At 70.3% G+C, this 57,671-nt stretch carries 40 protein-coding genes and 2 pseudogenes (2 of these 42 cut by a window edge); 23 read left to right on the top strand and 19 right to left on the bottom strand.

Annotated features, from left to right (window positions below; translation table 11 throughout):
- Window positions 1-136, top strand: the end of a protein-coding gene (locus tag ACFZDL_RS03590) for a GntR family transcriptional regulator (protein WP_353591170.1). Its footprint begins 686 nt before the window's first position; the window shows 136 of its 822 coding nt (coding positions 687-822); its start codon lies off the left edge, out of view; the stop codon is at window positions 134-136.
- On the opposite strand, the gene ACFZDL_RS03585 is transcribed toward ACFZDL_RS03590, so the two are convergent.
- On the bottom strand, window positions 93-1,088 hold the full coding sequence (locus tag ACFZDL_RS03585) for an LLM class flavin-dependent oxidoreductase (protein ID WP_353591169.1): 996 nt from the start codon (window positions 1,086-1,088) through the stop codon (window positions 93-95). The two genes, ACFZDL_RS03590 and ACFZDL_RS03585, sit on opposite strands and share 44 nt — an antisense overlap.
- Before the next feature lie 573 nt (window positions 1,089-1,661).
- Between ACFZDL_RS03585 and ACFZDL_RS03580 the strand changes: the two genes are divergently transcribed.
- From ACFZDL_RS03580 to ACFZDL_RS03540, 9 genes are all read left to right on the top strand, one after another.
- Entirely contained in the window at window positions 1,662-2,723 is a 1,062-nt protein-coding gene (locus ACFZDL_RS03580) for a glucose-1-phosphate thymidylyltransferase (RefSeq protein ID WP_353591168.1), read from the top strand.
- Window positions 2,724-2,758: 35 nt separating this feature from the next.
- Window positions 2,759-3,238: a cobalamin-dependent protein gene (locus tag ACFZDL_RS03575; RefSeq protein ID WP_353591167.1), complete on the top strand. Its 480-nt coding sequence runs from the start codon at window positions 2,759-2,761 to the stop codon at window positions 3,236-3,238.
- An 80-nt stretch (window positions 3,239-3,318) separates the two neighbouring features.
- Window positions 3,319-4,509 (top strand): methylaspartate mutase, encoded by a 1,191-nt coding sequence (locus ACFZDL_RS03570; RefSeq protein ID WP_391190279.1) that lies wholly within the window; start codon window positions 3,319-3,321, stop codon window positions 4,507-4,509.
- 103 nt (window positions 4,510-4,612) lie between these two features.
- A complete protein-coding gene (locus ACFZDL_RS03565; protein WP_353591165.1) occupies window positions 4,613-5,311 on the top strand; it encodes a glycosyl hydrolase-related protein in 699 nt (232 codons plus the stop codon).
- 41 nt (window positions 5,312-5,352) lie between these two features.
- On the top strand, window positions 5,353-6,660 hold the full coding sequence (locus ACFZDL_RS03560; protein ID WP_353591164.1) for an extracellular solute-binding protein: 1,308 nt from the start codon (window positions 5,353-5,355) through the stop codon (window positions 6,658-6,660).
- Between the two features lie 8 nt (window positions 6,661-6,668).
- A complete protein-coding gene (locus ACFZDL_RS03555; protein WP_353591163.1) occupies window positions 6,669-7,610 on the top strand; it encodes a sugar ABC transporter permease in 942 nt (313 codons plus the stop codon).
- Window positions 7,610-8,479, top strand: a complete 870-nt coding sequence (locus ACFZDL_RS03550) for a carbohydrate ABC transporter permease (RefSeq protein ID WP_353591162.1) — start codon at window positions 7,610-7,612, stop codon at window positions 8,477-8,479. The genes ACFZDL_RS03555 and ACFZDL_RS03550 overlap by 1 nt, the downstream gene beginning before the upstream one ends.
- Window position 8,480: 1 nt before the next feature.
- Entirely contained in the window at window positions 8,481-9,785 is a 1,305-nt protein-coding gene (locus ACFZDL_RS03545) for a glycosyl hydrolase (protein ID WP_353591161.1), read from the top strand.
- A gap of 18 nt (window positions 9,786-9,803) precedes the next feature.
- Window positions 9,804-12,482: an endo-beta-N-acetylglucosaminidase gene (locus ACFZDL_RS03540; RefSeq protein WP_353591160.1), complete on the top strand. Its 2,679-nt coding sequence runs from the start codon at window positions 9,804-9,806 to the stop codon at window positions 12,480-12,482.
- A 93-nt stretch (window positions 12,483-12,575) separates the two neighbouring features.
- Here the strand turns inward: ACFZDL_RS03540 and ACFZDL_RS03535 are convergent, their stop codons facing one another.
- A complete protein-coding gene (locus ACFZDL_RS03535; RefSeq protein ID WP_353591159.1) occupies window positions 12,576-13,073 on the bottom strand; it encodes a YbaK/EbsC family protein in 498 nt (165 codons plus the stop codon).
- Between the two features lie 130 nt (window positions 13,074-13,203).
- On the opposite strand from ACFZDL_RS03535, the gene ACFZDL_RS03530 reads away from it, so the two are divergent.
- Window positions 13,204-14,469 carry a cytochrome P450 gene (locus ACFZDL_RS03530; RefSeq protein ID WP_353591158.1) on the top strand — a complete coding sequence of 422 codons (1,266 nt, stop codon included), beginning with the start codon at window positions 13,204-13,206 and terminating at the stop codon, window positions 14,467-14,469.
- Between the two features lie 438 nt (window positions 14,470-14,907).
- On the opposite strand, the gene ACFZDL_RS03525 is transcribed toward ACFZDL_RS03530, so the two are convergent.
- Window positions 14,908-17,151, bottom strand: coding sequence for an MMPL family transporter (locus ACFZDL_RS03525; RefSeq protein WP_353591157.1), 2,244 nt, complete (start codon window positions 17,149-17,151; stop codon window positions 14,908-14,910).
- 420 nt (window positions 17,152-17,571) lie between these two features.
- On the opposite strand from ACFZDL_RS03525, the gene ACFZDL_RS03520 reads away from it, so the two are divergent.
- The 4 genes from ACFZDL_RS03520 (at window position 17,572) to ACFZDL_RS03505 (ending at window position 27,357) form a co-directional block, all read left to right on the top strand.
- Entirely contained in the window at window positions 17,572-18,555 is a 984-nt protein-coding gene (locus tag ACFZDL_RS03520; RefSeq protein WP_353591156.1) for a ketoacyl-ACP synthase III, read from the top strand.
- Between the two features lie 99 nt (window positions 18,556-18,654).
- Window positions 18,655-25,896, top strand: coding sequence for an amino acid adenylation domain-containing protein (locus ACFZDL_RS03515; RefSeq protein ID WP_353591155.1), 7,242 nt, complete (start codon window positions 18,655-18,657; stop codon window positions 25,894-25,896).
- Entirely contained in the window at window positions 25,893-27,062 is a 1,170-nt protein-coding gene (locus ACFZDL_RS03510; protein ID WP_353591154.1) for an FAD-dependent monooxygenase, read from the top strand. Before ACFZDL_RS03515 ends, ACFZDL_RS03510 begins: the two co-directional genes overlap by 4 nt.
- Before the next feature lie 139 nt (window positions 27,063-27,201).
- Entirely contained in the window at window positions 27,202-27,357 is a 156-nt protein-coding gene (locus tag ACFZDL_RS03505) for a hypothetical protein (protein WP_353591153.1), read from the top strand.
- A gap of 113 nt (window positions 27,358-27,470) precedes the next feature.
- On the opposite strand, the gene ACFZDL_RS03500 is transcribed toward ACFZDL_RS03505, so the two are convergent.
- The 5 genes from ACFZDL_RS03500 to ACFZDL_RS03480 all read right to left on the bottom strand — a co-directional run bounded on the left by ACFZDL_RS03500 (window position 27,471) and on the right by ACFZDL_RS03480 (window position 34,903).
- Window positions 27,471-29,636 carry a beta-L-arabinofuranosidase domain-containing protein gene (locus ACFZDL_RS03500; RefSeq protein ID WP_353591152.1) on the bottom strand — a complete coding sequence of 722 codons (2,166 nt, stop codon included), beginning with the start codon at window positions 29,634-29,636 and terminating at the stop codon, window positions 27,471-27,473.
- Window positions 29,637-29,700: 64 nt separating this feature from the next.
- Window positions 29,701-31,698, bottom strand: a complete 1,998-nt coding sequence (locus tag ACFZDL_RS03495) for a beta-L-arabinofuranosidase domain-containing protein (RefSeq protein WP_353591151.1) — start codon at window positions 31,696-31,698, stop codon at window positions 29,701-29,703.
- Window positions 31,699-31,776: 78 nt separating this feature from the next.
- On the bottom strand, window positions 31,777-32,598 hold the full coding sequence (locus ACFZDL_RS03490; protein WP_353591370.1) for a carbohydrate ABC transporter permease: 822 nt from the start codon (window positions 32,596-32,598) through the stop codon (window positions 31,777-31,779).
- 28 nt (window positions 32,599-32,626) lie between these two features.
- Window positions 32,627-33,505: a sugar ABC transporter permease gene (locus ACFZDL_RS03485; RefSeq protein WP_353591150.1), complete on the bottom strand. Its 879-nt coding sequence runs from the start codon at window positions 33,503-33,505 to the stop codon at window positions 32,627-32,629.
- A gap of 87 nt (window positions 33,506-33,592) precedes the next feature.
- Window positions 33,593-34,903: a sugar ABC transporter substrate-binding protein gene (locus ACFZDL_RS03480; RefSeq protein ID WP_353591149.1), complete on the bottom strand. Its 1,311-nt coding sequence runs from the start codon at window positions 34,901-34,903 to the stop codon at window positions 33,593-33,595.
- A 288-nt stretch (window positions 34,904-35,191) separates the two neighbouring features.
- Here ACFZDL_RS03480 and ACFZDL_RS03475 point away from each other — a divergent pair, with 288 nt between their 5' ends.
- From ACFZDL_RS03475 to ACFZDL_RS03460, 4 genes are all read left to right on the top strand, one after another.
- Window positions 35,192-36,220 carry a LacI family DNA-binding transcriptional regulator gene (locus ACFZDL_RS03475; protein ID WP_353591148.1) on the top strand — a complete coding sequence of 343 codons (1,029 nt, stop codon included), beginning with the start codon at window positions 35,192-35,194 and terminating at the stop codon, window positions 36,218-36,220.
- 282 nt (window positions 36,221-36,502) lie between these two features.
- Window positions 36,503-39,355: a discoidin domain-containing protein gene (locus tag ACFZDL_RS03470; protein ID WP_353591147.1), complete on the top strand. Its 2,853-nt coding sequence runs from the start codon at window positions 36,503-36,505 to the stop codon at window positions 39,353-39,355.
- Complete coding sequence (locus ACFZDL_RS03465; protein ID WP_353591146.1) at window positions 39,352-40,866, top strand: family 43 glycosylhydrolase; 1,515 nt, start codon at window positions 39,352-39,354, stop codon at window positions 40,864-40,866. The genes ACFZDL_RS03470 and ACFZDL_RS03465 overlap by 4 nt, the downstream gene beginning before the upstream one ends.
- A 184-nt stretch (window positions 40,867-41,050) precedes the next feature.
- The gene (locus ACFZDL_RS03460; protein WP_353591145.1) at window positions 41,051-42,721 is read left to right on the top strand and encodes a hypothetical protein; all 1,671 of its coding nucleotides are present in this window, start codon (window positions 41,051-41,053) and stop codon (window positions 42,719-42,721) included.
- 4 nt (window positions 42,722-42,725) lie between these two features.
- Here the strand turns inward: ACFZDL_RS03460 and ACFZDL_RS03455 are convergent, their stop codons facing one another.
- From ACFZDL_RS03455 to ACFZDL_RS03445, 3 genes are all read right to left on the bottom strand, one after another.
- Window positions 42,726-43,382, bottom strand: coding sequence for a maleylpyruvate isomerase N-terminal domain-containing protein (locus ACFZDL_RS03455; protein WP_353591144.1), 657 nt, complete (start codon window positions 43,380-43,382; stop codon window positions 42,726-42,728).
- 80 nt (window positions 43,383-43,462) lie between these two features.
- Window positions 43,463-44,578, bottom strand: a complete 1,116-nt coding sequence (locus ACFZDL_RS03450; protein WP_353591143.1) for an SGNH/GDSL hydrolase family protein — start codon at window positions 44,576-44,578, stop codon at window positions 43,463-43,465.
- Window positions 44,579-44,690: 112 nt separating this feature from the next.
- On the bottom strand, window positions 44,691-45,740 hold the full coding sequence (locus ACFZDL_RS03445) for a LacI family DNA-binding transcriptional regulator (RefSeq protein WP_353591142.1): 1,050 nt from the start codon (window positions 45,738-45,740) through the stop codon (window positions 44,691-44,693).
- 109 nt (window positions 45,741-45,849) lie between these two features.
- Between ACFZDL_RS03445 and ACFZDL_RS03440 the strand changes: the two genes are divergently transcribed.
- The 3 genes from ACFZDL_RS03440 to ACFZDL_RS03430 are packed head-to-tail and all read left to right on the top strand — an operon-like array spanning window position 45,850 to window position 48,846.
- Window positions 45,850-47,028 (top strand): phytanoyl-CoA dioxygenase family protein, encoded by a 1,179-nt coding sequence (locus ACFZDL_RS03440; protein ID WP_353591141.1) that lies wholly within the window; start codon window positions 45,850-45,852, stop codon window positions 47,026-47,028.
- A gap of 16 nt (window positions 47,029-47,044) precedes the next feature.
- Window positions 47,045-47,806: an SDR family oxidoreductase gene (locus tag ACFZDL_RS03435; protein ID WP_353591140.1), complete on the top strand. Its 762-nt coding sequence runs from the start codon at window positions 47,045-47,047 to the stop codon at window positions 47,804-47,806.
- A 32-nt stretch (window positions 47,807-47,838) separates the two neighbouring features.
- On the top strand, window positions 47,839-48,846 hold the full coding sequence (locus ACFZDL_RS03430; RefSeq protein ID WP_353591139.1) for a Gfo/Idh/MocA family oxidoreductase: 1,008 nt from the start codon (window positions 47,839-47,841) through the stop codon (window positions 48,844-48,846).
- 86 nt (window positions 48,847-48,932) lie between these two features.
- Here ACFZDL_RS03430 and ACFZDL_RS03425 read toward each other — a convergent pair whose 3' ends face one another.
- From ACFZDL_RS03425 to ACFZDL_RS03390, 8 genes and pseudogenes are all read right to left on the bottom strand, one after another.
- Window positions 48,933-49,799: a sugar phosphate isomerase/epimerase gene (locus ACFZDL_RS03425; protein ID WP_353591138.1), complete on the bottom strand. Its 867-nt coding sequence runs from the start codon at window positions 49,797-49,799 to the stop codon at window positions 48,933-48,935.
- Window positions 49,796-50,815: a Gfo/Idh/MocA family oxidoreductase gene (locus tag ACFZDL_RS03420; protein ID WP_353591137.1), complete on the bottom strand. Its 1,020-nt coding sequence runs from the start codon at window positions 50,813-50,815 to the stop codon at window positions 49,796-49,798. The genes ACFZDL_RS03425 and ACFZDL_RS03420 overlap by 4 nt, the downstream gene beginning before the upstream one ends.
- Window positions 50,816-50,841: 26 nt before the next feature.
- Complete coding sequence (locus tag ACFZDL_RS03415) at window positions 50,842-52,272, bottom strand: sugar porter family MFS transporter (RefSeq protein WP_353591136.1); 1,431 nt, start codon at window positions 52,270-52,272, stop codon at window positions 50,842-50,844.
- A 9-nt stretch (window positions 52,273-52,281) separates the two neighbouring features.
- Complete coding sequence (locus tag ACFZDL_RS03410) at window positions 52,282-53,232, bottom strand: TIM barrel protein (protein WP_353591135.1); 951 nt, start codon at window positions 53,230-53,232, stop codon at window positions 52,282-52,284.
- Window positions 53,233-53,318: 86 nt separating this feature from the next.
- Window positions 53,319-54,815 (bottom strand): CoA-acylating methylmalonate-semialdehyde dehydrogenase, encoded by a 1,497-nt coding sequence (locus ACFZDL_RS03405; RefSeq protein ID WP_353591134.1) that lies wholly within the window; start codon window positions 54,813-54,815, stop codon window positions 53,319-53,321.
- Between the two features lie 52 nt (window positions 54,816-54,867).
- Window positions 54,868-55,146: pseudogene (locus ACFZDL_RS03400) on the bottom strand (3D-(3,5/4)-trihydroxycyclohexane-1,2-dione acylhydrolase (decyclizing)); the annotation flags it as partial.
- Window positions 55,147-55,256: 110 nt separating this feature from the next.
- On the bottom strand, window positions 55,257-56,129 hold the full coding sequence (locus ACFZDL_RS03395; RefSeq protein WP_353591133.1) for an aldolase: 873 nt from the start codon (window positions 56,127-56,129) through the stop codon (window positions 55,257-55,259).
- A 4-nt stretch (window positions 56,130-56,133) separates the two neighbouring features.
- A pseudogene (locus ACFZDL_RS03390) lies at window positions 56,134-56,881 on the bottom strand (PfkB family carbohydrate kinase).
- Between the two features lie 214 nt (window positions 56,882-57,095).
- Between ACFZDL_RS03390 and ACFZDL_RS03385 the strand changes: the two are divergent.
- Window positions 57,096-57,671 carry the 5' portion of a LacI family DNA-binding transcriptional regulator gene (locus tag ACFZDL_RS03385; RefSeq protein ID WP_353591132.1) on the top strand. It continues 423 nt past the right edge of the window, so the window shows 576 of its 999 coding nt (coding positions 1-576); the start codon lies at window positions 57,096-57,098; its stop codon lies beyond the right edge, outside the window.

The raw sequence follows: 57,671 nt of genomic DNA, 5'->3' as shown, positions 1-57,671 counted from the left end.
CCGCTTCCACGAACACGTGCGGATCGCCGACCTCCTGCTGGCGGCAGAGCGCGCCCAGGCCTCGGAGTACCTCAGGGAGCACCTGACCACCGTCAGCAAGGAGAAGACGGACGTGCCCCCCGGGCATGGAGTTTGACGAGTTCGTACGAGCGCAGCCGGGCCGCCGGCGCATGGACCGGTGTGACCAGCATCAGTTCGTCCGCGCCGGTGGCGTCCGCCACTTCCGCCAGGCGCCCCACGACGGTCTCGGGTGTGCCGTGCGCCTGATGGGCCAGGAAGGCCGCCAGCGCCTGCCGCTCCTCCGCGGTGAACGGATGCGCCGACGCCTCGGCGGGGGTGGGAAACGGAATCTCGCTGTGCCCCTTGAGAAGCCCGGCCTTGACGACGTTCATCGGGCCGGCCAGCCGTATCGCCTCCTCCTCGGTCTCGGCGCACACCGTTTCCACGCACACCAGCACGCGGGGGCTCTCACACCATGGGGAGGGGGAGAAGTGCGCGCGGTAATGGGCGAGTGCGGCCAGGGTGTTGTCGGGACGGATGTGTTGGGCGAAGGCGATGGGCAGACCGAGTTCCGCGGCGAGGGTGGCACCGGCGGTGCTCGAGGACAGCAGCCACGGTTCCGGGAGCGGGCCGAGCGCGACCTCGTCGACCAGGAACCGCAGCGTCGACGCCACATCGTCGCGGTACTCGTCGTCCGTCGTCGGCCCGGCGCCGCGCCGCAGCGCCCGGGCGGTGGACTCGTCGAAGGTGCCGGGCCCGCGGCCGATGCCCAGATCGATCCGGTCGGGGTGCAGTGCGGCGAGTGTGCCGAACTGCTCCGCCAGCATGATGGGGGCGTGGTTGGGGGCGAGCACGCCTCCCGAGCCCAGGCGGATGGCCGATGTCGACGCGGCGGCGTGGGCGGTCAGGACGACGGGTGGGAACGCGCCGATGGCGGGGGAGTGGTGGTGCTCGGCGTACCAGAGCCGGTGGTAGCCGAGGGCGTCGAGACGCTGGGCGAAGGCGGTGGTGTCGCGCAGCGTGTCCACGGCCCGGGTGCCGGCCTGGACCGTGGCGACTTCCAGTGCGGAGAGCGGCAGGTCGATCATGCAGCGAGCATAAGGAGTACCGGCCGCCTCGGGCAGCTGTTCGACGGCCGACGCCCGCGCCCCGGAGGACCGGGCTGGTCCGGGCCACGTCACAGCCGGGCCGGGCGTAAACGCCTCCGCTGCCACGAATCGTGGAATGCGCAGCGAGTTGACCGCAGGACAAAGGGTGAAAGCCTCACCGCGGCGGATACGTGCCTGAGAAAACCTTGACTCCGTATCAGCCCGACGGGTTAGGGTGGCGAGGTCTCTCATGGGTTTTCTCGGGGATTCCGGAACGCGGGGCCGTCTTCTGACGGGAGAAGGTGCCGGCGGGCGCAATGTCCACTTTTCGCGCGGAGCGGGGGAATTTCTGCGTGTTGTCGAGCATGTCCTTGCCGCAAGATGGCTGCATTGCGGTTATTGGAAATTCCTGCCGATTCTCGGGGTATCTTCCCGGACCAGGTTGAAGAATTCACCTCCTGACTTCTTCGGAAATCTCGCCGCGTGCGGCTGCCGCGATTGCGGTGCCGGCGCCGGCACGAGGCGCCGGCGCCCCGCGGTGACGTCCTCACAACACTCTGAGAAGGAGTTCCGGTGAGAGCGCTGGTGTTGTCCGGCGGCATGGGGCTGCGGCTGAGGCCCTTCAGCCACTCCATGCCCAAACAGCTGATCCCGCTCGCCAACAAGCCCGTTCTGGTCCATGTGCTCGAGGGACTGCGGTCGCTGGGTGTGACCGACATCGGGCTGGTGGTCGGGGAGCGGCCGGGGAAGATCGTCGAACGGCTCGGCGACGGGGCCACGCTGGGGGTACGGCTCACCTACATCCAGCAGGACGCGCCGCGGGGGCTGGCCCACTGCGTGTCCATCGCCCGTGACTTCCTGGGCGACGAGGACTTCGTCATGTACCTGGGCGACAACCTCCTCACGGAAGGGGTCGCGGACATGGCCGAGGAGTTCCGCGCGCGCCGCCCGGCCGCCCAGCTGGTGGTGCACAAGGTGGCCGACCCGTGCGCCTTCGGGGTCGCCGAGGTCGACGCCTCGGGCCGGGTCCTGGGGCTCGTCGAGAAGCCCGAGCATCCGGTGAGCGACCTGGCGCTGGTGGGGGTCTACTTCTTCACCCCCGCCATCCACGAGGCCGTGGCCGCGATCGAGGCCGGCTCCCGGGGCGAACTGGAGATCACCGATGCCATCCAGTGGCTGGTGGCCAGCGGCGCCGACGTACAGGCCCGCGCCTACACGGGCTACTGGAAGGACGCGGGCCGGATCGAGGACGTCCTGGCCTGCAACCGCGAACTCCTCGACCGGCTCAGGCCCTCCGTGAGCGGTGCCGTCGACGCGGACAGCGAACTGATCGGCGCGGTCGTGGTGGAGGAGGGCGCCCGCATCGTCCGCTCCCGGATCACCGGGCCCGCCGTCGTGGGCGCCGGGACGCTGATCGAGGGCAGCACCATCGGCCCGCACACCTCGATCGGCGAGGGCTGTGTGCTGCGCGAGGTGCGGCTGAGCGACACGATCATCCTGGAGCGCGCGACCGTGCAGGGCGTGGGACCCCTGCGCGGCTCCGTCATCGGCCGGGAGGCCACCGTCACCGCGGCCGCCGACGGCTCCCACCGGCTGATCGTGGGGGACCACGCGCGGGTCGAGGTGGCCGCATGAGACTTACGGATCCATCAGAACGGGGGAACGGACATATGACCGACCAGCGAGCCGAGACGGGACAGACCGTCGTCGTGACCACGATGGCCTCGGACTCCCACACCTGGAACCTGGTGTTCCTGCAGTTACTCATCGAGGAACTCGGATTCTCCGTGGTCAACCTGGGCCCCTGCGTCCCCGACGATCTGCTGGTGGCCCGATGCGCCGAAACGGCCCCCGCGTTCATCGCGGTGAGCAGCGTCAACGGCCATGGCTACCAGGACGGGCTGCGGGTCATCAGGAAACTGCGGGCCGATCACCGGCTCGCGGCCACCCCGGTGGTGATCGGGGGGAAGCTCGGCGTCAAGGGCGCGGACGGCGCCCGCGCACAGGAGCTTCGTGCGGCCGGATTCGACGAGGTCTTCGAGGAGGGCGGCGACCCGGCCGCCGCCCTGCGGGCCTTCGCCGCCTCGCTGCCCGTCCCCGCCCGCCACCGCCCGGGCCGGCTCCTCGCCCCGGCCCCGAGCGCGCGATGAGCGAGCGGTAGACCGTGGTGGACTTCGGCGCATTCGTCCGGGCCGAAGCCGCGCGTGGCCGACTCGTCGTGCAACCCCGCATGGGGTTCAGCGACCCGGCCACCATGCGCGCCGGGCTCGCCGCGACCCGCGGGGCCGCCGCGCGTACCGTCGGCACCATCACCGTCGACGCCCACACCCGGGTGGGACACCTGGACGCCGTGGCCACCGCCCTGCGCGAGGGAATCGACCTCAACGGCTACCCGCTGGTCAGCCATCCGCCCGCCACCACCGCACAGGTGCTGTCCGGCATCCAGGGCGAGGACTTCCCCGTGCAGGTGCGGCACGGCTCGGCGAACCCGTTGGACATCTTCCGCGCGCTGATCCCCGTACGGCTGGGCGCCACCGAGGGCGGCCCCGTCTCCTACTGCCTGCCCTACGGCCGCACACCGCTGGCCGAGTCCGTGCGCAACTGGCAGGCCGGCTGCGAACTCTTCGCGCGGCTGAGGGACACCGGCATGGAGCCCCACCTGGAGACGTTCGGCGGCTGCATGCTCGGGCAGCTGTGCCCGCCCGGCCAGCTCGTGGCCATCAGCGTGCTCGAGGCCCTGTTCTTCGTCCAGCACGGCATCCGCAGCGTGTCCGTCAGCTACGCCCAGCAGACCGACCCGGCGCAGGACCGGGAGGCCATCGCGGCGCTGCGACGGCTGTGCCGCGAACTGCTGCCCGCCGTCGACTGGCATGTCGTCGTCTACGCCTACATGGGCCTCTACCCGGAAACACTCGACGGCGCCTACCGCCTCCTCGGACAGGCGGCGGAGCTCGCGGTCGCCGGCGGCGCACAGCGGCTGATCGTCAAGACGGCTTCCGAATCGCGGCGTATCCCCACCATCGACGAGAACGTGCGGGCGCTGGAGTACGCGGCCTGGGCGGCCGGGCGCGCCCCGTCGGCCCGCGCCCACGACGACGCCGACTCCCGTACGTACGAGGAGGCGACGGCGCTGGTCGGCGCGGTGCTCAACCTCGCCCCTGATGTGGGCCGCGCGCTGCTGCTGGCCTTCAGACGGGGGTATTTGGACATCCCCTACTGCTTACACCCGGACAACAGAGGAGACACGCGGAGCTTTATCGACCGCGACGGCCGGCTGCGCTGGGAGTCCACCGGAGCCCTGCCGCTCCGCGGCTCCCCGCGGCGCGGTGGTGGCGGGCGGTTCACTTCGGCGGATCTTCTCAGGGACCTGTCGTATATGCGCCGCAAATTCGACAATCCCATGGCCGTCGACATGGCGTGAACTCCCCGCACGGTGCGGCCCGAACCCCGGGGCCAGGAACGCGCCCGGCCGAATGCGGCGGACGTGGCCGAGGCGCGCCCCGCCAGGTTCAGCCTCCGCCGGCGTGCTCGCCGGGAGGCGCGGTGCTCTGCCGCACGACGAGCTGTGGCGTGGGGGCCTGCACGGAGCGGGGCGTGGGGCGCTCGGCCATCACACGGAGCAGTTCGGTGGCCGTGAGCGTGCCGAGCGCGAAGGTGTCGCGGGTGAGCGCGGTGAGGGTGGGGCGCGCCATGGTGGTGAGGACGGAGTCGTCGTCGTCCGGCTGTCGCTGCTGCGCGGCAGCCGTTTCCCCGACCCGGACGCCGACGTGGGCCGCCACCGCTTCCGCTGGGCGCTGCTCCCGGGCGCGGACGTGCCCGCCGCGGTGGAGGCCGCCTCCGTGTTCAACGCGCCCGACCTCGCGGCGCTCCCGCCACTGGAACCCCTGGTGGCCATGGAGCCGCTGACGGGCCATGCGGTCGTCGACTGGGTCAAACTCGCCGACGACGGCTCCGGCGACCTCGTCGTACGGATCTACGAGACGCAGGGCGGCCGGGCGCGCGCCCTGCTGCGCCCCTGCGCCGACCTCGGCGCGGACGCCGTCGTGTGGGAGACCGACCTGCTGGAACGCGAGCTCGGGGCCGGGGACGGAACCGACGACGAAACCGCGAGCGAGCTGTCCACCGCCCTGCCCCGGACATCGGCCGGCACGCGCCGTCCCGCCGATGGCGCGGCCCTGGACCTCGGCCCCTTCCAGGTGGCGACCCTGCGCATCGCCCCCTGATCAGAAGGCGCCACCCCACACCCCAGATGAGGAGAAGACGAATGAAGTCAGCGGGAAGACGGGCCGTGCTCACCGCGGGACTGGCCGTCGGATCGTTGCTGCTGTCGGCCTGTGTCACCGGCGGTGGCGGTGGCGACGACGAGACGGCGAAGGCACCGGACGGAAAGGTGTCCGGGAAGATCACCTTCCAGACCTGGAACCTGAAGAACGACAAGTTCACCTCGTACTTCAACGGCCTCATCGCCGCGTTCGAGAAGGCCCACCCGGGCACCGACATCACGTGGGTGGACCAGCCCGCCGAGGGCTACCAGGACAAGCTGTCCGCCGACGCCGCGGCCGGATCCCTCCCCGATGTGGTCGACATGGGGCCGGAGGCCGCGTACACCCTGGCCCAGGCGGGGGTCCTGCTCGACCTGGGCAAGGCCGACCCGAAGGCCAAGGGCAAGTACCTGGACAAGGCGTGGGAGGCCATGACGTTCGGCGGCCTGGACGGCGGCACGTACGGCTACCCGTGGTATCTGAACACCGGGCCGTCCTTCTTCAACAAGGCCCTGTTCAAGAAGTGCGGGCTGAACCCCGACAAGCTGCCCGCCACCTACGACGAGCTGTTCGACCAGGCGGAGACCATGGCCGAGAACTGCTCGGGCACGATGATGATCGCCAGGATGCCCGCCATCGAGACCTTCGGCGAGTACGGCGTGCCGCTCATGGACGAGCGGGGCGAGAAGTTCACCTACAACGACGCCAAGGGCGTGGAGTACGTCGAGCGGTTCCGCAAGCTGTACGCGAAGAAGGGCATGGACGAGGAGGCGCTGAACAACCTTCAGACCAAGGAGGTCGAGGAGTTCAAGGCGGGCCGCCTGGCCTATCTGCCCGGCAGCTCCTACACCCTGGACGACCTGAAGGCCACCGCGCCCGAGGTCTACAAGAACCTGGGCATCGGGCCGTGCATCAACAACAGCGCCCCCAACATGTACATCGAGTCCCTGGTCGTCAACGCGACCAGCAAGAACAAGTCCCTGGCCCTCGCCTTCGCCACGTACGTGACGAACTCCGCCAATCAGCTCGCCTTCGCCAAGAAGGCGTCGGTCTTCCCCTCGTCGGCCGGGACGCTGGACGACACGTACTTCTCCAAGGACGACGGGGACCCGGCCACCAAGGTGCGGCTGGAGTCCACCGCCCAGGTGAAGAAGGCGGTCGTGTGGTGGCCGCCGGCGTTCTCCGGGGCGGCCGACAGCCAGACGCTGCGCGAGCAGATAGCCCAGGCGCTGCTGGGCAAGAAGTCGGTGAAGAAGGCGCTGGACGACTCGGTCCGGTACTCCAACGAGCGCCTGGACGCGAACAAGTGACCCACTCCGTGCAGCGTGGGACCTCCCTCGGGCGAGGCGGTCGCCCGTCTCGCCGCGGGGCGACCGTCCTGGCCACGCACCGCTGGTTCCTGACCCCGTGGCTGTTTCTGCTGCCCGGGCTGACCGTCATCGTGCTCATGGTCATGGTGCCGTTCGCGAACACACTGGGGCTGGCCTTCACGGACTCGACCCTGCTGCGGCAGGGGGAGTACGTCGGCTGGGAGAACTTCCAGCGGATGTTCGCCGACGAGCGCTTCACCACCGCCCTGCTGAACTCCACGCTCTACACGGTGTGCGTGGTGCCCTGCATGGTGGTCCTCCCGCTCATCCTCGCCACGCTGGTGAGCGGCGCGGGACGGCTGACGGGTTTCTTCCGCACCACCATGTACCTGCCCGTCGTCATGTCGCCCGTGGTCGTCGGGCTGATCTGGACGAACATGCTCGACAAGCGGGGCCTGGTCAACGCGCTGTTCGACACCCTCCACGTGGTCGCCGAGCCCGTACCCTTCCTCAGCGACCGGTGGCTGCTGCTCTTCAGCGCGATGTTCGTCACCGTGTGGACCGGCCTGGGCTACTACATGGTCATCTATCTGGCGGCCCTGGCCACTATCGACCAGAGTCTGTACGACGCGGCGGCGATGGACGGCGCCGGAGTGGTGCGCACCTTCCTCAATGTCACGGTCCCCGGGGTGCGCTCGACGATGACACTGATCGCCGTGCTGTCGTCCGTGGCGGCGTTCCGCGTGTTCGGCGAAATCTATGTCCTCACCGGCGGCACCGGGGGAGTGGGCGGAGGCGATCTGACCATGACCATGCTGATCCAGCGTGAGGGCACCGGGCTGCAGGCGCGCACCGGGTACGCGGGCGCGATCAGTCTCTTCATGTTCGTGGTCCTCGGCGCGATGCTGCTCTTGCAGTTCGCCGTGCAGCGCAGGCAGAGGAGCTCCTGATGGCCCGGCTCTCTCCCCGCCCGAACGCCACGGCCGCCCGGCGGCGCAGGGCCCGGCCGGGCTCCGTGGCGCGCTATCTCATCCTCGTACTGATGGCCGTGCTGCTGGCCGGACCGCTGGTGTGGCAGCTCTCGCTGTCCCTCAAAGGTTCCGGTGAACCGCTGTACACCCGGCCGCCCGAAGTGATCCCCGCACACCCCACCCTCGACCACTTCGCCACGGTGCTCGACCGGGTTCCCGTGCCGCGCTATCTGCTGAACTCCCTGGCGGTGGCGGCCATGGCCGTGGTTGGCAACGTTGTCGGCGCCACCTGTGCCGGCTATGCGCTGGGCAAGCTGCGCTTCCGCGGCAGGGGCGTGGCGACCGCGGTCTGCGTCGCCGCCCTGCTGGTCCCCTCCGAGACCGTGCTCATCGCCCAGTTCCTCACGGTCAGGACCGCCGGGCTGGTGAACACGCTGTTCGGGGTCGCCCTGCCGATCCTGGTGGCGGCGCTGAACGTACTGCTCATGCGCAACGCCTTCCGCAACCTTCCCGCGGAGTTCGAAGAGGCCGCCATCGTCGATGGCGCCAACGCCTGGCAGCGGTTCATCCGGGTCTCCGTTCCCCAGGTCAAGGGCGTGATCACCGTGGTGGCGATCTTCGCCTTCGTCGGCTCGTGGAACGACTTCCTCTGGCCCCTGATCGTCCTGTCGGACGAACAGAACTACACCCTCACCGTCGGTCTCAACCGGCTGCGCGGCACCTTCTACGACGACCCGCGCCTGATCGCGGCCGGCACCATCATTGCCCTGCTCCCCATCGTGGCGTTCTTCGCCGTCTTGCAGCGCTACTTCTTCCGCGGGCTGGAAGCCGGCGGCCTGAAAGGTTGACATGCTGAGGTTTGGAGTCAACTACACGCCTTCCCAGGACTGGTTCTACTCCTGGCTGGCCCCGGACCGGGAGGTCACCCGCCGCGATATGAAGGCCCTGGCCGGCCTGGGTCTTGACCATGTGCGCATCCTGCCGCTGTGGCCCGTGGTGCAGCCGAACCGGACCCTGATCCGCCGCCGCGCCCTGCAGGACATCCGCGAGGTCGTGGAGATCGCCGGCGAGGCCGGGCTGGACGCCGGTGTCGATGTCCTCCAAGGACATCTGTCCGGCTTCGACTTCGTGCCGAGCTGGCTGGCGAACTGGCACCGGCGCAGCATGTTCAGCGACGCCGACGCCATCGCCGCCCAGGCCTTGCTGGTCGAGGCGTTCGAGGAGCATCTGCACGACCTGCCCAACTTCCTCGGGCTGACCCTGGGCAACGAGGTCAACCAGTTCACCTCGGCGGTGCACCCCAACCGGATGCCCGCCACGACCCCCCAGGTGACGTCCTGGCTCGACGCCCTGCACGGCACCGGCCCGCGCGACCCCCGCCACTTCCGGCTCAACGCCGAATACGACGCCGTCTGGTACGCCGATGACCACCCCTTCGTCCCGGCCCACTCCAGCCGCCACGGCCAGATGAGCGTGGTGCACTCGTGGATCTTCAACGGGACGGCGCAGGGCTACGGCGCCATGTCCCATGAGAGCATCCACCACGCCGCCTATCTCATCGAGCTCTCCCGCGCCTTCGCCGTGGACCCCGCCCGCCCGGTGTGGCTCCAGGAGGTCGGAGCCCCGCTCAACCACCTCACCGAGGAACAGGCGCCCGACTTCTGCGAACAGACGGTACGGGCGGCGGCCGACAGCGAGGCGCTGTGGGGCATCACCTGGTGGTGCTCACACGATGTGGAACGCAGGCTCGGGGACTTCCCCGACCTCGAGCACAGCCTCGGTCTGATCGACGCCGACGGCACGGTGAAGCCGATCGGACGGCGCTTCGCCGCGCTCGCCGAGGAGCTCCGTGACCGGCCGCGTCCCTCGCCCCGACGGGAGGCCGTCGTGGTCCCGGTCGACGATCAGGACGTCCCCGTCTCCCGTGCCGAACTCTCCCCGGGCGGCGGCGTGTTCGAGACGTGGATGGGCCGGGCCCGCGCCGGGGCACGCCCCACCCTGACCACGTCCGCAACCGCGGCCGACCCGGATGCGCTGGGCGTCCGCGGCATCGAATCCCTCGTCCACGCCGAGCCGACCGGGCGCACCTTCTACAGCTCGGTCAGCGATGCGGAGGTGCTCAACCGGGCACACACCCAGGCCGGACCACATTAGGGAAAGCGAGGAAAAGACATGGCACGACAACACAGCACCGCAAGACGGGCCCCGGCCCGCGCACGCACCGCTGCCCTGGCGGCGGCACTGGCCCTGACCCTGGGCGTGGGCACCGCCGTGGCCAGTGACACCCTCCCCTGGCCCGGGGAGAGCGCCGTCGGCGCCAACCAGCCCTACCAGCACGGATACTCCTCCACCGACCTGCTGCGCTGGAACCCCGCGGACGACACCGACGCCGCACTGCTGCGGGCCAAGGTGCCCCTGCAGACCCGCATAGCCGCCGATGCCAGAACCCAGCGCAACCCGGCGCTGCCGGCCGACACCCAGCTGCTGACCCTCGCGGGCGACTACGGCAACGCGTTCTTCGAGAGCCACCCGTACACCAACGAGTTCAGCCAGTACCTCTTCAACTACTGGCAGTACTCCGATGTGTACGCGTCCTGGCACGGCATGCCCACCGAGGGCGTGCCCGTGAACTACTACGACCCCGACCTCGACTGGAAGGAGAAGTGGTTCGAGTTCGGGTCGGTCAACCTGCCCAACCCCGGCTACACCAACGCCGCGCACGCGAACGGCGTGCGGTCGCTGGGCTGCATCTTCTTCTCCCCGAACGACCGGGGCGACCAGGCGTACTCCGAACTGCTCGTCCGGGACGCGGCCGGGAACTTCCCCGCCGCCGCCAAGCTCGTCGAGGTCGCGAAGTACTACGGCTTCGACGGCTACTTCTTCAACCAGGAGGACGCGGTCGCCCCGGCCGACATCCCCATCTTCAAGCGCTTCCTCAAGCAGCTGCGCGACGGCGGTCTGTATGTGCAGTGGTACGACTCCATCGACAACACCACGGGCAGGGTCTCGTACCAGAACGAGTTCAACTCGGTCAACGCTCCGTTCGTCCGCGACAAGGCCGTCGGTGACGTGTCCGACTCGGTCTTCCTCAACTACTGGTGGGACAAGTCCAAGCTCACCCGGTCCAAGACCTACGCGGAGAGCCTGGGTCTCAACCCCCGCAAGAGCGTGTTCGCCGGCGTCGAGGCCGGCATGTACCAGTTCGACCAGCCGTACAACCTCGACAACAACCTCGGCGCCGACGGTGCTCCCATGAACGCCATCGCCACGCTGGGCGCCGACTTCGTCTCCTCCGACTACGCCAACAAAACCGACGACAAGGCCCAGTCGGCGGTCTTCGACCGGGAACGCCGCTGGTGGACCGGCTCGTCCCAGGGGTCAACCACGCCCGAGGGCGGCTGGAAGGGCATCTCGAAGTACGTCGCCGAGCGCTCCGTCATCAAGGGCAGCACCTTCGCCACCTCGTTCAACACCGGACACGGCCTGTCGACCTGGAGCGACGGCAAGCTCTCCAACGACGCCGAGTGGGGCAACATCAACCTCCAGGACATCCCGGTGACCTGGCAGTGGTGGATCGACGCCGCGAGCTCGCCCCTCAAGGCCGACTTCGACTACGGCCCGAAGTACACGCCCGCCGGCCGCTTCTCCTACCAGAAGGTCGGCGCCTACAACGGGGGCAGCTCCCTCGTACTCAGCGGCAGACTCGACAGCGACAACACCGTGCGCCTCTACAAGACCGACCTGAGCGTCAAGGCGGACTCGACCCTTTCCCTGACCTACAACAAGCCCTCGGCGGACGACGACTCCCAGCTCCGGCTCGCTCTGGTACTGGCCTCCGACCCGGGCAAGGTGGTGCAGGTGCCGCTGTCCGGCACCGGCAGGCGCACCGACGGCTGGACCACCGTCTCCGCGGACCTGTCGGACTACGCCGGCCAGCACATCGCCTCCCTCGGCCTCGTGGTGGCAGCGGGCACACAGCCGATCGAGAACTACCAGGTCAACCTGGGTGGCTTGGCGCTGCACGACGGCGTGGACCGCACCCCGGCCAAGCCCGGGAAACTGCGCATCGACCAGCTGCTGCCCGACAGCGACGAGCTGTTCCTGTCCTGGCAGCGAAGCGACTACGACACGGTCCGCCGCTATGACGTCTACCTCGACGACACCTACCTCGGCGGCATCTACGACGACGTCTACTACGTCAAGCGCTTCACCGCCACATCAGGGACGATCAAGCTCGTCGCGGTCGGCCCCGACGGATCCCGGTCCAAGCCGGCGACGGTGTCCTTCGACCTGTCCACGGCTCCGTCCGGCGTGACGGCCAAGGCGGGAGCCGACGGCACGCTGAAGACGACATGGACCCCGAGACAGACCGGTCAGCCCCTCTCCGTGGAGGTCCGTAGCCTCGACACCTCCAAGCCCTTCACCAAGAAGGTCACGGTGCCGGGCCAGCAGACGGGCGCGACCCTGACCGGCGTCCCCGTCAACGGGGACGAATACCTCCTCACCGTGCAGACCGAGAACGGCACGGACGGCACCGCCACAGGCGTACGGGGCACCTTCGCCGACACCGAGATCAGCCCCTATCCCGCCGCGGCCGTGAAGGTCTCGGGGAACACCTTCACCTTCTCCCGCCCGTCCCTTCCCGACTGGCACACGCTGACGGTCCTGGAGGACGGGCAGCCCAAGTCGTTCGCCACGACGTACGGGTCGGGCAACAAGCCGTACATCGTCCGCGGCCGCACCACCCGCTCGGCGATGACGGTGACCATGTCGAGCACGACCAGCAAGGTCGTCGCCGTACTGGAGGACTACGCCGGAAACAAGGTCACCACGGTGCTGCGCGGCAACTAGCCGTCCGGCACGCCGGCCGGGGCCCGTGACAAGGGGCCCGGCCGGCAACCGAGAGCCGGCACGTCCCGGCCGGGCCCGTCGCGGCACGGAAGGTCACGCCGGCCGGCTCGTCGGGAGGTCGGCGATCGGCGCCGTCACGGCCGCCGGGACCGCGGCGATGAGATCCGCCGTGTCGATCTCGATGCTGCTGTCGGGCCGGCCGCTGCCGCAGTGCACCCGCCCCAGGCCGCTTATGGTCTCGTCGAACACCACCGCCGCGGCGCGGTCCGCGGACACGGGGCACACCCCGCCGGGCCGCATTCCCGCCCGCGCCAGCCGCTCGGCGTCCGCGGGGGACAGGTCGGCGCGGCGGATCCCGGCCGCGCGGGCCAGCGCGCCGTACCGCAGCCGTGCGTGGCCGGGCAGCGCCGCCAGGAGGAGCCGGTCCTCGGGGGTGACGAAGGCGAGGGTCTTGACGGTCCGCTCCAGCGGAACGCCCAGCGCGGCGCACGCCTCCAGGGAGCCGACCACGTCGGGATGCTCATGCAGCCGGAAGGGCGCGCCGAGCGCGGCGAGGACGTCCAGCGGGCCGATGGGTGAGGGGCCGTTCACCTCGCCGAGACTACCGTGTGCGCAAGGGAGGCCGAGGTGCGGGAACAACGGGGCGTTCAGGGCGCTGACGGGCGGCTCACCTGTACGTATACTCCTGACCTTCCGCCTCCTTCGCCCCGGAGTTGACAGCGTGACGAACGTGCACCACCCCTCGCCGGTCGACGGCCCGTCGCCTCTCCTCGGTTGCCCGGCTCACCCCGACGCCGTGCGCATGCACACCGAGGAGTTGCAGGCAGACCCGGCGGAGCTGTACCGGCGGTTGCGCCGGGACCACGGCGCTGTGGCGCCGATCCTGCTCGATGGCGACATCCCCGCCTGGCTGGTACTCGGCTACCGGGAGTTGCACCGCGTCACCTCCGATCCCACGCTGTTCGCCCGTGACTCGCGTCGCTGGCACGCGTGGGAGTACATCCCGGCCGACTGGCCGCTGATGCCTTTCGTCGGCTACCGGCCGACCATGCTGTTCGCCGAGGGCGCCGAGCACCAGCGGCGGGCCGAGGCGATGTTCGACGCGCTGGCGTCGGTGGACCAGTTCGATTTGCGCGCGGAGTCCGAGCGCGTGGCCGACGCGCTGATCGACGCCTTCGCGGGCAGTGGCCGCGCCGAACTGGTGGCCGACTACGCCAGCCAGGTGCCGATACGGGTGGTGACCCGTCTGTTCGGCCTGGATCCGGACACCGCGGTCGCCATCCAGCGTGACACGGTCGAGATGGTCAGCGCCAACGACGGCAGCGTGGCCGCGTACCAGCGGGTGCACAACCGCATGGTGGCGCTGATGGCGGAGGTCCGGAGCAACCCCGGTATGCCGGGCATCCCGGCGCAGATGGCGGCGCACCGGGCGGCCCTCACCGACGAGGAGATCATCAACGATCTGATCGGCACGGTGTACGCCAGCCACCAGAGCACGACCGACTGGATCGGCAACGCGCTGGGGCTGATGCTGACCGACGAGCGGTTCGCGGTCACCATGGCAGGGGGACGGCGCAGCATCGGCCAGGCGCTGAACGAGGTGCTGTGGGAGAACACCCCGGTGCCCGGTTTCATCGGCCGCTGGGCCGCCGAGGACACCGTCCTCGGCGGACAGCACATCAAGAAGGGCGACTGCCTGGTCCTGGGCCTGGCCGCGGCCAACGCGGATCCGAGCGTACGGCCGGACTTCCAGGCCGGTGCGGGGGGCAACCAGGCCCATATGTCCTTCAGCCACGGCGAGCACAGCTGCCCCGTGCCGGCCCGGGAACTGGCCGAGGTGATCTCCATGACGGCGATCGAGGTGCTGCTCGACCGGTTGCCGGACGTGGCGCTTTCCGTGCCGTCCGACGAGCTCGAGTGGCGGTCGTCCATCTGGTTCCGGGGCATCGCGGCGCTCCCGGTGGAGTTCACCCCCGCTCTGGGCTGACGCGGACTTCGGACACACCTTTTCCGAAGGTGTCCACTAAGGCCGCAGCTCCCCGCCATTGACGGTATTTCGTCCGCCGTCCAGGACCGTGCGGGTGTTCTGGCTCAAGCCCACGGATGTGGCATTCGACCAGCGGTACCCCAATGGCATCACGAGTGTGATGCAGGAGGCGCAGCGCTACTACCGCCAGGAGCCCGGCAAGACCTTCACGCTGAACAACCCGGCGGTGGAGGTGGTCAACGGCGACCACAACCGGGCCTGGTACGGGTCTGCCCGACTCCTCGTTCACCGACGGCACACCGATGTCCGCGTCGTTCTACGACTACCCGAACTGTCACTTCAACCAGTCCCAGAAGAACGGGATCCTGAGCGGCCCCTACGGCAGCTTCCTGTCCTGAGCCGCCGCCGGCCAGGAGCCGGGCACACGCCGGCCGGCGGTCAGTCGGCCGGCGTCAGCTCGCGCTCCTTCCGCTCCTTCCGCGGACCCGCCTCCTCCCGCAGGCCGAGGCGGGAGTGCAGCCGCCGCAGCCGCGGGGGCGCCCACCACGTGGCCCTGCCGCCCAGTCGCATCGCGGCGGGGAGCAGCACGCCGCGGATGAGCGTCGCGTCCATCAGGACCGCGAGCGGCAGCCCGACGCCGTACGCCTTCACCAGGGAGATGTCCGACGCCGTGAACGCGAGGAAGACGATCGAGATGGCCACCGCGGCGGCGGTCACGATCCGGCCCGTGTGCTCCAGGGCGTGGGTCACGGCCTTCGTCGGGGAGCCCGTCAGCTCGTACTCCTCCCGCATACGGGACAGCAGGAACACCTGATAGTCCATGGCCAGGCCGAAGGCGAGGCCGAAGAGGATCACCGGGATCGTCGCGGCGATGTTGCCGGTCACGGTGAAGCCGCCGAACAGCCCCGCCAGGTGGCCGTCCTGGAACACCCACACCAGCGCGCCGAACGTCGCCGTCAGGCTGAGCAGGCTGAGCACCACGGCCAGGAAGGGCAGCAGAACGCTTCCGGTGACCAGGAACAGCAGCACCAGCATCGCGAGCAGCAGCGTGCCCAGCGCGTACGGCAGCCACTCCACCAGAGCGGACGCCGCGTCCTCGTTGGTGGCCGCCATTCCGCCCACCAGGACCTCGAACGGCGCCTCGCTGTCCCTGATCTCGCCGACGATCCGCCCCGCCTCGTCCGGGCTGTCCGAGGCCGGCATCACCGAGAAGGAGACGGCGTCCCCGGCGGCGAAGCCCCGTGACTGCTCGTCCGCGGGCGTGACAAGGTCTCCTTCCGCGTAGTTTCCGGTGGAGGTGCGCACCGCGGCGACACCGGGCAGCGACGACAGCCGCTTCGCGTACCGCTCGACTGCCGGTGCCTCCGATCCGCCCTCGGGCGCGACCACCACCAGCGCGTTCTGCCCGCTGCCGACGAAGTCCTCCTTGACGGCGGTCGCGACCCGGCGCGCGGACGACGACTCCGGCATCACGCGCTCGTCGGGCATGCCGATGTTGATGCCGAGGAACGGCGCGCCGAGCAGCAGCAGGAAGAGCGTGACCGCTGTGGCGAGGGGAAGGGGACGCCGCATCACCACGGTCGCCAGACGGTGCCAGAACCCGTTCGTGGCGGTGGCACCCTCACTGGCCGGGGCCCCGGCGGCGCGCTTCCTGCGGCCGGTGACCCGGCCGCGTTCGACGCGGTCACCCAGCATGGCGAGCACCGAGGGGAGTACGAGCAGCGAGGCCGCGCCGGACAGCACCGCGGTCAGCGCGCCCGCATAGCCCATGGACCGCACGGCCAGGAGCGGGAACCACATCATGGAGCTGGAGGCCACCGCGACCGTGAGGGTCGAGAAGAGCACCGTCCGTCCCGCCGACGTCATCGTCGCCCGCAGCGCCTCCTCGGTCCGCTTCCCCCGGGCCACCTCCTGCCGGTAGCGGTTGACGAAGAGCAGGCTGTAGTCGATCGCCAGCCCCAGACCCAGCAGGGTCACCACGCTCGCGGAGAGGGATCCGACGGCCGTCACCTCCGCCAGGAGCCACATCACCCCCATGGAGAGCATCATCGCGACGACGGCGACGATCAGCGGAAGGGCGGCCGCCACCAGCCCTCCGAAGACGAAGACCAGCACCACCAGGGTGAGGGGGATGGCGATGACCTCTCCGGTCTGGGCGTCCTTCTGCCCCTGCTCGAGGAACTCGGCCTGGAACTTCGTATTGCCGCCGAATGTCACGTCGAGACCGGCTCGCTCGCCCTCGTAGGCATCGGCCAACTCGGCCACGCGCTTCTGCGCCGTGGAGTCGTCGCCGGTCACCGTGCCGGTGATCAGGGCCTCGTCGCCGTGTCTGCTCTTCATCCACAGCGGTTTGCCCGCCGTCCAGTAAGAGGTGACGTTCTCGACCCCGGGCTCCTCGCTCAGCTTCCCGGTGAGCTCGCCGGCCGCGGCGCGGACGGCCGGGTCGTCCACGCCGCTGTCGGCGGTGACGAGCACGGTGAGGTTGGGCCGGTCCTGGTGAAACGTGCTGGAGAGCATCCTGACGGCACGCCCGGACTCCGAGTCCGGGTCGTCGAACCCGCCGGCGGCCAATTTGCCGAACAGGGTCGTACTCGCGATTCCCCCGGCCACGGCGAGGACGAGACTCACCACGAGAACCGCCACTCGGCGCCGGATGACCAGCCTGGCCAGCCTGTCAAGCATTTCCTGTCCCCTTCGAAGCGCGGTATCTGAGGCACCACCTACTTCTGGACGGATCGGGGCGCCCCGGATGTGACATCGCGGGTGGGCCCGGGGGCCTTCGGTCCTCGCATTGTCAGTCGCAACTGACGCCGCTTAACGTTGACCCGGAAAGCCATGTATGGCAGAACTATGTCAGTTTGAAGTGACGGGGACTGAAAACGGACCAGGGGCCACCGTTCATCGGAGCGATGAAGTGGTGTACGTCACAGTGACTGCTTTCTCTGGTGCAGGCTAAGCTTCCGTCACCGAGCCATCCCTTTCCATGCGAGTCCGCAGACCGTCGACGAGAAGAAATTCAAGGAACAGCGCGATTCCTGTTTTCCTTCCCCGAGCCAGGGCCGCCATGCGCGCTTTCTGGCCATCGACGAACGGGATTTCCCCATGCCTACAGGGATCATCAGCGCCGGAGCTCATGTACCCGATCACGTGGTCGGGAACGACCGGATAGCCGAATGGGCCGGCGTGTCGGAGGAATGGATCCACGAACGCACGGGAATTCGCGAGAGACGCTATGCGAGACCCGGAACCGCGACCTCGGACCTCGCGGTACACGCGGTGCGGCAGATCTTCTCCGCATGCGAAGGCGCCGCGGAACTCACCGACGCCCTGATATTGGCCACATGCACGCCCGATGTGCCCCAGCCGGCGACGGCGGCGATCGTGCAGCACAAGCTCGGGCTGCGCGTCATGCCGGCCTTCGACATCAACGCGGTGTGCAGCGGCTTCCTGTACGGCATGGCCGTCGCCGACGGCCTGCGGTCGGCGTCGCCGGACACCGAACACGTGCTGGTGGTGGGCGCCGACATGTTCTCCACCATCATGGACCGCACCGACCGGAGCACCGTGAGCCTCTTCGGGGACGGAGCCGGGGCCGTGCTGCTCGGCCCCGTGCCGGAGGGGTACGGGCTGCTGGCCATGCGGACGATCAGCGAGGGCTCGCTCCACCATCTCGTCGGGGTGCCGGCCGGCGGCACGGCTCTGCCGCTCGACGGGGCCGCGCTCCAATCCGGACGGAATTTTCTGAAGATGGACGGGCGGGCGATCCGGCAGTATGTGCAAACGACTCTGCCCAAGGTCGTGGACCAGGTCCTGGACGACGCCGGGTTGAGCCTGGGAGGAGTCGACCGGTTCATCTTTCATCAGGCGAACCCCCGCCTGCTCGAGTCATTCGCCGATATGACGGGAATCGACCGCAAACGCATGCCGCTCACCGCTCCCCACCTGGGGAACACCGCGGGCGCCTCCATTCCCGTCACGCTGTGTGCGACGGACCGGGACCGGCCCCTGGAGCGAGGGGAAAACCTCCTGCTGGCATCCATCGGCGGCGGTATGAACGCCGCCGCGGCACTGGTGCGCTGGTACTGACACCCCTCGGGTCCTTCGCGTTCTTTCCTCCGCGGCCCGTCTCCTTCCTTCGTTCGACCGGTAGCCGGCCCCCCTTCGTCTCACCCGGAGATCGTGACAATGAATTCGCCCGAGCCTTTCCCTTTGACGCGATATCAACTCGACATCTGGGTCTCGGCCGCACAGACCGAGGAATCACCGCAGTACAATGTCTCGTGCCATGAGAAGCTCACCGGAAAGGTGAATCTCGGCATCCTCCGCCAGTGTGCCGAGCAGGCCCTGCGACACCATGACGCTTTGCGTCTGCGATTCGACGAGCGGGACGGGACCCCGCTTCAGTGGGTCGAACCCCACCCGCCCGCCGTGGAGACGACCGACCTGTCAGGGGAAGCCGACCCGGCGGCGGCCTGCCGTCGCCGGGTGCGCGCACTCCAGCAGCGTCCGATGCCACTGCGCGATCAGCCCATGGTCCGGGTGGCGCTCCTGGTGGAGAGCCCCCGCGTGACACACCTCCAGCTGGTCGCGCACCACCTGGTGCTGGACGGCTGGTCGCTCAACCAGGTCAGCGCCCGGATCCTCGACGACTACGCGTCGGTGGTGGCGGGCGGGGCCGCGGCGCGGAGCAGCGCGCCGCCGTACCGTTCGTTCTCCGCGCGGGACGCCGCGTACCAGGGATCCGAGGAGCACACCGCCGACCTGGAGGCCCACCGCTCCGCCCTCGCCGGCGCGGTCCCCGCCCTGTTCCCCAGGAGGCCCGCGAGCGCTCCCCGCGAAGGCGTGCGCCTGTCCTTCACACTGGATCGCTCATGGGCGGAACGCGTCCGGAAGGCCCAGCTGCCGCTGTTCCCCTACATCGCCACCATGCTGGGCGCGTATCTGTCGCGGGTGCATCGCACCGAGGAGGTGATCCTGGGGGTTCCGGTCCTGAACCGGCCGGAGGAATTCCTGGACACCGTCGGGCATTTCGCGAACACACTGCCGCTGCGCCTGCCCGCCCACGACGGGATGCCCCTGCGCGACATCGTCGACCGGACGCGGAGCGCCACCCGGGCGCTGCGCCGACATGAGCGGGTGGCGCTGGGGGACGTCGTACGCGCGTTACCCGAACTCCACGGCGGCAACCGCCAGTTGTTCGACGTCACCTTGTCCTATCTGCGGGCCGGGCGCCCGGATCCCGGCCAAGGCATCGGACTTGAGACCTCGATGGAATCGCCCTGCCATGAGCAGGACGCGCTCTCGGTGGTGGTACTCGACTTCGACGGCGCGCCACAGATCCGCTTCGACCTCGGCTACGCCACGGACGTCTTCGACGACGACTTCCCCATCGAGGCGATGGCGCGACATTTCAAGCACCTGCTCGAAGCGGGCGCGGACCTGGCGGACGGGCCGGTGTCCGCGGTGCCGATGCTCTCGGCCACGGAGCGGGACGAGCTGATCCGCCGGGGCCGGGGGGAGCGCGTCGCGTATCCGCGGGAGGCCACCCTCTCCCAGCTCTTCGAGCGGCAGGTCGCCCGTGGTCCGGAGCGGATCGCCGTGATGGGCCCTGGCCCGGACGACGCCCTGACCTACGCCGAACTCGACGCGCGGGCCAACCAGGTCGCCCGGGCGCTGCGCGCGGACGGCGTGGGCCCCGGGGACCGGGTCGCCGTCTCGCTGGAGCGCGGCCCCGACCTGCTCGTCGCGCTGATGGGCGTGGGCAAAGCGGGCGGTGCCTATGTCCCGGTGGACCCGGGATATCCGCGCGAGCGCATCCGCTTTCTGCTCGACGACAGCCGTCCGGCCGCCGTGCTCGCGTCGGACGAGTGCATGCCGAGGACCGCGGTGGCGGCGGGCGTTCCCGTGCACCGTGTCCCCGACCTGCTGCACGGCGACGACTCCCCGCCGGAGCCCCTGGCCGACGGCTCCGACCTCGCGTACGTGATCTACACCTCCGGCTCCACCGGCAAGCCCAAGGGCGTGCGGGTGCGGCACCACTCCGTGGTCAACCGGCTGGCGTGGATGCAGCGGGCATACCCGATCGGCGAGGGCGACGTACTGCTGCAGAAGACACCCGTGTCCTTCGACGTGTCCGTGTGGGAGCTGTTCTGGTGGGCTGTCGAGGGAGCGAGCGTGGCCCTTCTGCCGCCGGGCGGGGAGAAGGACCCGCGCGTGATCGCCCGGACCGTCCACGACCGGCGCGTCACCGTCGCACACTTCGTGCCGTCCATGCTCGGTGCCTTCCTTGACGCCGCGGAGCAGACTCCGCGGGTGCGTGCCCGGACGGAGACACTGCGGCGTGTCTTCTGCAGCGGGGAGGCGCTGCCGGCCGCCCGCGTCGACCGGTTCAACCGGCTCTTCCACGACGGGGGTCGTGCCACGCCGGCCCTGGTGAACCTGTACGGCCCGACCGAGGCGACCGTCGACGTGACCTTCCACGACTGCCCCGGGGACCCCGGCCGCCCCGTCGGCCGCGTGCCCATCGGACGGCCCATCGACAACACCTGGCTGTACGTGGTGGGACAGGACGGGCAGCCGCAGCCCACAGGCGTCCCGGGCGAGCTGTGGATCGGCGGCGCCGGGGTGGCCGCCGGATATCTGGACCGGCCCGCCCTGACGGAGGAGCGGTTCATCGCCGACCCGTTCACCGGCGAAGGCACCGTGTACCGCACCGGCGACCTCGTGCGGTGGCTCGCCGACGGCTCCCTCGCATACCTGGGCCGCCTCGACGACCAGGTGAAGATCCGCGGGAACCGGGTGGAGCCGGGCGAGGTCAGCAGGGCCCTGATGGCCGTACCCGGCATCCGGGACGCGCTGGTGGTGGACCGTACCGATGACGAACGGGGCGTCCATCTGGTCGGCTACTACGTCGCGGAGGACGAGATCGCCGCCGCCGACGTACGCCGCCACCTCGCCGACACCTTACCGGAGTTCATGATCCCGGCCCTGCTGGTGCGGCTCGACCGCATTCCGCTGACGCCCAACGGCAAGGCGGACCGCCGGGCGCTGCGGGAGCCCGCCGCCCGCGGCGGCGCACCGGCCTCACGCCCGCTCACCCCAGCCGAACAGATCCTGTCGGAGGTGTGGTCCGAGGTCCTGCGGTGCGGTCCGGTGGGCGCCGAGGACGACTACTACGCGCTCGGCGGCGACTCGCTGCAGATGCTGCGGGTCCGCGCCCTGGCCGAGCGGCGAGGCCTGCGCTTCTCACTGGCCGATCTCGTACGGCACTCCACCGTCGCCCGCCTGGCCGCGCGGGCCGCCCTCGACACGTCCCCCTCCGGCCCCCCGGACGGCGCCGACCACGCCTCGTTCGAGGAGGAACCGCGCCCCTTCGAGACGGTCTCCGGTATCGACCGGGCGCGGCTGGGCGCGGTCACGGACGCCTACCCGCTCACCCGGATGCAACTCGGCCTGATCTACCACAGCCGTCAGCGGCGGGGATCGTCCCTCTACAAGGACGTGTTCCGCTACACCCTGCGCTGCCACTGGGACGAGGAACACTTCCGCGCCGCCTTCGGCCACCTCGTGCGGCGCCATCCGGCGCTGCGCACCAGCTTCGGCCTGGCCGGGTTCACCGAACCCCTGCAACTGGTGCACGCGGCCATGGAGGACGGCCTCGACATCGTCGATCTGCGGTCCCATGACGCCGACGAGGCCGAAGCCGAGGTCCTGCGGCACATCGAAGAACGCCGCCACCACGAGTACTCCTTCGACACTGCCACCGCCACCGCCCCCCTGTACGCGCTCCGCGTCCATGTGCGCCGCTCCGCCCTCGACCTGGTCCTGAGCTTCCACCACGCCCTGCTCGACGGCGCCAGCGTCGCCAACCTCATCGGCGAACTCCTGCGTGACTACGGGCATGCCCTGGGCCTGCACCCGACCCCGGCGCCCGAGGTCCGCCTGCCCTCGCCCGCCACGCATCTGCTGGCCGAGCGCCGAGCCCTGGCCTCGGAGGAGGACCGCCGGTACTGGCGGAGGGAGCTCGACGGAAGCGAACCCACCTCGGTCGGCTCGTACCGCCCGCACCAGCCGCCGTCGTCCGCCGGCGGGCGCTGGTCGCACCGCTTCGACCTGCCGGCCCGGCTCGGCGACGACGTACGGGCCTTCGCCCGCGCTCAGGCGGTACCGGTGAAGTCGGTGCTGTTCGCCGCCCACTGCATGACACTGCGGCTGTTGTCCGGGCGCGACGACATTACGACCGGTCTCATCGCGCACGGCCGCCCGGAACACCCACACGCCGAGCGTATGGTCGGACTGTTCCTCAACACCCTGCCCATGAGGGTGAACACGGCCCAGGACAGCTGGCTGGACGCGGTGCGGGAGGCGTTCCGGTGCGAGCGGAGCGCCTACCCCCACCGCCACTACCCGATCAGCGCCATCCAGGAGGAGCACGGCGGCGGGCCGCTGTTCGAGACGGTGTTCAACTACGTACGGTTCCAGCAGCTCACGGACGCGCTCCACGAGCCGGGGCTGGAGCTGACGGACCTGCGCACCGTCGAGGAGACCAACTTCACCCTGCTGGTCAACGCCGTGACGGACCCTGTCGACCAGAGCATCTGGCTGCGTGTCGACAACGACGGGCGGACCGTCACCCGCGACCAGGCCGGTGTCTTCGCCGACTACTACACGCGCGTCCTGGACCGTATGGTCCACCACCCCCTGGAGCAGCCGGGCTGGGACTTCCTCACCGCCGTGCCACAACCACTCCCCGCCACCGCCACCGGCACGGCACCGAGCGTGGTGGACCGCTTCGCGGAACAGGCCGCACACACCCCGGACGCCCTCGCCCTGGCGACGCACGACGAGGAGTGGAGCTACGCGCGGCTCACCCGGGCGACCGAGGCCGTGGCCCGCAACCTGCTCGCCCTGGGGGTGCGCACCGGCGATGTCGTCGGGGTGGCGGCAGACCGGTCGCCCGAGGTGATCGCGGCCATCCTGGGCATCATGCGGGCAGGAGCGGCGGTCATGCCCCTGGACACCGGATACCCCGCCGGCCGGCTCTCCTACATGATCGCAGAGGCCGATCCCCGCCTTGTCCTCGCCGCCGGCCGGCACGACGCCCTCCTCGGCCGCACCACGCGGAGCGTACGGTTCGAGGAGCTCGCCGAACCGCCCACCGGGGACACCCCCGCCCCGCCCCTGCCGGCGACCGCCCTGGACGGCACCGCCTGCGTCCTGTTCACCTCGGGCTCCACCGGGCGGCCCAAGGGGGTCGACATTCCCCACCGCACCCTGGCCAACCTCGTCGCCTGGCAGAACCGCGCCCCAAGCGCCTCGACGGGCATCACCCTGCAGTACGCTCCGCTGAGCTTCGACGTCTCCCTCCAGGAGATCTTCTCCACCCTGTGCGCGGGCGGCACCCTCCGCCTGGTGCCCGAGGAGATCCGCCGGGACATGCCGGCCCTGGTGCGCCTGTTGCACCGGGAACGGGTCGAGCGCGTCTTCGTACCCTCCATCGCCCTCCAGCAACTGGCGCTGGCCTCCGAGGCGCTGGGCCTCACCCCGGCCGCGCTGCGCGTCATCGTCTCCAGCGGCGAACAGCTGAGGATCACCGACGAGGTACGCCGACTGTGCTCGGCCCTGCCCGGGATGGTGCTGGAGAACCAATACGGCCCCACCGAGACCCATGTGGTCACCCGCCGCACCCTCACCGGACCGCCCGCCGACTTCCCCGACCTCCCCCCGGTGGGAACCGCCGTCGACGGAGCCCGGGTCGTCGTGGTGGACCAGCGGCTGCGCTCCGTGCCGCCGGGCGTCACGGGTGAGCTGTATCTCGGGGGCGCCTCGGTCGCGCGGGGATATCTGGGCCGCGACGACCTGACCAAGGAACGCTTCGTCACCCTGCCCGGCACACCCGGCCGCTTCTACCGCTCAGGCGACCTCGGATTCACCCTGCCGAGCGGCGAGATCGTGTGCACCGGCCGCGCCGACACCCAGGTCAAGGTCCGCGGGTTCCGCGTCGAGACGGCCGAGGTGGAGCTCGCGATCCGCGACCTCGCCCCCCGCCACCCCGGCATCGCCGAGGCCGCCGTCGTCGCCCACACCCGCCCCGGCACGGACACCGTCCTGGTGGCCTTCCTCACCGGCGATCCGTCGCGGGTGGACACCGGTGCGCTCCGCAGCCGATTGCGCGAAACGCTCCCCGACTACATGGTGCCGTCCTACGTCCAGTGGCTGTCCGCCATGCCGTCCACCCCCAGCGGGAAACGGGACGACGCCGCCCTGCGGGCCATCCCCCTCGAGGCGCCGGCCGACCACGACACCACCCCGCCGCGCACCCCGCTGGAGAAGGCGCTCGCCGAAATCCTCGCGGACCTGCTGCACCTGCCCGAAGTCGGCATCCACGACTCCATGTTCGACCTGGGCGGCACATCGCTGACCGCGATGCGGCTGATCGCCACCCTGGAACAGCGCTTCGGCACCGTCATCCCGCTGTCGGAGTTCATCGCCGCGCCGACCGTGGCCGCCATCGCCGACCGGCTGGGGTCCGCCGCGGCAGCACCGGCCCGCTTCGACCCGATCGTGCCGCTCAACCCGTCGGGCAGCCGGACCCCGCTGTTCATGGTCCACCCCATGGGCGGCAACGTGCTGTGCTTCCTGCCCTTCGCCAAACACCTCGACCCCGACCAGCCGCTGTACGCCCTCCAGGCGGCCGGCGCCGACCCCGGCACCGAACCGCTTGAGACCATCGCGGACATGGCCCGCAGCTACATCGCCGCGCTCAAACGAATCCAGCCTGAGGGCCCCTACCAGATCAGCGGCTACTCCTTCGGCGGGTTCGTCGCCTTCGAAATGGCCCGGCAACTCAGCGCGCGGGGTGAGCGGGCAGACGTGCTGATCCTGGACACGGTCACCCTGAACCCACGGCTGCGCGAGCTGTACACCGACGACGCGCTGCTCGGCTGGTTCTTCTGGGAACTGCTGTGGCCGGTGCGCGGCGGGACCTCGCCCCTGGAGGAGATACCCGAACATGCCACCTCGCTGGACGAGAAGTTCGCCCATATCGCACGGTGCGCCGTCGACCTGGGCGTACTGCCCGCCGACAGCTCGGGGTCCGTCATCCGGCGCCTCTTCCGCCTCTACCGGGCGAACTGGCTGGCCACGCTGGACTACCGGCCGGGCACCGTCGACCAGGACATCGTCCTCCTGCGGGCCGACGAACCGCTTCCCGCGATCCTCGAGGCCATGCACGGCGCCGCGGGCAGCCTGCACGACGAGCCGACCAACGGCTGGCGGCGGGTGACCACCGGCCGCATCCAGGTCATCGGCGTTCCCGGCGATCACCTCTCCATCATGGAGGAGCCCGGCGTCGCCCATGTGGCCAAGACGATGGCCGACATCCTGCACCCCTCAACCCATCTCCGAAGGGACAACCGAGTTCTATGACATCCCACCGGCCCAAAGCAGTGGTCATCGGGGCGGGGATCGGCGGCCTCACGCTGGCCGCCGCGCTGCGCCAGGTCGACATCGACGTCGAGGTGTACGAGCGCGCCACCGAACTGAAAGCCGCCGGCTCCGGCCTGGGCGTGCTGAGCAACGGCGGCGCCGCGCTGGAAGCCCTCGGCATCGACATCGGCCTGGAAAAGCGCGGACAGATCCTCCAGCGCTTCGGCATCAACGACGCCGAGGGCAACCACATCACCTGGTTTCCCATCCCGGAGCTGAGCAACGAGCTGGGGCTGCCGCCCACCGTGGTCATCAGCCGCAGCGCACTGCAGCAGGGCCTCCTGGAGGCGGTGGGAGACACGCCCATCACCCTCGGCGCCGCCGCCGTCGGCTACGAGACACGGCCGGACGGAGCGACCGTGCGCTTCGCCGACGGAAGCCAGGCCCACGGCGACATCGTGATCGGGGCCGACGGGATCAACTCCGCCATCCGCCGCCAGATCACCGGTCCGGAACCGGTGAACGAAGCCGGGTACGTGTGCTGGCTCGCCATCGTCCCGTTCAGCCATCCGCGCTTCGAGACCGGTTCGGTCCTCCACTACTGGGGAAGCGGCCAGCGCTTCGGCCTGCTGGACGTGGGGCACGGACAGACCTACTGGTTCGGCACCAAGAACATGTCCGCCGAACGGGCCGCCGACTGGCGGGGTACGAAGGAGGAGATCGTCCAGGCGTACGCCGGCTGGGCGGACGAGGTCGAGGCAGCCATCCGCGCGACGCCCGAAGAGGACATCATCGCCATCCCCGCCCGCGACCGGGACTTCCTGGAGCACTGGGGCGACGGCCGCGTCACCCTCCTCGGAGACGCCGCGCACCCCATGCTCACCAGCCTCGCGCAGGGGGCCGGGATGGCCATCGAGGACGCCGTCGTCCTGGCCGGGACACTGGCCCGGGCTGGCGATCTCACCGCCGGACTGCGCGCTTACGAGGACCAGCGCCGCGAGCGCACCCGGGCCATGGTCCACGCCTCCCGCGCGCTGAGCGAACAGGAGCAACTGGAGGACCCGCGGCAGCGGCACGAGCGGGACGAACAACTGCGTCGCACGACCTACGCCGCCTTCGCCGAGCAGCAGCGGGACGTCCTCACGTTTCCCGGGATCCACGCCTGACACCGCGACCGCCGTGACGGGGCCACAGCGCACAGCGCTGTGGCCCCATGGTCCTCGGCCGATACCGTGACCGGCATGGACTTCTCCCTGCAACAGCTCCGCGGCTTTGTCGCGGTGGCGGAGGAGCAGCACTTCGGGCGTGCCGCGCCGACCGCCGCCCGCCACGCCGCCGAGGGCCGCACCGGACGCCCACTCCGTCACCCCGCACGCCTGTTGGAGCCCGGACAGCCCGAACCCCGCCCTGCACCGACTGGCGGCCGCCCTCACCCGCGAGCCACGGCTCGGGGTGTCCTGAACTCACAGACCGTCGCGCACCATGACGACGACGATCTGGACATGACGGTCGGCCGCCGTGTTCGAGATGAGGGCTCCTCCTGTGGGGGGGGGACTGGTGGGGGGTTGGGGGTGTCAGCGCCTGAGGTCCGCCCCGACCGCGGCGGCCACGACGCTGTCCCGTTCGGTGCGGCTGAACAGCCCCTCGGACAGCCATGTGTCGGCGAGCGTGCGTACCGCCTGGACGAAGAGGCCCGAGGACGCGAAGGGTGCCTGCGCCCAGAGCACGTCCAGGAAGGTGAGACCGTTGCCCCGGGCGCGGTTCGGTACGCCCGAGTTCTTCGCGCCGAACACGACGACCGGTTCCGAGCGTTTGAAGTAGGCGTGGTAGCGCGTCTCGTCCCCGACGTAGAACGGGGCGAGGGTCAGGCCGTGGGTGGTGAAGTACATCGGCCGACCCCCGGGTTTGATCGCGTCGGCGAGATCGCCCCGGAGCGTGAAGTCCTTGTAGAAGGAGAACACGCGGAAGGCCGGCTCCTGGCTCTGGGCGGTCAGCAGGACCGGACCGTAGAACACCGACTGGACGGCGGGATCGTCCAGGGCCCGTTCGATCCGCAGGCGGTAGGGGGCGGAGATGGCGACCCGGTCGCCGCGCCGCCAGTCCCTGCTCAGGCTCAGATAGCTGCCCGGCACGGCCTTGGCCGACTGCCGCACCCCGTTGACCGTGACGGTGAAGCCCGCCGTGGCCCAGGCCGGAACGCGCAGCCGCAGGTCGAGCCGCCCGCTGCCCTCGCGGAACGTCAGGGTGCGGACGCCCTCGGCCGGGTAGTCGCTCGTCTGCTCGATGACGAAGCCCCGCTCCGGCCACCGCAGTGTCGAGGCGAGGGAGAGATTGACGTACAGCGCGGCGCCGTCGGCCGAGCGGAAGTACACCGAGTCCTGGTACTTGGTGTGGTTCTCCATACCGGTGCCGCCGCAGCAGGTGCCGGTGTTGTCGTACTCGCGCCGCACCCCCGGGCCCATCCCGACGAAGTAGGTGACCTCCGGGCTGTCCGTGGCGGGGGCGTCCCGGCGGGAGGCGAGGATGTGATTGGTCACGCCCCGCTCGTAGTAGTCCATGTAGGCGGGGTCCGGCTCGTGGAAGAACAGCTGCCGGCTCAGTTTGAGCATGTTGTACGTCGCGCAGGTCTCGGCGTTCTTGTCGTCCAGGGTGGCCGCGATGGCGCCGCGGGCGCGGAACATCTCGCCCTGCCCCGTGCCGCCCAGGCTGTACATCCGGGAGCCCGTGACCATGCCCCAGAAGTTGCGGGCCGCGTCGGCGTACTCCTCGTCCGCGGTGTGGTCGAACAGCCGCAGATAGCCGGTGAACTGCGGAATGTGCTGGTTGGCGTGTCTGCCCTCCAGGATGTCGCGGTCCTCGGCGCAGGCCTTCAGCAGCGCGGTGTTGTCGAAGCAGCGCGCGGCGGCGAGGTGTTCCGCCCGGCCGGTGAGGGCGTACAGATCCGCCAGCACCTCGTTCATCCCGCCGTACTCACCGGCGATGTAGATGGACCACATGCGCTCCAGCTGGGCCGCCGGCAGATGGCCGAGCCGGCTGTGCACCCAGTCGCCCATCCCGGAGGCGATCTGAAGGGCCTGCTGGTTCCCGCCCAGGGTGTGCGCGTCCAGCAGCCCGCGCATGATCTTGTGGCAGGTGTAGTACGGCGCCCAGATGGTGGGGTAGGTCGTGTAGCTCTCCAGCAGGATGAACTGCGTCTCCGGGTACGCGGCCAGATAGCCGGGGTGGCTGGGCTTGGGCGAGCCGTGTTCGGCCAGTGCCTTCTGACACTCGGCGAGCGCGCCGACCAGGTAGTCGAGCTTGGTCTTGAGCGCGGCCTCCCTGGTGTCCGCGTAGGCCTGGGCGATGAGGGTGAGGAAGTGGCCGCCGTAGTGGCCGCGCAGATTGCCGTCGGAGGTCTCCCAGCCGCCCGGCGGCCGGGCGCCGCGGGTGTCGAGCCCGGCGTTGGCCCGGAAGACGGCCAGGATGCGGTCGGCCGGGTAGGACCTGGCGTAACCGAGCATCAGGTCGCGCTTGCGGCGGAAGACACCGTCGCCGAGGGTCACCGCGTCCAGCGGGAAGGGGCGTACGGACCAGGTGTCCGGGACGGGTGACGACACGCCTGTGGCCCGGGACGGCGCCGCGGCGGGGACGGCGCCGGGCGCGGCGGCCTGCGCCGGTGGAACGGCGGTCGCGAGCGGGGCGGCGGCAGCGGCTCCGGCGGCGAGTCTCAACGCGCGACGGCGGGACGGGGGGTGGGACATCTCGTGACTCCGATCGATCGGTCGGTCGTCGGCGGGGGTGCACGGGGGAGCGGGGAGCGTACGGTCACGAAGGGGCGGCGGTGGTGGTGTCGGCCGGTTCCGGTTCCGCCGTCGGCAGCCACACCCGCATCGTCGAGGGCCCGCGGTTCGCCCAGGAGCGGTAGGGCACCAGGACGATCTCCGCGCGCCCGGTGGCGGGCGGGGGAGCGGTGTCGGGGTGACCCAGCGGTGCGTACGGCCATGGCGCCTCGCCGCGTTCGGCGTGTCCGGCGAGTTCACCGGCCACGATGACGGTGCCGTCCGCGCCGTCGGGGCCTCGCCCGTCCCGCGGCGGGGCGGATGGATCCACCCGTACCGCGTCGGCCTCGTGCCCGTCCGGCAGATCCACCGACTCGGCGCAGTACACCAGCGGCCCCCGCTGCACGGCCACCGTGCCGCGCACCGCGTCGATACGCGGATCGGCCCCGATCCAGCGCGGCGCCACGGGCAGTTCGAGCCGGATCTCGTCGCCGGACCGGAAGCGGCGCTCCACCGTGGCGGTGCCCGCGGGGACGGGGCGGCGTGTCCCGTCCGGGTCGACCAGCCACGCGGTGGCGCCCTCCGTCCACCCGGGGACGCGCAGCGACAGGGTCCACGGGCGGTCCGGGGACCGGTCGATCCGCACGGTCACGGTCCCCCCGGACGGATAGTCGGTACGGACCCGCAGCGCGACGCCATGGCCTCCGGCGAGGGACGTGGCGATCTGCGCGTCGGCGTACTGGTGCACCTGCACGCCGTGGTCGTCCGCCGTCGCCAGATACGCGGGCAGCTGGGCCAGGGTCCGCGCCACGTTGGTCGGGCAGCAGGACACCGCGAACCAGGGTGCGCGCAGGCTCGACTCGGCGCGCGGGCTGTCCGCGTCCGCGGCGGGCACGGTGCCCCGGCGGCGCCGGTGCAGGGTGTTGGCGTAGAAGAAGGCGCGGCCGTCCTCGGACGGGGAGGCCGCGACCACGTTGAACAGGGTGCGCTCCGCAAGATCGGCGAACCGCGGCTCGCCGGTGGCCAGCAGCAGCCGCCAGCTGAGCATCACGGAGGCGACACCGGCGCAGGTCTCCGAGTAGGCGCGGTCGGGCGGCAGCACGAAGTCGTCGCCGAAGGACTCGTCCCGGTGGTGCGAGCCCATGCCGCCCGTCACATAGGTCCGCCGGGCGACCGTGGCCTCCCACTGCCGTACGATCGCGGCCAGCAGGGCGTCGTCCCCGGTCTCCACGGCCACATCGACGGCGCCGGCCGCGAGGTAGAGGGCGCGGACGGCGTGCCCGCGCAGCACCGTGGCCTGGCGCACGGGCAGGTCGTCCTGGTAGTAGGCGCGGCCGAACTCGGTGTCGCCGAGGGTGTGGTGGCCGCGGCGGTCGACGAACAGGGCCGCCTGGTCGAGGTAGCGCTGTTCCCCCGTCAGCCTGGCCAGCTCCACCAGGGCCGGTTCGATCTGCGGATGGCCGCAGACGCCCTCGATACCGCCCCGGCCGAAGGTGGCGCACACATGGTCGGCGGCCCGCCGGGCGATCTTCGTCAGCTCGCCCTCGCCCCGGGCCCGGGCCTGGGCCACCCCGGCCTGGATCAAATGCCCGTAGCAGTAGAGTTCGTGGCCCCATTCGAGGTCGCTGTACCGGGGCTGCTGTCCGGGGCGGCCGAAGGCGGTGTTCAGATAGCCGTCCGGTTCCTGGGCGGGTGCGATGACCTCGGTGAGCTCGGCGAGCTGTGCGTCGAGCGGGGCGCCGGGGGTGTGCCCGGCGGCCTCCCAGGCCATGGCCTCGAGCAGCTTGTAGACGTCGGAGTCGGCGAACTCACGGCCGCGCCGGTCGCGCTCGATCCGGCCCTCGACGGCGGCCCGGAAGTTGCCGATCCAGCCGACGCGTGCCATCCAGTCGCGGCAGTGGCCGAGTGTGGCGGTCGCGTTGATCTGCCGGCGCCGGGCCCAGAACCCCCCGGTGATCCGGACCTCGTCGAGCCCGAGCGGCCGCAGCCGGCCCCGGCTCGGCGCCACCGGCAGGACGAGTGACCGCGCCGTGTTCTCCCTCACCAGTTCATGCCTTTGGTTCGTCCTTTCGGTTGTCCGTCTCCGCACAGTCAAGGGTGTCCTTCTCCGTGGTCCGGCGGCTCAGCCCTTGAGCGCGCCCGACATGAACCCCCGTACGTAGTGCCGTTGCAGCAGCAGGAAGAGCAGGAGGCAGGGCACGGCGAGGACCACCACACCCGCCTCGGTGGCGCCGTAGTCGACGGCGCCCATGCTCTGCTGCCGCAGATTGGCGACGGCCAGCGGCAGGGGCGCCTTCTCGCTGTCCGAGATGAGGATCAGTGGCGCGATGAAGTCGTTCCAGGCCGCGAGGAAGGCGAACAGCCCCACGGTGATCAGCCCCGGTCGCACCGCCGGGAGCAGGACGCGGCGCAGCGCGCCCGCCGTGCCGCAGCCGTCGACGAGCGCCGACTCCTCCAGTTCGCGCGGCACCGCCTCGAAGGAGATCCGCATCATGAAGGTGGCGAACGGCAGCTGGAACATGGCCAGCACCAGGCTCAGCCCGATCAGTGAGTTCTGCAGCCCCAGCCTGCCGAGCAGCACGTACAGCGGGATCAGGAGCGTGGCGTACGGGACCATGAGAATGGCCAGCGTCAGCAGGAACAGCAGGTTCTTGCCCGGGAAGTCGAAGCGGGCGAAGGCGTAGCCGCCGAGCAGCGACACCGCCAGGGTCAGGGCGACGGTGAGCGCCGAGACGACGGTGCTGTTGAGGAGGTACCGCCACAGGCCCGCGTCGTAGTCGAGCAGCGTCCGGTAGTTGCCGAGGCCGTAGCCGGACTCCTGCGCGGTGCCGGGCTGTCCGCTGACCGACGCCCAGGCGTTCCACAGCAGGGGGAAGAGGAAGATGACGGCCAGTCCTCCGGCGAGGACGTAGTGGGGCGTCCGGCCGAGGGCGCGGGTGAGCACCGTGGTGTCCCTTCTCATCAGGTGGGTGTCATGACTCGTCGGCGCGGCGCAGACCGCGGAACTGCACGACGCTGAGCAGGAGCAGCGCGGCCAGCACGATGATCGACAAGGCCGCCGCGGTGCCGAGGTTCATCCGCTGGAAGGCCTCGCGGTAGATCAGCTGCACCACGGTGACGGTGCTGTTGTCCGGTCCGCCCTTGGTGAGGATGAAGAACTGGTCGAACGCGAGCAGCGAACCGGTGACGCAGAGCAGCAGGCAGAGCGCGAGGGACGGCCGCAGCAGCGGCAGGGTGATGCTGCGGAAGATCTGGCCGCGGCCGGCGCCGTCCATCCGCGCCGCCTCGTACACCTCGTGGGGGATGCGCTGGAGACCCACGAGGAGGATCAGCATGTAGAAGCCGGCGAACTTCCAGACGATGAGGAAGACCGTGGACAGCAGGGCGGAGGTCGGCGTGCCGAGGAAGGACACCGGGTCGTCGACGAGGCCGAGCTTTTCCAGGACGCGGCTCAGCGGTCCGGTGGTGGGGCTGTACAGGCCCCAGAACAGCAGGGAGGCGGAGGCCAGCCCCAGGGCGCTGGGCAGGAAGTAGACCGTGCGGAAGAAGCCGGCCCCGGGGCGGGACTCCTGCACCAGCAGGGCGAGGAGGAGCGCCAGCCCGAGGAGGACGACCGTGACGACCACGGTGTACAGGAGGGTGAAGCGGACCGCGGGCCAGAACAGGGTGGAGTCGGTGACGTCGGTGAAGTTCTCGGGGGCGTTGCCGCCACGGTCCCCGGCGAGCAGCGGCCAGTCGTGGAGTGACATCTGCCCGACGAGCAGCAGGGGCAGCACGAAGAAGACCGCGACGAACACGGCCGTGGGGGCCGCGTAGCCGAGCCCCTGGACCTTACGGGACCTGACCTGCATGGCTCTCCTCTGCCGTATGACGTGGGAGGGGTGATGCCGCGGACGCGGGGTGCGGGGCGTCGGGCCTGGTGAGGGCCCGCGTGTCGCTCAGTCGGTCAGCGAGGCGTTGACCGCCTTGTTGTCCTTCTCCACGGACTCCCCGTCGCCGAAGACGGCGTGGCGCATCAGGGTGAGCCACGGCCCGTTGGGGTCGTTGAAGGTCTGGCCGAACTTGAGCGCGTACGGGGTGCGGCCGTCCGCCACCAGCCGGTTGATGGTCACCAGCCGTGGGTCCGCGTCGGAGTACTTGTTGGAGGCGAGGTCGGTGCGCGCCACCACGTCCTTGTGCGCGGCGACCACGTCGACCTGGGCCTTGTCGCCGAGCGACCAGGCGAGGAAGTTCCATGCCTGGTCCGCCGACTTGCTGGTGGCGGAGATGCCGATGGCGTCACCGCCGACGAAGGTGGACCTGCCGCCGTCGGGCCCGGGGATGGGCGCGACCCCGAGGTCGAGACCCCCCGGCATCAGCCCCAGGGTGGTCGACGGCATGGGCATCACGCCGACCTTCCCCTTGGGGAAGACCCCGGTCCAGGTCGTGCCCGTCTCCTCGCGCGCCCCGGGGGCCACGATGTCGTCCTTCACCCATCCGCGGTAGGTCGCATAGACCTTCTTCGCGGTGTCGGAGGACAGCTGAGCCTCGGTCCCCTCCTTGTTCAGTACGTCTTCCCCCGCGGCCCAGATGGACGGCCACCAGGTGAACACGCCGCAGCCACCGCAGTTGCCGCCGAAGAAGGTGCCGTTGACGTCTCCGCCGAGCGCGTCCACGGCCCGCGCCTGCCGGTCCCACTCGCGCAAAGTGGTGGGCGGCTTGTCGGGGTCCAGCTTGGCCCGCCGGTAGAGCTCCTTGTTGTAGAAGAGCACCGACAGGTCGAGGGTGTGCGGCACGACGTACTTCTTGCCCTCGTACGTGCCGGCCTTGATGTGCGACTGGGCCAGGTCCTTGGCGTAGGGCAGGGCGTCGATACGGCCGGTGAGATCGGCGAAGAGCCCGCTGGAGGTGTAGTTGGGTACGAACACCACGTCCGAGGCGAACAGGTCGGGCAGGTCGCGGGAGCCGGCGGCCGCACCGACCTTGGCCTGGTAGTCGTCGGTGGGGATGACGGTGAGCTCGATCTTGTTCTTGTGGCTCGCGTTGTACGCCTTGACCAGGGCCTCGCTCTGCGGCCGGGTCGCCGCGCGCGTCCACATCGTCAGCTCGGTGCCGTCGTCGAGGCCCTTGACGCCCCCCGCTCCGCTTCCTCCGCCGCCCGAGCCGCCGTCCGACCCGCAGGCCGTGACCATGCTCGCGGCGGCGAGCAGCGCGAGGGCACCGGTGGCGAGTCGGCGTATGCGTCCACGTGGTCCGGCCGTGCTCCCCATGACGATCTCCCTTGTGTGACGGCGGGCCGTGGGCAGGCCGAACCGGAGGGGACGATGGCTGTGGTGGCACTGAACTCTGCGACGGAAACGAACCGAAAAGGCTTTCCGAGAAACTAGGACCGAGCTCATGACTCGTCAATCCCCTGGGAGAGAATGGCCGTAGGAGAGTCATCGAAACCTCGGAAACACCGTGAGTACGCCCCGACCTGAACAACCCGCGTAGGGTTTTCACCCGCCATGTGCCACCCTCGACGGCCCGGCACGCGACGCGAGACAGGAGTGCACCCCATGACCCAGGCCACCGGCCCCTCTCGTTCGCATCCCGTCACCCTCAGCGATGTCGCCCGACTGGCAGGCGTGTCCATCGCCACCGCGTCCAAGGCCCTCAACGGCCGCAGCCAGGTGCGCGCGGAGACGAGGCAGCGGGTGATCGAAGCGGCCGAGCGGCTGTCCTTCCGGCCCAACCAGCTGGCCCGCGGCCTGCTCGCCGGGCGGACGGGCACCGTCGGTCTGCTCACCAGCGACCTGGAGGGCCGGTTCTCCATCCCGATCCTCATGGGCGCCGAGGACGCCTTCGGAGCCGGTGAGGTCGCGGTGTTCCTCTGCGACGCCCGCGGGGACGCGATCCGCGAGCAGCACCACGTCCGCGCGCTGCTCGGCCGCCGGGTCGACGGCCTCATCGTGGTGGGCAGCCGGACCGACCACCGGCCGTCCCTGGGCCGTGAACTGCCGGTCCCCGTCGTCTACGCGTATGCCCCGTCGGAGGATCCGCAGGACCTGTCCATCGTCCCCGACAGCGTGGGCGCCGGCCGGATCGCCGTCGACCATCTGCTCGCCTGCGGGCGTACCCGGATCGCGCACATCACCGGCGATCCCGGCTACCTCGCGGCCCAGGAGCGGGCCGAGGGGGCCCGGGCCGCGCTCGCCGACGCCGGTCTCGCGCTGGTCGGCGAGGTGCGGTTCGGGGCGTGGTCGGAGGGCTGGGGGCGGGCGGCCACCGCGATGCTGCTCGACCGCCACCCGGAGGTGGACGCCGTGCTGTGCGGCAGCGATCAGATCGCCCGCGGCGTCATGGACGTACTGCGCGAGCGCGGCCACCGGGTGCCCGAGGACGTGGCGGTCATGGGCTTCGACAACTGGCAGGTCCTGACCTCCGCCTCCCGCCCGCCGCTGACCAGCGTCGACCTGAATCTGGAGCAGGTCGGGCGCGAGTCCGCGCGCGCCTTGTTCAGCGCGATCGCCGGGGGGCGGCGTTCGGGGGTGGAGACCCTGCCCTGCCGCCTGGTGATCAGGGGGTCCACGGCACCGCTGTCCTGAGGCGTGATGCTACTTCTGTTGACAGTGGCGCAGCACGCGCTTACCTTGCGACTTTGCGAAAACCTTTTAGGTCTGTTTCACGCACGACCCCGGTACGCCTGATCGAACCCCGTCCGCCGGGGCTCCCGGGAGTCCTCGTCGGAGAACGTCCGCACCATCGCGAGCAAACGCCTGCTGTCAACCGGACAGGGAGCCCCCGATGAGAAGACGCACGATGACGGCTCCGCACGGGGCCGCCGCCATGGACCACACGCAGCACCACCACACCGCACTGGCCCTGCCATGAAGCGCCTCCTCGTCGCCCTGGCGCTGATCATCGCCAGTGTCTGTGCCGCGACCACCCCGGCCGCCGCTGACCAGACCATCGGGTTTCCGACCTTCAGCGGACCCGCGATCCCGGCCCCGCCCGTCGCCTACACACCGGGCGACATGATGCGGTCCATCTACGACGCGGAGAGCTCGGGAACCGACTTCTGGATGGACCGCCTGCTGGCCCGCTCCGGCAACGACCCGGCCGGGTCCTGGCTGATGAGCCGTGGGCGCGCCGTCTTCATGAAGACCCACGACCCCGCGGTGCTCGGCTTCGGTGGCCATGTCGCCTACTGGGAGAGCATCAGCGACAAGAACGCCTACAGCATCGCCATCTCCCCGGGCACCTTCACCGAACAGGTCTCCCAGCGCAAGCAGATGCCCAGCCACTGGAAGAGCGTGCACACCAGCGGCTCGATCACGGTCGACCAGACGAAGTTCATCACCGACAACAACGTCGCCGTGACCAACCTGTCGATCAAGAACAACGGCTCCAGCTCCACCACGCTGCAGTTGCGGGCGACCTCCCCGTACGCCACCTCGGGCACCGGCAGCGAGCTGACCGGCCAGGTGGGCGCGTACAACAACCTCACCACCATCCGCCCGCGGCTCACCGGCGACGGCTTCACCGCCAGCGGCGGCGGCCTGAACCGGTCCGTGACGATCGCGGCCGGAGCCACCGTGACGGCCAAGGTGGTGATGGGCTTCATCACCGACGAGATCCCCGACTCCCTCACCGAGTACAACGCCTACGCGGGCTACTCCAACGCCACGGCTTTCGCCACCCACGTCAAGGCGTACAACCTGTGGTGGGCGCAGAACGTGCCGTACATCGACGTGCCCGAACCCGCGATCAAGAAGAACATCTACTACCGCTGGTGGCTGATGCGCTTCAACAGCCTCGACGCCAACATCCCCGGGCAGACCTACCAGTTCCCGACCTCCACCGAAGGCGTCCTCGGCTACAACAACGCGATCGCGCTCACCCAGCCCATGCACATCGACGACCTCAAGTACCTGCGCAACCCGATGTACGCCTACGGGGACTGGCTCAACGTCGGCCAGGTCTCCAAGGGCGGCCGTTTCCTGGACAACCCGGGTGACCCGGAGAACTGGTCCAACAGCTACACCCAGTACATCGCCGAGGCGGCCTGGAAGAGCTACCAGATCCACGGCGGCCAGCCGGCGATCGCCGGCAACCTGGCCCACTACGCCGAAGGCGATGTCAAGGGCCAGCTCGCCTACTACGACCACGACAACAACAAGCTCATCGAATACGACTGGGGCGCCCTGACGGGCAACGACGCGGACGCGGTCTCCTTCCACTGGAAGCCGGGCAACATGGACCGCGCCGAGTCCGCGTACCAGTACAGCGGCGCGCTGGCCGCCGCGCAGGCCTACGACGCGATCGGCAACGTCGGCAAGGCCGGCGAGATGCGTACGCTGGCGAACCAGATCAAGGACGCCATCGTCAACGTGTTGTGGAACCCGAACCGGCAGCTGTTCGAGCACCGGCTGAAGTCGACAGGCGAATGGGTGCCCTGGAAGGAGATCAACAACTATTACCCGTTCTCGGTTGGAGCCGTCCCCAACACGGCGACCTACAAGCAGGCGCTGCGCCTGTTCAACGACCCGGCCCAGTACCCCGTCTTCCCCTTCTACACGGCCAACCAGGTCGACAAGAAGGCGGCGGCCGACGCGGGGAACCCGGGCTCCAACAACTTCTCCACCATCAACTCCACCGTGCAGTTCCGGCTCTACTCCTCGGTGCTGCGCAACTACCCCAACTCGTGGATGTCCGCGACCGACTACAAGAAGTTGCTCTACTGGAACACCTGGGCGCAGTACGTCGGCGGCAACACGCAGTGGCCCGACGCCAACGAGTTCTGGGCCGACTGGAACGGCAGCGGGATCGACTACCGCTCCTGGATCCACCACAACATCCTGGGCAGCAGCAACTGGACGGTGATCGAGGACGTCGCCGGCCTGCGGCCGCGCAACGACGCCAAGGTCGAGGTGTCCCCGATCAACATCGGCTGGGACCACTTCACGGTCAACAACCTCCGCTACCGCAACGCCGACCTGTCCATCGTCTGGGACGACCCGGCCGACGGAGTGGCGCGCTACCCGGGTGTCCCCGAGGGCTACTCGATCTACATCAACGGCAGCCGGGTCGCCACCGTCAACTCGCTGACGCCCTTCACCTGGGACCCGGCCACCGGCAATGTGACGACGAACGGCACGGTCACGTACCACACCGCCGCCGCCGGACTGCAGGCCCCCAACCAGGTCGTGCAGAACAGCCCCCGGCTCGTCGACATGTTCGCCAAGGCCGGCGTCGACCTGACCGCCGACACCCCCAACCTGGCCGCCGGGGCGAGTGTGTCCGCCTCCTACACCGGGTCCGGCAGCAATGTCTCCGGGGCGGTCGACGGGTATCCCACCAATGAGCCGTTCTGGGGCGCCGGTGGCTCCCCCAACAGCCAGGACTGGTACGAGCTGAACTTCGGCACCGCCCGCACGCTCAACGAGGTACGCCTGCACTTCAAGGACAGCCGCCCGGCCGGCGCCACCTACCGGGCGCCATCCGCGTACACCATCCAGTACTACAACGGCAGTTCCTGGCTGGACGCGCCCGGCCAGACCAAGACCCCGGCCGTGCCGCAGGCCAACTACAACGTGGTGCGGTTCCCGCTGATCAGCGCCCAGCGCATCCGGGTCCTGGCCACCAACGCCTCCGGAGCCAAGACCGGCCTCACCGAGGTCAAGGTCTACAACCGGGGTGGTGTCGGCGTCCGCCCACCGATGAAGGAGGCGCACCAGTGAATCGAGCCAGATGTCTGTCCGCGCTCACCGGCGTGTTCACCATGGTGGTCGCCTTCCTGGTGGCGCCGTCCGCGTCCGGCGCCGGCACCGCCGCGGCCGCCACCGCCTTCACCTCGACGGGGGTGAACCAGAACGGCGGCAACTGCCTGGAGGTGCCCGGATCCTCGACGACCAGCGGGACCCAGCTGCGGGCCAACGCGTGCAACTCCGGCGGGAGCCAGTCCTTCGGCTTCACCCCGGTCGCGGGGACGGCCGACACCTACACCATCAGCACGCCCGCCTCCGGGCAGTGCGTCGATGTCTACGGCGCGTCCACACAGGACAACGCCACGGTCATCCAGTGGACCTGCCACGGTGAAACCAACCAGCAGTGGCGGCTGGTCCCCGTGTCGGCCGGCGGAGCCGACAAGACCTTCAACCTCGTCTCCGTCGCCTCCGGCAAGTGCATCACGCCGAGCGGCGGCTCCACGGCCTCCGACACCGGCCTGGTGCAGCTGCCGTGCTCCACCGCGAACGGGAGGGTGTGGCGGCTGCCGGGCTTCACCGGCGGCGGTACGAGCGCGGGCACCTTCACCAACCCGCTCTCCCAGCACGGACCCGACCCGTGGCTCACCTACCACGACGGGTACTACTACCTCGCCACCACGACCTGGAACTCGACCATCACCATGCGCAAGGCCAAGACCCTCGCCGGCCTTGCCACCGCCACCGATCAGGTGATCTTCAACCTCACACGGCCCAACGGGGCCGGCACCATGTGGGCCCCGGAGTTCCACCTGCTGGACGGCCCGAACGGAAAGCGGTGGTACTTCTACTACACGGCCGGGCGTGAGCCGTACGACCTGGGCACCCAGCGGATCCATGTGCTCGAAAGCGCCGGTACGGACCCGATGGGCCCCTACACCTTCAAGGCCGATCTGCTCGACCCGACCCAGGACAACACCTGGGAACTGGACCCGAGCATCCTGCAGCTGAACGGCAAGCTCTACCTCCTGGGCACGTACTACAACGGCTCGCAGCCCATGTTCATCCGGCCGCTGTCGAACCCGTGGACCGCCAGCGGCACCCGCCGTCTGCTGTCGACCCCCACCTACAGCTGGGAGACGGTGGGCGGCGCGGTCAACGAGGGCGCCGAGGTGCTGCAGCGTGGCGGCAAGACGTTCATCGTCTACTCCGCCAGCCACTGCTCCACGCCCGACTACAAGCTGGGCATGCTCACCTACAACGGTGGCGACCCGCTCAACTCCTCCTCCTGGGTCAAGTCACCGAACCCGGTCTTCCAGAGGTCCAACGCCAACGGCGTGTACGGCCCCGGCCACAACGGCTTCTTCAAGTCGCCCGACGGGACCGAGGACTGGATGGTCTACCACGCCAACAGCTCCGCCGGCGGTGGCTGTGACATGAACCGCAGCACCAGAGCGCAGAAGTTCACCTGGAACGCGGACGGCACGCCGAACTTCGGCACCCCGGTGGCCCTCGGCGTTCCGCTGACCGCACCGTCAGGGGAGTAGCCGGACGGGACGATCCCGGACCCACCATCGTCAGCGGGCCATCGACGCGATGGCCCGCTGACGCATGGGTGAGGGGTGTGGCAGGAGCGAAGCGCACCACAGGCACATGAAGCGCGCTTATCTCCTTCAAGGGTATATCCATGACCATAAGCAGGTGGGAAGGAACGCGACTCGGGAGACGCTCATGGACTACTTCGACCTCGGGACCTTCACCCGGCCCGTCTCGACACGCTCACCCGAAGCGCAGCTCTGGTTCGACCGGGGGATGGTGTGGACCTACGCGTTCAACCACGAGGAGGCCGTCGTCTGCTTCGAAGCCGCCGCGGCCGCGGACCCCGGCTGCGCCATGGCCCACTGGGGCGTCGCGTACGCACTGGGACCCAACTACAACAAGCCATGGGGCTTCTTCGACAAGGCGGACCTGGAGCGGACGGTCCGCAGAACACACGCCGCGGTGGAGCGGGCTCACGCGGCCTCGGCGCACGCGACGCGGACGGAGCGGGCCCTGATCGAGGCCCTGCGCGCCCGCTATCCGTGCTCGCACGCGGCGGAGGACTGCTCGATCTGGAACGTGCCGTACGCCGAGGCCATGCGCGCGGTGTACGAACTGGCGTCCGACGACCTCGATGTCGCCACCCTCTACGCCGACGCGCTGATGAACCTGACCCCGTGGAAGCTGTGGGACCTGCGCACCGGCGAGCCCGCCGCGGGCGCCCGGACCGTCGAGGCCGAGACCGTCCTCGACCGGGCGCTGCGGAGCGAGGCGAGCGCCCGCCACCCCGGTGTGCTCCACATGTACATCCATCTGATGGAGATGTCACCGACACCCGAGAAGGCGCTCGTCGTCGCCGACCGGCTGCGCGGGCTGGTACCCGACGCCGGCCATCTCCATCACATGCCGTCACACCTCGATGTGCTGTGCGGCGACTACCGGCACGTCGTGGAGGCCAACACGGACGCCATCGCGGCCGACGAGAAATACCTGCGGCACGCGGGCGCGATGAACTTCTACACGCTCTACCGCTCCCACAACCACCACTTCAAGATCTACGGTGCGATGTTCCTGGGGCGGTGCGGGACGGCGCTCGAGACCGCGGCCCAGCTGGAGGCGTCGATCCCGGAGGAGCTGCTGAGGGTCGACAGCCCGCCCATGGCCGACTGGCTCGAGGGCTTCCTCGCCATGCGGGTGCACGTACTCATCCGTTTCGGCCGCTGGGAGGACATCCTCGCCCTTGCGCCGCCGGCCGATCCCGAGCTCTACTGCGTCACTACGGCGATGCTGCACTACGCCCGCGGAGTGGCGTACTCCGCCCTGGGGATGATCCCCGAGGCCGAAGCGGCACGTGAGTCGTTCGCCTCCGCGCGCTCGCGTGTTCCCGAGAGCCGGATGCTGTTCAACAACACCTGCCGGGACATCCTCGAGGTCGCGTCGGCGATGCTCGACGGCGAACTGCACTACCGAAAGGGCGAGTACGACCTGGCCTTCGCGTCGCTCGCGCGCTCGATCGAGCTGGACGACAATCTCCCCTACGACGAGCCCTGGGGCTGGATGCAGCCGACCCGTCACGCCTACGGGGCGCTGCTTCTGGAGCGGGGGAGGGTCGAAGAGGCGGAGGCCGTGTACCGGGCGGATCTCGGGCTCGACGACACGCTCCCCAGGGCCTCACAGCACCCCGCGAACGTGTGGGCGCTGCACGGGTACCACGAGTGCCTGGTGCGGCTCGGCAAGGCCGGGGAGGCCCGGATCGTGGCGCGGCAACTGACCGTCGCCGCCGCGCTCGCGGACGTTCCGATCACGACGTCCTGCTTCTGCCGCCGCGATTGCCAGGGCCCGACGGACATGCCGTGCGGTTAGCGGGTCATCCGAGGACGAGCGGGAGCTTCGCGGCCGACTCGCCCAGCTCGGCCTTCTCCGCGTCGGTCGGGGCACGCCGTCCGGTGCCGACCAGCAGCGCGTCCTTGTCGGACCACGCCGCGGGGAACGCCGCCCCGGCGATCTCCTCCAGCATCCCGCGCGACCGGGCCAGGCCCTCGGCGGGCGGTCCCGCCAGGTCCGGGAGGTGGGCGAGCAGATCGAGGTGGTGGAGGGTCCACTCCAGGACGTACGCCGAGAGGTAGTCGCCCGCAGTGAGCACCATGTCCTGGGTGCTGACCCGCAGGGCCGGGTCGGCGAGTTCGGCCGCGCGCCCGGCGGCGGAGCCGACGTCGTCGAGGTGGAACTTGAGCAGCCCCGGCTCCTCGTACGCGGCGGCCAGCCGGACGGTCAGCGCGTCGAGTGGGTCGTCACCGGTCGGCGGCGTGTCGGCCACCGCCCAGTAGGTCACCGCGTCGTGTGTCGGCTCCGCTTCGGTGGGTGTCACGAGGGTGATCAGGACGTCCTGGGCGTCGATGATCAGATGGCACGCCAGGTCCCGCACGAGCCAGCCGGCACAGCCGGACGGCTGTGCGAAGTCCTCGTCCGCGAGTTCCGCGACCGCCGTGCGCAACGCTGTCCAAGAGCGTGAGAAGAGGTCCACGGCCGCAAGCTAACAGCGCACGGCGCCGCACCGCGACCGGTTTCGCGCCTCGCGTCGGGGAGACGAGCGGGGTGGCCCGGCTACCAGCGCAGCGGAAGGGCGGCGAGGAACCGGTCGAGCTGAGCGGAGATGATCCGGTGGTCGTGGGACGAGGGGTGCCAGTCGCAGCCGAGGCGGTCCAGGGCGGGGTCGTCGTAGTACCAGGAGCGGACCCGGGTGTCGCCCCGCCGGTTGCGCGCTCGGACGATGCGCAGCGCGGTGTCGGCGAACGCGGTGGTGTCGGCGAGGTGGGTGGCGCCGACCACGAGGAACGTCCGGGGGCCGTAGCGGGCGCGCAGCTTGTCGAGGAAGCCGTGGTAGGCGGTCTCGTAGTCGGCGATCAGCTCGTCCTGGGTGGCCCAGCGCTCGCCCGGGTGGAGCGGTGTCGAGAAGTCGTTGATGCCCAGACCGACCACGACGACCTGCGGCCGCCAGGTGTGCGGTTTCCGCCAGACGTCGCCGTCGACGTTCAGCAGCGCCCGGTCGTAGTACGTGCGGAAGTCGGTTTCGGGGCTGCCGCCGTTGTAGTTGCGGACCATGCCGCGGCCGGAGTACGCGTTGATCTGGTAGTCGGCGTCGAGTTTCCGGGCGGTCAGGGCGCCGAAGGCGAGGTCGGCGTTGGTGTTCCGGTTGACCCCGCCGTTGGCCGAACAGTCGCGCGTGCCGGAGACATTGCCGTATCCGGCGGTGAAGGAGTCACCGATGAACTCGATCTGTCTGCCGCGGGCCCGGGGCCCGGCGAGGACCGCGCCCCCGGGAGCGGCGGCGAAACCGCCGAACCGGCCCACGGCCCAGGGGCTTTCGGTGCGTTTGACCAGGCGCACGCTGTGCCCGGTGTCGGGGAGGCCGCCGATCCAGGAGGTGGTTCTGCCCGGGGTCACCAGGGTGGCGGCGGTCGTTCCGTCGATCTGGACGTCGTAGTCGTTGTCAGAGTCGTCGAGGACGATGCCGACCCCGGTACCGCGGAACCGGCCCTCGAAGTAGATGCCGGGCCAGGTGTACCGCACCGATCCGTCGGCGGTGCTCTCGACCCGGCCGACGGTGTGGAACCGGGCCCTGGCGACGGCTGCCTGGGAGACAGGCGCGGCGGCGGTGACGACGCCCGCGGCGGCGGCCGTGACCAGCGTCCTTCGGGTGAGACGAGCGGGTGTCCGCATGTGGCCATCCTTGGGTGGTGGGGCGAGCACATGATGGTGGGACACGAGCACACAGCCGCACCACTGTATGCGCGGGGCGGGGAATACGACAGGCCGCGAGCGCGCGGAGGGTTCACACCGCACCGTGGTCGGGGCCCGGATCCCCCGGCGGCATGTTGTACGGCGTGACCACCTGGATCGCCGAGGGCAGCGAGGGCCCGTCGCCCGGGAGCGCCTGGTGCGCCCGCATGATGGTCTGGCAGGCGCGGCGCATGTCCTGGCGCAGGTCGTGGTGGAGGACCGCGGACAGCCGGTGCTCGCGCAGCAGCCGGGTGTTGTCGTGGTCCAGGTCGTGGGCGATGAACACGGCGCACTCCCGGCCGAGGGCGTCGAAGGCGTCGAGGGTCGCGAGGTTGCCGCCCCCCATGGAGTAGACCGCGACGATGTCCTCGTCGCGTTCCAGTGCCGTAAGGGCGAGTTCGCGCTGAGTGGCGTCCAGGCCGTCGCTGTCGGTGACCTCCACCAGGGACCGGGCGGGCTGAGTGCGGCGCATGGCGCTGCGGAAGCCCATCTCGCGCTCCTCCTCGCCGCGGAAGGAGCCCCGGCTGATGGTGGTGAGCACATGGCCGGGGCGGTCGCCGAGCCACTGTCCGATGAGGTAGGCGGCGGTGGCCCCGGCCGCGCGGTTGTCGATGCCGATGTACGCCGTGCGCGCGGTGTGCGGCAGGTCGGTCACCAGGGTGACGACGGGAATGCCGGCCGCGGCCAGCCGGCCCACGGCGGCGCCGATCTCCGGGACGTCCGGGGCCTTGAGGATCACGCCCTGGGAACCCCGCTTGGCTATCTTGTCCAAGGTCCCGACCAGCTCGGCGGGGGGACAGGTCTCGCGGAAGTGGAAGCGCGAGCGGACGGCGGCGGGGTGCAGGGAGGGCAGTTCCGCTTCGAGCGCGTCGCGTACGGCGCTGGAGAACCGCTCCGGCGCCTGCATCACGATGTCGATCATGAAGGTGCGGCCCCCGATACGGATCTGGCTCCGCTGCCGGTCCAGGTTCTTGATCGCCTGATGCACCTCCCTGACCGTGCTCTCCCGCACACCGCCGCGGGCGTTGAGAACCCGGTCGACCGTGGCCGTGCTCAGCCCGGCCTGACGGGCGATTTCCCTGATCGGATAGGGGTGCCCCATGAATGTTTCCCAAAGATGATGATGGTTTTTTGATGTGCTTCTGAGGATTGAATGAGGGGTTCGGATTCACAAGACTGACAGAGAAGCAAGGACTGCGAAAGGACTCGGCATGTCCCCTGTACCCGAGCGACCACGGACGTGGCTCACCGAGGAAGACTGCGATCTCACCAGCTTCCGGTCGCTCGTCGAGCAGCGGACCGACGCGGGTGACTACCCCTTCGCCGAGCGGGTCGAGCGGAACGTACTGCTCTACGACAGCGCCCGGCTCCGTACCCTCGCGGACACGCCGGAGGGACGGCGCACCGTTCAGGGCGAGCTGGTCCGGGCCCTCCTGGACGGCCCCGGCATCGTGGTCCTCAAGGGCGCGTTCCCCGACGCGGCCGTCGTGGACCGGGCGTCCGAGGCGTTCAACGCGCTGATCGAGGAGGAGCGCGCCACGGGCGGGGCCCGCGGCGACCACTTCGCCAAGCCGGGCGCCAACGACCGGGTCTGGAGCGCCCTGGACAAGGTGGCCGTGCGCGCACCGGAGACGTTCGCCGACTACTACGCCAACGACATGCTGGAGCTGGTCTCCGAGGCCTGGCTCGGCCCCGCCTACCAGGTGACCTCCCAGGTCAACGTGGTCAACCCGGGCGGAGCCGCGCAGCGCGCGCACCGCGACTACCACCTGGGCTTCCTCACCCAGGAGCGGGCCGCCGCCTACCCGGCGCACGTCCACCGCCTGTCGCCCGTGCTGACCCTGCAGGGCGCGGTGGCCCACTGCGACATGCCCATCGAGACCGGCCCGACGATGTACCTGCCGCATTCGCAGAAGTACGAACCCGGCTACCTCGCCTGGCGGCTCCCGCGGTTCGCCGAGTACTTCGAGGCCCACCACGTCCAGCTCCCGCTGGACAAGGGGGACGCCGTCTTCTTCAACCCCGCGCTCTTCCACGCCGCCGGGCACAACCGCTCCGCCGACACCAGGCGCATGGCCAATCTCCTGCAGGTCTCCTCCGCCTTCGGCCGCGCCATGGAGACGGTCGACCGCGAGGCGATGGCGAACGCGCTCTTCCCGGTGCTGCTGCGCCGCAAGGCCGAGGGCGCCTCCGACGACTGGCTGCGCCGGGTGGTCGCCGCCACCGCCGAGGGCTACCCCTTCCCCACCAACCTGGACCTCGACCCGCCGGTCGACGGTCTCGCGCCGCCCTCGCAGGCGGACACCGTCTGGCGGGCCGTCAGCGAGGGCTGGGCCCCGCAGCGGCTGCGCGAGGAACTGCACGCGGGCGCCAAGCGCCGCCAGGGCTGAAAGGGAGACAGCACTCATGGGACTGCTCGACGACAAGGTCGTCCTGATCAACGGCGGCAGCCAGGGCGTCGGCGCCGGTGTCGTACGGGCCGCCGTACGGGAGGGCGCGACCGTCGCCTTCACCGGCCGCCGGGCCGAGGCCGGCGAAAAGCTCGCGGCGGAGGCGGGCGCACACTTCCTCCGCGCCGACCTCGCGGACCCGGCTCAGGCACGCGACAGCGTCACCCGGACCGTGGAGGCGTACGGGCGCGTCGACTGTCTGGTCAACGCGGCCGGACTGACATCGCGGGGCTCGCTGCTCGACACCACACCGGAGCTGTTCGACGCCCACATCGCGATCAACCTGCGGGCCCCGTTCTTCGCGATGCAGGCCGCCGTCGCCGACATGGTCGGGCGCAAGGCACCCGGCACGGTGGTCAACATCATCACCACCTCGGCCCACGGCGGACAGCCCTACCTCGCCCCGTACGTCGCCGCCAAGGCCGGGCTCGCCGGCCTGACCCGCAACGCCGCCCACGCCCACCGCTTCGACCGCGTCCGGATCAACGGCCTCAACATCGGCTGGACGGACACCGAGGGCGAGGACGCCACCCAGCGCGCCTTCCACGGCGCGGGCGACGACTGGCGCGAGAAGGCCGCCCAGGCCCAGCCGATGGGCAGACTCGGTCAGGTCGACGAGATCGCCGACTTCGTCGTCTTCCTGCTCTCCGACCGCAGCGGCGTGGTGACCGGCTCGGTCATCGACTGGGACCAGATCGTCATCGGCGGCCTCGACTGAGCCGCCCCTCGGGCTGAAGGAACGAGACAGTCATGCGCATAGGCATCATGGGGCTTGGGCGGATCGGCGCCTTCCACGCGGCGACCCTCGCAGGGCTCGACGCGGTGGACTCCCTCGTGGTCACCGACCCGGTGGCCACGGCCGTGGCCACCGCCGTACAGCGGTTCGGGGCCACCGCCGTCGACTCCCCGGAGGCCGTGTTCTCCGCCGGCGTGGACGGCGTGGTCATCGCCGCCGCGACCGACGCACACCCGCAGCTGATCCTGGCCGCCGTCAAGGCGGGCGTCCCCGTCTTCTGTGAGAAGCCCGTGGCCCGCGGCGTCACCGAGAGCCTGGAGGTGCTGCGCGCCGTGGCGGACGGCGGCGTGGAGGTGCACATCGGCTACAACCGGCGCTTCGACGCGGGGTGCGTAGCCGCCCGCGAGGCCGTCGTCAGCGGCGAACTCGGACCACTGCACACCGTACGGTCCACCACCCTCGACCCCGCGCCGCCACCGGCCGGATATGTGGCCACCTCCGGCGGCATCTTCCGCGACTGCGGCGTACACGACTTCGACATCGTGCGCTGGGTGACGGGCCGCGAGGTCACCGAGGCGTACGCCACCGGCGGCAACCGGGGCGCGGACTACATCCGCGAGGCGGGCGACGTCGACACCGCCTCGGCCCTGCTCACCCTCGACGACGGCACCATCGCCGTCGTCTCCAACTCCCGCCACAACGCGCGCGGTTACGATGTGCGCCTGGAGCTGCACGGCATGAAGGACAGCATCGCGGTCGGTCTGGAGGACCGGCTGCCGCTGCGCTCCGTCGAACCCGGCGCCACCTTCCCGGCCGGAACGCCGCACGACTTCTTCATGGACCGCTTCGCCGACGCCTACCGCGCCGAACTCACCGCGTTCACCGAGGTCGTGGCGGGCAGCCGCCCCTCGCCGTGCACGGTGGCGGACGCCATCGAGGCGAGCTGGATTGCCGAGGCGTGCACCCTGTCCCTGCGCGAGAGGCGGCCCGTACGGCTGGAGGAGGTGCGCACGGCGATCTGAAAGCGGGGCGGGGCCCGGCCGCGGATCGCGCGGCCGGGCCCGTGTCCCTTCCGGACGGTGGTCCGGGTGCTCCCCGGGGCGGCTGCCTATGCGGCGAGCTCCTTGGTGATGCGGTCCAGCATGAACGCCGAGGACTCGCGGGCCCGCTCCTCCCAGGCGAAGACACACGCGGTGGCGACGCCGTCGAAGTTCAGCTCGCGCAGGGTGCCGAAGAAGGCGTCCCAGTCGACCTCGCCCTGCCCGATGTCCAGGTGCTGGTGGATGCGGGCCGGGGTGCCGGGCGGGTTGAGGATGTAGCGCAGCCCGCTGGAGCCCTTGTGGTTGAAGGAGTCCGCGATGTGCACGTGCTGGAGCTTGTCGCCCGCGTAGCGCATCATCGCCGCGATGTCCGCCGTGGGATCGGCGCCGGACAGATGGAAGGAGTGCGGGGCGCAGTAGAGGTAGTTCACCCAGGGCTTGTTGATCGCGCGGACGAGATCGACCGCGGGGGTGTTCTCCTCGCAGAAGTCGTCCGGATGCGCCTCCAGGTTCAGGGCGATGCCCTCCCGCTCGAACAGCGGAAGCAGCTCCTCCAGGGAGCGCCAGAAGGCGGCCTCGCTCTCCGCGGCGCGCTCCGGGCGGCCGTTGAACTCCGAGTTCATCAGCGGACATCCGAGGTCCGCGGTGATCTCGATCATGCGCTTCCAGTAGCGGACGGCGGCCTGCCGCTCGGTCTCGTCGGGCGAGGACCACTTGTACAGGGGGAGTACGGAGGACAGCCGCACACCGTGGGCGCGCAGGGACTTCTTCAGCGCGGCGATCCGCTCGTCGTCCGCCCGCGGATGCAGGAAGAACGGCATGAAGTCGTCCCGCGGCGACAGCTCGATGTACGCGTAGCCGAGTTCGGCCACCGTGCGCACCATGTCGTCGATCGGCAGGGCGCGGAACATGTACGGGTCGAGGGCGATTTTCATGCGGTGCCTCCGTAGAAGGCCGGGCGGGGCTTCATGTCGACGGTGACGACCTGGCTGCCGGACTCCAGCGAGCGGACGGCGGCGTCGGTGATGACAGTGGCGGCATAGCCGTCCCACGCGGAGGGACCGGTGGGTTCGACGCCGGCCGCGATGCCGTTGATCCACTCACGGAACTCGGTGTCGAAGGCGTCCTCGAACCGGCCCTTCCAGTCCTGCGGGACCGCGGTGCCGTGCGCTCCGGCGGTGCGGACCCCGACGGCGGCCGGGTCGGGCAGCCGGACGAGACCCTTCTCGCCGACGGTCTCGCACTGGATGTCGTAGCCGTACTGGCAGTTGACGAAGACCTCCAGCTCGATGCGGACGCCGTTCGCCGTCTCGAAGTACATGAGCTGCGGGTCCTTGAGGTGTTCGAACCGCCGGCTCGTGGCGCGCGGTGTGATCACCTGGGCGGAGACGATCTCGTCGTCGAGCAGCCAGCGCAGCACGTCGATCTCGTGCACGGCCGTGTCCTGGGCGGCCATCGCCGAGGTGTACGACGCGGGCACGGTCGGGTTGCGGTGGGCACAGTGCACGACCAGCGGCGCACCGAGGGCCCCGCCGGCGATCACCTCCTTCATCTGGCGGTAGCCGACGTCGAAGCGGCGCATGAAACCGACCTGGACCAGGCGGGCGCCGTGGGCGCGTTCGGCATCGACGATGCGCAGACAGTCCTCGGCGGTGGTGGCGAGGGGCTTCTCGCAGAACACCGGCTTGCCGGCCGCGATCGCGCCCAGCACATGCTCGGCGTGGGTCGGGCCCCAGGAAGTGACGAGGACGGCGTCCACCTCGGGGGAGGCGATCAGCTCGGCACCCGTGGGCAGCGCCACCGCGCCCACCCGGGCCGCGACCTCGGCGGCACGGGCCTGGTCGAGGTCCGTCACGGCGGTGACGGCGGCCCCGGTGACGACATCGGTGAGGCGCCTGATGTGGTCCTGGCCGATCATTCCGGCGCCGATGACGCCTACACGTACGGTCATGGTCGTTTCCTTAAAGGACAAGGGGGTCAGGAGAAGCGCGCCCGGAGCTCGGCTTCGAGGTTCTCGAGGCTGTGGCCCTTGGTCTCGGGGACGTAGCGCTTGACGAAGACGAAGGAGAAGACCCCGGCCACCACGAAGAGGAAGAAGGTGTTGGAGACCCCGATACCGGAGACCAGGGACGGGAAGACCAGGCCGATCACGAAGTTGGTCAGCCACAGCACCACGGCCGCCACGCCCATGCCGAAGCCCCGCATCCGCATCGGGAAGATCTCCGAGAGCATCAGCCAGGTCACCGGCGAGATCGCGCCCTGCTGGAAGGCGAGGAAGGTGACCGTCATGGCCAGCACGGCGTACGCCCGGCCGTCCCCGGCGGGCAGCACCAGGGAGAAGACACCGATGAGCAGCAGGGCGGCCGTCGTGCCGACCTGCCCGGTCATCAGCATGGGGCGGCGGTCGACCCGGCCCAGCAGCCAGATGCCGACGAAGGTGGCCAGCACCGAGATCACGCCGTTGGCGATGTTCGCGGTCAGCGCGCTGTCGGAGGCGAAACCGGCGTCGGTGAGGATCTGGGTGCCGTAGTACATGATCGTGTTGACGCCGGTGATCTGCTGCACGATGGCGATGCCGAAGCCGACGAACATCAGCTTGCGCACCCACGGCACCGACTTCATGTCCTTCCAGCCGCCGAGCTTCTCCTGCTCGTCCTTGACGGCGAGCGCGGACACCTCGGCGAGCTCCGCCTCCGCCCGCGCCCGCGAACGCACCTGCTTGAGGACGTCGAGGGCGTCGTTGAAACGGCTCTGGGAGGCCAGCCAGCGGGGGCTCTCCGGCATCACCAGCATGCCGAACCACAGGACGACGGCGGGGATGGTGGCGATCACCAGCATCCAGCGCCAGACACCGCCGCTCTCGCCGCCGATGTTCGCGATGATCGCGTTGGAGGTGAAGGCCAGCAGCTGGCCGCTGACGATCATGAGTTCGTTGCGGGTGACCAGCGCGCCGCGCCGTTCCGCCGGGGAGACCTCGGCGAGGTAGACGGGCACGGTCACCGACGCGCCGCCGACGGCGAGGCCGAGCACGAACCGCGCCACGATCATCACCGCGGTGGTCGGGGCCAGGGTGGCGCCGAGCGCGCCGACGAAGAACAGCACGGCGAGGGTGAGGATCGTACGGCGTCTGCCGCGCGCGTCCGACAGCCGCCCGCCGGCGACGGCGCCGAGCGCGGCGCCGAGCAGGAGAGAGCTGGTGACCATGCCCTCGGTGACCGGGGTGAGGCCCAGGTCGTCGGTCATGTACGGCAGGGCGCCGTTGATGACGCCGGTGTCGTAGCCGAAGAGGAGTCCGCCGAACGTGGCGATGACGGTGATGACCCGCAGCCGCCGGGAGACCGCCTGGGGCGCGTCGTCCGTGGGGGCGGCGGGGGTGGGGGCCGAAGTCGCGTCGTCCCTGACGTCCATGGCCGCCTCCTACCGGTGGTGAGTCGGGCGTCGGATTCCGGTGAGGCCGCAGCCGGCCAGATGCTCACGGGTGCGTACGGCGATGGGGAGCGGTACGTCGGGAGCGCACGGGTACAGGTCCTGTTCGACGATCACGAACAACTCGGCATCCAGCCGGGAGAGTTCGGCGACCACGTCCGCCGGGTCCGGCACCCCGGCCGGCGGCGAGACACACACCCCGCGTTTGACGGCCTCGCCGAACGACAGGTTCTCGGCGGCCACCTGGGCCAGGATCTCGGGGTCCATCTGCTTGATGTGGACGTAGCCGACGCGCTCGCCGAACCGGCGGATCAGGTCGAGGTTGTCCCCGCCGCCGTATGCGACATGCCCGGTGTCCAGGCACAGATTGGTGTACCGGCCGTCCGACTCGCCCAGCAGCCGCTCGATCTCCGGCTGGGTCTGGATGTGGCTGTCGGCGTGCGGGTGGATGACGAGGCGGACGTCGTACTCGTCGAGGAGCAGCCTGCCCAGCCGGTCGGCGGCGCGGCCGAAACCGGCCCACTGCTCGGCCGTCAGCTCGGGGGACTCGGTGAACGCGCCGGTCTTCTCGTCCCGGTACATGGGCGGGATCAGGACCAGGTGATGGGCGCCCGCGGCGGCCGTCAGCGTGGCCACCTGGCGGACGTGGGCAAGCATCTCGTCCCATGCCTCGGGGCGGTGCAGCGCGCCGAAGGCCGTGCCGCCGGAGACCTTGAGGCCGCGGGCGTCGAGCTCCCGCTTGAGCTGGACCGGGTCGGTGGGGAGGTAGCCGTAGGGGCCGAGCTCCAGCCAGGTGTAGCCGGCCCGCGCGAGTTCGTCGAGGAAGCGGGTGTACGACACCTGGTGCTCGTCCTCGGGGAACCAGATGCCCCAGGAGTCGGGGGCGGAGCCGAGGCACAGATTGCCCACGGTGGTCCGGAGTGGGGATGGCGCCGTTGCCATGACGTGTCCTTTGGGGAGAGGGACAGGGGAGTTTCCTGCGGTGTTCCTTGCGGGGGGTGTGGGGCGGCGCGAGGCCGGTGAGGAGGTCAGCTGGAGGTCGGGAAGGTGAACCCGGCGGCGACCTGCTGCTCGGTCCGGGGCCAGCGGGTGGTGACGACCTTGGGGCGGGTGTAGAAGCGGATGCCTTCGGGGCCGTGGATCGGGGAGTCGCCGATGAGGGAGTCCTTCCAGCCGCCGAAGGAGTAGTAGGACATCGGGACGGGCACGGGGACGTTGATGCCGATCATGCCGATCTTGATCTTGCGCTGGAAGCGGCGGGCGGCCTCACCGGAGCCGGTGAACAGGGCGGTGCCGTTGCCGTAGGGGTTGGCGTTGATCAGCTCGATCGCCTCGTCGAGGGTGTCCACGCGGACGATCGCGAGGACGGGGCCGAACAGTTCCTCCTGGTAGGCCTGCATCTCGGTGGTGACGTGGTCGAGGAGGGAGGGGCCGGTGAAGAAGCCGCTCTCGTGCCCATCCACCTTCAGGCCGCGGCCGTCCACGACGACCGTGGCGCCCTGGGTGGCTGCGGTGGCGACGGCGTTCTCGACCCGCTCCTGGGCGGCCTTGGTGACCAGCGGCCCCATGTCGGTGCCGGGGGCGTCGCCGGGACCGACCTTGACCTCACGCGCCTTGCGCTCCAGCACCTCCACCAGCCCGTCGGCGGCGGAGCCGACCGCGACCGCCACGGACAGGGCCATGCAGCGCTCGCCCGCGGAGCCGTAGGCGCCGGCGGTGATGTGGTTGGCGGCGAACTCCAGGTCCGCGTCCGGGAGGACGACGGCGTGGTTCTTGGCGCCGCCGAGGGCCTGGACACGCTTGCCGTGGGCGGTGGCCTGGGCGTGGACGTACTTGGCGATGGGGGTGGAGCCGACGAAGGAGACGGCCTGGATGCCGGGGTGGGTGAGGATCGCGTCGACGGCGTCCTTGCCGCCGTGCACGACGTTGAACACGCCGTCCGGGAGGCCGGCCTGCTGGTAGAGGTCGGCGATGTGGCTGGCGGCCGACGGGTCGCGTTCGCTGGGCTTGAGAATGAAGGTGTTACCGGTCGCGATGGCGATGGGGTGCATCCACAGCGGCACCATGGCGGGGAAGTTGAAGGGCGTGATGCCGGCGACGACGCCCAGCGGCTGGCGGAAGCTGTGCACGTCCACGCCGCGGGAGACCTGGTCGGAGAACGACCCCTTCAGCACATCGCCGAGACCGCAGGCGAACTCCACGACCTCCCGGCCGCGGGTGATCTCGCCGCGGGCGTCGTCGACGGTCTTGCCGTGCTCGGCGGAGACGATCCGGCCCAGCTCCTCCTCGTGCTCCACCAGGAGTTGCCGGAAGGCGAACATCACCTGAGTCCGCTGGGTCAGCGACGACTCCGACCAGGTCTCGAAGGCGGCGGTGGCGGCCTGGACGGCGGCGTCCACATCGGTGGCCCCGCCCAGGACGACACGGGCCTGCTCGGCGCCGGTGGCCGGGTTGTACACCGGCTGGGTGGCGGTGGCGGAGTTCTGGGTGGGGGAGCCGCCGATCCAGTGCTCGATGGTCTTCACGGTGCGGGTTTCCTTTGCGGGGACGGGATTACAGGTAGTGGCGCTGCGCCCGCTAGTGGGCGGTGTACGTGTCGTATGCGGCGCGCGTGGTGTCCAGGGCGGAGGTCTGGCTGACGGGGACGTCCCACCAGCCGTGGGCGGGCGGGTTGGGCCCGTACAGGTCGGTCTCCACATGCACGACGGTGGTGCGGCCCGCGGTCTTCGCCTTCTCCATCGCCGTGCGGAACTCCTCGACCGAGACGGCGTGCAGGACGTCGGCGCCCAGGGAGGCGGCGTTGGGGGCCAGGTCGACGGGCAGGACGTCCCCGTCGAGGAGGCCGGAGCCGCCGTCCATCGACACCGCCCGGAAGGCATCGTTGACCGTGACGTCCCCGCCCCGGGCGTCCTCCAGCTGCTGCACCAGAGCCTGCGCGGTGGTGAGCCGTACGGTGTTCGCGCTCGTCACAGCAGGCTCACCGCCCGGTCCACGGCACCGGCCACATCGCCGTCCGAGGGGTAGAGCAGGGAGCGGCCGACGACCAGGCCCTGCGCGGTCGGCAGCTTCAGGGCCCGGCCCCAGGAGGCGAAGGCCGCGTCGGCGTCCTCGACCTCGCCGCCCAGCAGCAGCGCGGGCAGGGTCGAGGAGGCGAGCACCCGCTCCATGTCGTCGACGACCGGCAGCTTCAGCCAGGTGTGGGCGGTGTGGCGGCCGAGCCCCGAGGCGATGGTGATCGACTTGATGACGGCGTCGGGGGTGAGGTCGTTGTGGATCCTGCCGTCACGCCAGTGGGAGAGGAACGGTTCGATCATGGCCACCAGACGGCGGTCGTTCAGCTCGTCCACCGCACGGGCGGTGTTCTCCAGCGCGGACGGGGTCGCCGGGTCCTCCAGGGCGATACGGGTGAGCATCTTGCCCCCGTCGAAGCCCATCGCGGCGATCGTCTCGGCGTCGTAGCCGGTGAAGCGGTCGTCGATCTCGAACACCGACCCCGCGAGACCGGCCCGGTTCATCGAGCCGAAGACGCTCTTGCCGTCGAGGACCCCGAGCAGCAGCAAATCCTCCAGAACATCCGCGGTGGCCAGCACACCGGTCACACCCGGCCGCTCCAGCGCGGTGCACAGCCGGTCCAGCAGTGCGAATCGGTCGGCCATGGCCGTGGAGTCGCCACCCACACCGTTGGCGCCACGCGCCGGATGGTCGGCGGCGATGATCATCGCCTTGCCGTGCTCGCCCAGCAGCGAGGTGGCCTTCACCCGCTGCTCGGCCGCCGCCGTGATGGCGCCGGGGTCGTTGACCCGGGCCTCCACGATACGGCTCACCTTCTCGGACAGCACGTCGTCACACCTCTCGCCGGCATTCGTCTTCGGTCGTCCCGCGCAGCTCCGCCGCCACCTCGGCCTCGGTCGGCATCGCCTCCGAGCAGGCCAGGCGGCCGGCCACGATCGCCGCGGCGGCGTTGGCGAAGGACACCGTGCGCCGGGTGTCCCAGCCGGCCAGCAGCCCGTGGCACAGCGCGCCACCGAACGCGTCGCCGGCGCCCAGGCCGTTCACCACCTCCACTTCCACCGGCGGGACCTCGACGGCCGAGCCGTCCCGGTCCATGGCCAGCACACCCTTCGGGCCCTGCTTCACCACGGCCAGCTCCACCCCGGCGGCCAGCAGCGCCTTCGCGGCGGCGTACGGCTCGCGCTCGCCGGTCGCCACCGCGCACTCGTCGAGGTTGTCGACGGCGACGGTGGTGTGGCGCAGGGCCTCGGCGTAGTACGCACGGGCCCCGGCGGGGTCGCCCCCGGCCGCGCCCTTGGAGGCTGTGCTCTTCCAGAACGTGGGCCGCCAGTCGAGGTCGAACACCGTCGTCCCGGCCTTCGCCCGGTGCTCGAGGGCGGTGAGGGTCGCCGAACGGGTCCGCGCCCGTCTTGGTGATCACAGCCGAGGTACGCCCGTACCGGGCGGCGGCCACCGCCACATTGGCCGGGCTGCCGCCGAGGTACTTGCCGAACGAGGTGACCTCGGCCAGCCCCACGCCCGTTTGGAGCGGATACACATCCACTCCGACGCGGCCCATGGTCAGCACTTCGAACGGCATCACGCTGGTTTCCCTTCGCTCCGGAAATCCCGGGGGAATGGTCAGGAGAGGGGGTGCTGTCGCGCTCTACTAGCGCGCTCTAGTGCGAGTACGATGACCCCTGTCCGAATGTCATGTCAATAGCTTGTTGCCGGGGGATTTCGCGGCTGTCCTAGGGTGGGCTCCGTCGAAGGGTGGATCACTGGTGGATGCGGCGGGCAGGCAGCGGCCCACGATGGCCGATGTTGCCGACAAGGCGGGGGTGTCCCGTGCACTGGTCTCGATCGTGTTCCGCGATCAGCCGGGCGCGAGCCGGGAGACCCGGGAGCGGGTCCTGCGGGTCGCCGACGAGATCGGCTACCGCCCCGACAGCGCGGCCCGGCTTCTGGCCCGCGGCCGCAGCCGCACGCTCGGCGTCATGTTCACCGTGCACCAGACCTTCCACAGCGACCTCATCGAGGGGATCTACCCCGAGGCCGAGCGCCTTGGCTATGACGTCCTGCTGTCAGCGGCGGCCGAGGGGCGGAGCGAGGCCAAGGCGGTTGAGGCGCTGCTCGGCCACCGCTGCGAGGCGCTGATCCTGCTGGGCTCCGGCGCGGTCCCCGCCTACCTCGGTGAACTCCGGCAGCGCGCCGTCACCGTGTCGGTCGGTCATCGAGTGCCGCGCGCCGGCGTGGACTTCGTGCACAGCGCCGAGGCCAAGGGCGTCCGGCAGGCCATGGACCACCTGATCGAACTCGGACACCGCGCGATCGTGCACATCGACGGCGGCCGGGGGCCCGGGTCGGCCGAGCGGCGGCGGTCCTACCGG

Source organism: Streptomyces sp. NPDC007917 (assembly GCF_042959105.1).
Classification (GTDB): Bacteria; Actinomycetota; Actinomycetes; order Streptomycetales; family Streptomycetaceae; genus Streptomyces.
The sequence above is the reverse complement of the archived record's forward strand: the minus strand, read 5'-3'. Positions and strand labels throughout refer to the sequence as shown.

Coding starts and splice junctions, on each gene's coding strand:
- ACFZDL_RS03585 (WP_353591169.1), bottom strand. CDS start 1,088: ATGATCGACCTGCCGCTCTCCGCACTGGAAGTCGCCACGGTCCAGGCC.
- ACFZDL_RS03575 (WP_353591167.1), top strand. CDS start 2,759: ATGACCGACCAGCGAGCCGAGACGGGACAGACCGTCGTCGTGACCACG.
- ACFZDL_RS03570 (WP_391190279.1), top strand. CDS start 3,319: ATGGGGTTCAGCGACCCGGCCACCATGCGCGCCGGGCTCGCCGCGACC.
- ACFZDL_RS03560 (WP_353591164.1), top strand. CDS start 5,353: ATGAAGTCAGCGGGAAGACGGGCCGTGCTCACCGCGGGACTGGCCGTC.
- ACFZDL_RS03550 (WP_353591162.1), top strand. CDS start 7,610: ATGGCCCGGCTCTCTCCCCGCCCGAACGCCACGGCCGCCCGGCGGCGC.
- ACFZDL_RS03545 (WP_353591161.1), top strand. CDS start 8,481: ATGCTGAGGTTTGGAGTCAACTACACGCCTTCCCAGGACTGGTTCTAC.
- ACFZDL_RS03540 (WP_353591160.1), top strand. CDS start 9,804: ATGGCACGACAACACAGCACCGCAAGACGGGCCCCGGCCCGCGCACGC.
- ACFZDL_RS03525 (WP_353591157.1), bottom strand. CDS start 17,151: ATGCTTGACAGGCTGGCCAGGCTGGTCATCCGGCGCCGAGTGGCGGTT.
- ACFZDL_RS03520 (WP_353591156.1), top strand. CDS start 17,572: ATGCCTACAGGGATCATCAGCGCCGGAGCTCATGTACCCGATCACGTG.
- ACFZDL_RS03515 (WP_353591155.1), top strand. CDS start 18,655: ATGAATTCGCCCGAGCCTTTCCCTTTGACGCGATATCAACTCGACATC.
- ACFZDL_RS03510 (WP_353591154.1), top strand. CDS start 25,893: ATGACATCCCACCGGCCCAAAGCAGTGGTCATCGGGGCGGGGATCGGC.
- ACFZDL_RS03500 (WP_353591152.1), bottom strand. CDS start 29,636: ATGTCCCACCCCCCGTCCCGCCGTCGCGCGTTGAGACTCGCCGCCGGA.
- ACFZDL_RS03485 (WP_353591150.1), bottom strand. CDS start 33,505: ATGCAGGTCAGGTCCCGTAAGGTCCAGGGGCTCGGCTACGCGGCCCCC.
- ACFZDL_RS03480 (WP_353591149.1), bottom strand. CDS start 34,903: ATGGGGAGCACGGCCGGACCACGTGGACGCATACGCCGACTCGCCACC.
- ACFZDL_RS03475 (WP_353591148.1), top strand. CDS start 35,192: ATGACCCAGGCCACCGGCCCCTCTCGTTCGCATCCCGTCACCCTCAGC.
- ACFZDL_RS03470 (WP_353591147.1), top strand. CDS start 36,503: ATGAAGCGCCTCCTCGTCGCCCTGGCGCTGATCATCGCCAGTGTCTGT.
- ACFZDL_RS03460 (WP_353591145.1), top strand. CDS start 41,051: ATGGACTACTTCGACCTCGGGACCTTCACCCGGCCCGTCTCGACACGC.
- ACFZDL_RS03450 (WP_353591143.1), bottom strand. CDS start 44,578: ATGCGGACACCCGCTCGTCTCACCCGAAGGACGCTGGTCACGGCCGCC.
- ACFZDL_RS03445 (WP_353591142.1), bottom strand. CDS start 45,740: ATGGGGCACCCCTATCCGATCAGGGAAATCGCCCGTCAGGCCGGGCTG.
- ACFZDL_RS03440 (WP_353591141.1), top strand. CDS start 45,850: ATGTCCCCTGTACCCGAGCGACCACGGACGTGGCTCACCGAGGAAGAC.
- ACFZDL_RS03435 (WP_353591140.1), top strand. CDS start 47,045: ATGGGACTGCTCGACGACAAGGTCGTCCTGATCAACGGCGGCAGCCAG.
- ACFZDL_RS03430 (WP_353591139.1), top strand. CDS start 47,839: ATGCGCATAGGCATCATGGGGCTTGGGCGGATCGGCGCCTTCCACGCG.
- ACFZDL_RS03425 (WP_353591138.1), bottom strand. CDS start 49,799: ATGAAAATCGCCCTCGACCCGTACATGTTCCGCGCCCTGCCGATCGAC.
- ACFZDL_RS03420 (WP_353591137.1), bottom strand. CDS start 50,815: ATGACCGTACGTGTAGGCGTCATCGGCGCCGGAATGATCGGCCAGGAC.
- ACFZDL_RS03415 (WP_353591136.1), bottom strand. CDS start 52,272: ATGGACGTCAGGGACGACGCGACTTCGGCCCCCACCCCCGCCGCCCCC.
- ACFZDL_RS03410 (WP_353591135.1), bottom strand. CDS start 53,232: ATGGCAACGGCGCCATCCCCACTCCGGACCACCGTGGGCAATCTGTGC.